Source organism: Streptomyces sp. NPDC091387 (assembly GCF_044756945.1).
Classification (GTDB): domain Bacteria; phylum Actinomycetota; class Actinomycetes; order Streptomycetales; family Streptomycetaceae; genus Streptomyces.
In genome coordinates, this window is the sequence record NZ_JBIVTZ010000018.1 from 1 (window position 1) to 57,671 (window position 57,671).

48 protein-coding genes and 1 pseudogene (2 of these 49 only partly in view) are annotated in these 57,671 nt (G+C 68.8%); 22 read left to right on the forward strand and 27 right to left on the reverse strand.

Translation table 11 applies throughout. The features are described from left to right. Positions 1-245 precede the first annotated feature (245 nt). Together ACIQM0_RS31260 and ACIQM0_RS31265 are read left to right on the forward strand one after the other, a co-directional pair. A complete protein-coding gene (locus ACIQM0_RS31260; RefSeq protein ID WP_401293100.1) occupies positions 246-446 on the forward strand; it encodes a hypothetical protein in 201 nt (66 codons plus the stop codon). A gap of 334 nt (positions 447-780) precedes the next feature. Beyond that, positions 781-1,005 carry a hypothetical protein gene (locus tag ACIQM0_RS31265; RefSeq protein ID WP_401293103.1) on the forward strand — a complete coding sequence of 75 codons (225 nt, stop codon included), beginning with the start codon at positions 781-783 and terminating at the stop codon, positions 1,003-1,005. A gap of 410 nt (positions 1,006-1,415) precedes the next feature. Here ACIQM0_RS31265 and ACIQM0_RS31270 read toward each other — a convergent pair whose 3' ends face one another. Next, positions 1,416-2,324 (reverse strand): restriction endonuclease, encoded by a 909-nt coding sequence (locus tag ACIQM0_RS31270; protein ID WP_401293364.1) that lies wholly within the window; start codon positions 2,322-2,324, stop codon positions 1,416-1,418. A gap of 170 nt (positions 2,325-2,494) precedes the next feature. Here ACIQM0_RS31270 and ACIQM0_RS31275 point away from each other — a divergent pair, with 170 nt between their 5' ends. Beyond that, entirely contained in the window at positions 2,495-3,331 is an 837-nt protein-coding gene (locus ACIQM0_RS31275; protein ID WP_401293106.1) for a hypothetical protein, read from the forward strand. Positions 3,332-3,632: 301 nt separating this feature from the next. Here ACIQM0_RS31275 and ACIQM0_RS31280 read toward each other — a convergent pair whose 3' ends face one another. After that, the gene (locus tag ACIQM0_RS31280; RefSeq protein ID WP_401293109.1) at positions 3,633-4,319 is read right to left on the reverse strand and encodes a transposase family protein; all 687 of its coding nucleotides are present in this window, start codon (positions 4,317-4,319) and stop codon (positions 3,633-3,635) included. A gap of 166 nt (positions 4,320-4,485) precedes the next feature. Here ACIQM0_RS31280 and ACIQM0_RS31285 point away from each other — a divergent pair, with 166 nt between their 5' ends. Beyond that, the gene (locus tag ACIQM0_RS31285) at positions 4,486-7,548 is read left to right on the forward strand and encodes a hypothetical protein (protein WP_401293111.1); all 3,063 of its coding nucleotides are present in this window, start codon (positions 4,486-4,488) and stop codon (positions 7,546-7,548) included. A gap of 14 nt (positions 7,549-7,562) precedes the next feature. Here ACIQM0_RS31285 and ACIQM0_RS31290 read toward each other — a convergent pair whose 3' ends face one another. From ACIQM0_RS31290 to ACIQM0_RS31330, 9 genes and pseudogenes are all read right to left on the reverse strand, one after another. Next, positions 7,563-8,312 (reverse strand): transposase family protein, encoded by a 750-nt coding sequence (locus ACIQM0_RS31290; RefSeq protein ID WP_401293114.1) that lies wholly within the window; start codon positions 8,310-8,312, stop codon positions 7,563-7,565. Positions 8,313-8,489: 177 nt separating this feature from the next. Next, positions 8,490-10,298 carry a pentapeptide repeat-containing protein gene (locus ACIQM0_RS31295; protein WP_401293367.1) on the reverse strand — a complete coding sequence of 603 codons (1,809 nt, stop codon included), beginning with the start codon at positions 10,296-10,298 and terminating at the stop codon, positions 8,490-8,492. Between the two features lie 887 nt (positions 10,299-11,185). Continuing rightward, a pseudogene (locus tag ACIQM0_RS31300) lies at positions 11,186-11,942 on the reverse strand (IS630 family transposase); the annotation flags it as partial. A gap of 431 nt (positions 11,943-12,373) precedes the next feature. Then, on the reverse strand, positions 12,374-12,622 hold the full coding sequence (locus ACIQM0_RS31305; protein ID WP_401293370.1) for a 3-hydroxyacyl-CoA dehydrogenase family protein: 249 nt from the start codon (positions 12,620-12,622) through the stop codon (positions 12,374-12,376). 33 nt (positions 12,623-12,655) lie between these two features. Further along, positions 12,656-14,095 carry an NADP-dependent phosphogluconate dehydrogenase gene (gndA, locus tag ACIQM0_RS31310; protein ID WP_401293116.1) on the reverse strand — a complete coding sequence of 480 codons (1,440 nt, stop codon included), beginning with the start codon at positions 14,093-14,095 and terminating at the stop codon, positions 12,656-12,658. Between the two features lie 471 nt (positions 14,096-14,566). After that, positions 14,567-15,925: a GH1 family beta-glucosidase gene (locus tag ACIQM0_RS31315; RefSeq protein WP_401293372.1), complete on the reverse strand. Its 1,359-nt coding sequence runs from the start codon at positions 15,923-15,925 to the stop codon at positions 14,567-14,569. 20 nt (positions 15,926-15,945) lie between these two features. Next, a complete protein-coding gene (locus ACIQM0_RS31320) occupies positions 15,946-16,854 on the reverse strand; it encodes a carbohydrate ABC transporter permease (RefSeq protein WP_401293119.1) in 909 nt (302 codons plus the stop codon). Beyond that, positions 16,847-17,857: a carbohydrate ABC transporter permease gene (locus tag ACIQM0_RS31325; RefSeq protein WP_401293122.1), complete on the reverse strand. Its 1,011-nt coding sequence runs from the start codon at positions 17,855-17,857 to the stop codon at positions 16,847-16,849. Before ACIQM0_RS31325 ends, ACIQM0_RS31320 begins: the two co-directional genes overlap by 8 nt. A gap of 9 nt (positions 17,858-17,866) precedes the next feature. Continuing rightward, positions 17,867-19,180, reverse strand: coding sequence for an ABC transporter substrate-binding protein (locus ACIQM0_RS31330; RefSeq protein WP_401293124.1), 1,314 nt, complete (start codon positions 19,178-19,180; stop codon positions 17,867-17,869). 144 nt (positions 19,181-19,324) lie between these two features. Here ACIQM0_RS31330 and ACIQM0_RS31335 point away from each other — a divergent pair, with 144 nt between their 5' ends. Further along, the gene (locus ACIQM0_RS31335; RefSeq protein ID WP_363024726.1) at positions 19,325-20,683 is read left to right on the forward strand and encodes an ROK family transcriptional regulator; all 1,359 of its coding nucleotides are present in this window, start codon (positions 19,325-19,327) and stop codon (positions 20,681-20,683) included. Positions 20,684-20,748: 65 nt separating this feature from the next. On the opposite strand, the gene ACIQM0_RS31340 is transcribed toward ACIQM0_RS31335, so the two are convergent. From ACIQM0_RS31340 to ACIQM0_RS31350, 3 genes are all read right to left on the reverse strand, one after another. Then, positions 20,749-21,312 (reverse strand): hypothetical protein, encoded by a 564-nt coding sequence (locus ACIQM0_RS31340; protein ID WP_401293127.1) that lies wholly within the window; start codon positions 21,310-21,312, stop codon positions 20,749-20,751. 120 nt (positions 21,313-21,432) lie between these two features. After that, the gene (locus ACIQM0_RS31345; protein WP_401293131.1) at positions 21,433-22,542 is read right to left on the reverse strand and encodes a LacI family DNA-binding transcriptional regulator; all 1,110 of its coding nucleotides are present in this window, start codon (positions 22,540-22,542) and stop codon (positions 21,433-21,435) included. Between the two features lie 8 nt (positions 22,543-22,550). Further along, entirely contained in the window at positions 22,551-25,070 is a 2,520-nt protein-coding gene (locus tag ACIQM0_RS31350) for a glycoside hydrolase family 3 C-terminal domain-containing protein (protein ID WP_401293133.1), read from the reverse strand. Between the two features lie 209 nt (positions 25,071-25,279). On the opposite strand from ACIQM0_RS31350, the gene ACIQM0_RS31355 reads away from it, so the two are divergent. Beyond that, positions 25,280-26,572, forward strand: a complete 1,293-nt coding sequence (locus ACIQM0_RS31355) for a transglycosylase family protein (protein WP_401293135.1) — start codon at positions 25,280-25,282, stop codon at positions 26,570-26,572. Here the strand turns inward: ACIQM0_RS31355 and ACIQM0_RS31360 are convergent. After that, positions 26,542-27,846 (reverse strand): DMT family transporter, encoded by a 1,305-nt coding sequence (locus tag ACIQM0_RS31360; protein WP_401293137.1) that lies wholly within the window; start codon positions 27,844-27,846, stop codon positions 26,542-26,544. The genes ACIQM0_RS31355 and ACIQM0_RS31360 overlap by 31 nt on opposite strands. Positions 27,847-28,069: 223 nt before the next feature. Between ACIQM0_RS31360 and ACIQM0_RS31365 the strand changes: the two genes are divergently transcribed. From ACIQM0_RS31365 to ACIQM0_RS31375, 3 genes are all read left to right on the forward strand, one after another. Further along, complete coding sequence (locus ACIQM0_RS31365; protein ID WP_401293139.1) at positions 28,070-28,771, forward strand: (2Fe-2S)-binding protein; 702 nt, start codon at positions 28,070-28,072, stop codon at positions 28,769-28,771. A gap of 208 nt (positions 28,772-28,979) precedes the next feature. After that, positions 28,980-31,661 carry a PA14 domain-containing protein gene (locus ACIQM0_RS31370; protein WP_401293142.1) on the forward strand — a complete coding sequence of 894 codons (2,682 nt, stop codon included), beginning with the start codon at positions 28,980-28,982 and terminating at the stop codon, positions 31,659-31,661. 129 nt (positions 31,662-31,790) lie between these two features. After that, complete coding sequence (locus ACIQM0_RS31375; protein WP_401293144.1) at positions 31,791-34,142, forward strand: GH92 family glycosyl hydrolase; 2,352 nt, start codon at positions 31,791-31,793, stop codon at positions 34,140-34,142. 73 nt (positions 34,143-34,215) lie between these two features. Here the strand turns inward: ACIQM0_RS31375 and ACIQM0_RS31380 are convergent, their stop codons facing one another. Both ACIQM0_RS31380 and ACIQM0_RS31385 read right to left on the reverse strand, forming a co-directional pair. Continuing rightward, a complete protein-coding gene (locus ACIQM0_RS31380) occupies positions 34,216-34,548 on the reverse strand; it encodes an STAS domain-containing protein (RefSeq protein WP_363024711.1) in 333 nt (110 codons plus the stop codon). A 336-nt stretch (positions 34,549-34,884) separates the two neighbouring features. After that, on the reverse strand, positions 34,885-35,382 hold the full coding sequence (locus ACIQM0_RS31385) for a MarR family transcriptional regulator (protein ID WP_401293146.1): 498 nt from the start codon (positions 35,380-35,382) through the stop codon (positions 34,885-34,887). 80 nt (positions 35,383-35,462) lie between these two features. On the opposite strand from ACIQM0_RS31385, the gene ACIQM0_RS31390 reads away from it, so the two are divergent. Then, on the forward strand, positions 35,463-36,638 hold the full coding sequence (locus tag ACIQM0_RS31390) for a PP2C family protein-serine/threonine phosphatase (RefSeq protein ID WP_401293148.1): 1,176 nt from the start codon (positions 35,463-35,465) through the stop codon (positions 36,636-36,638). A gap of 53 nt (positions 36,639-36,691) precedes the next feature. Here the strand turns inward: ACIQM0_RS31390 and ACIQM0_RS31395 are convergent, their stop codons facing one another. From ACIQM0_RS31395 to ACIQM0_RS31415, 5 genes are all read right to left on the reverse strand, one after another. Then, complete coding sequence (locus ACIQM0_RS31395) at positions 36,692-37,147, reverse strand: ATP-binding protein (protein WP_401293150.1); 456 nt, start codon at positions 37,145-37,147, stop codon at positions 36,692-36,694. A gap of 102 nt (positions 37,148-37,249) precedes the next feature. Next, a complete protein-coding gene (locus ACIQM0_RS31400) occupies positions 37,250-37,693 on the reverse strand; it encodes a response regulator (RefSeq protein WP_024492202.1) in 444 nt (147 codons plus the stop codon). Further along, positions 37,690-39,306, reverse strand: a complete 1,617-nt coding sequence (locus ACIQM0_RS31405) for a CHASE3 domain-containing protein (RefSeq protein WP_401293153.1) — start codon at positions 39,304-39,306, stop codon at positions 37,690-37,692. The genes ACIQM0_RS31400 and ACIQM0_RS31405 overlap by 4 nt, the downstream gene beginning before the upstream one ends. Further along, positions 39,296-40,516 (reverse strand): PP2C family protein-serine/threonine phosphatase, encoded by a 1,221-nt coding sequence (locus ACIQM0_RS31410; RefSeq protein WP_401293375.1) that lies wholly within the window; start codon positions 40,514-40,516, stop codon positions 39,296-39,298. The genes ACIQM0_RS31405 and ACIQM0_RS31410 overlap by 11 nt, the downstream gene beginning before the upstream one ends. Positions 40,517-40,715: 199 nt before the next feature. Next, complete coding sequence (locus tag ACIQM0_RS31415) at positions 40,716-41,618, reverse strand: RNA polymerase sigma factor SigF (RefSeq protein WP_401293377.1); 903 nt, start codon at positions 41,616-41,618, stop codon at positions 40,716-40,718. A 304-nt stretch (positions 41,619-41,922) separates the two neighbouring features. Here ACIQM0_RS31415 and ACIQM0_RS31420 point away from each other — a divergent pair, with 304 nt between their 5' ends. Beyond that, positions 41,923-43,422, forward strand: a complete 1,500-nt coding sequence (locus ACIQM0_RS31420) for an SDR family NAD(P)-dependent oxidoreductase (protein WP_401293155.1) — start codon at positions 41,923-41,925, stop codon at positions 43,420-43,422. 350 nt (positions 43,423-43,772) lie between these two features. Further along, positions 43,773-43,949 (forward strand): hypothetical protein, encoded by a 177-nt coding sequence (locus tag ACIQM0_RS31425; protein ID WP_363024699.1) that lies wholly within the window; start codon positions 43,773-43,775, stop codon positions 43,947-43,949. A 90-nt stretch (positions 43,950-44,039) separates the two neighbouring features. Here ACIQM0_RS31425 and ACIQM0_RS31430 read toward each other — a convergent pair whose 3' ends face one another. Continuing rightward, positions 44,040-44,414, reverse strand: coding sequence for a fluoride efflux transporter FluC (locus tag ACIQM0_RS31430; RefSeq protein ID WP_401293158.1), 375 nt, complete (start codon positions 44,412-44,414; stop codon positions 44,040-44,042). Further along, complete coding sequence (locus tag ACIQM0_RS31435; protein WP_401293160.1) at positions 44,411-44,881, reverse strand: fluoride efflux transporter FluC; 471 nt, start codon at positions 44,879-44,881, stop codon at positions 44,411-44,413. Before ACIQM0_RS31435 ends, ACIQM0_RS31430 begins: the two co-directional genes overlap by 4 nt. A gap of 200 nt (positions 44,882-45,081) precedes the next feature. Between ACIQM0_RS31435 and ACIQM0_RS31440 the strand changes: the two genes are divergently transcribed. The 10 genes from ACIQM0_RS31440 to ACIQM0_RS31485 all read left to right on the forward strand — a co-directional run bounded on the left by ACIQM0_RS31440 (position 45,082) and on the right by ACIQM0_RS31485 (position 55,697). Beyond that, complete coding sequence (locus tag ACIQM0_RS31440) at positions 45,082-46,047, forward strand: urea transporter (protein WP_401293162.1); 966 nt, start codon at positions 45,082-45,084, stop codon at positions 46,045-46,047. Between the two features lie 62 nt (positions 46,048-46,109). Then, a complete protein-coding gene (locus ACIQM0_RS31445) occupies positions 46,110-46,415 on the forward strand; it encodes an urease subunit gamma (RefSeq protein WP_401293165.1) in 306 nt (101 codons plus the stop codon). A 5-nt stretch (positions 46,416-46,420) separates the two neighbouring features. Then, positions 46,421-47,275, forward strand: a complete 855-nt coding sequence (locus ACIQM0_RS31450) for a sirohydrochlorin chelatase (protein WP_401293166.1) — start codon at positions 46,421-46,423, stop codon at positions 47,273-47,275. Continuing rightward, positions 47,272-47,724, forward strand: coding sequence for an urease subunit beta (locus ACIQM0_RS31455; RefSeq protein ID WP_401293170.1), 453 nt, complete (start codon positions 47,272-47,274; stop codon positions 47,722-47,724). The genes ACIQM0_RS31450 and ACIQM0_RS31455 overlap by 4 nt, the downstream gene beginning before the upstream one ends. After that, entirely contained in the window at positions 47,724-49,448 is a 1,725-nt protein-coding gene (ureC, locus tag ACIQM0_RS31460) for an urease subunit alpha (protein ID WP_401293172.1), read from the forward strand. Before ACIQM0_RS31455 ends, ureC begins: the two co-directional genes overlap by 1 nt. A gap of 5 nt (positions 49,449-49,453) precedes the next feature. After that, positions 49,454-50,200, forward strand: coding sequence for an urease accessory protein UreF (locus ACIQM0_RS31465; RefSeq protein WP_401293174.1), 747 nt, complete (start codon positions 49,454-49,456; stop codon positions 50,198-50,200). 31 nt (positions 50,201-50,231) lie between these two features. Continuing rightward, on the forward strand, positions 50,232-50,852 hold the full coding sequence (gene ureG, locus ACIQM0_RS31470) for an urease accessory protein UreG (RefSeq protein ID WP_385040448.1): 621 nt from the start codon (positions 50,232-50,234) through the stop codon (positions 50,850-50,852). 1 nt (position 50,853) lies between these two features. Next, on the forward strand, positions 50,854-51,813 hold the full coding sequence (locus ACIQM0_RS31475) for an urease accessory protein UreD (protein WP_401293177.1): 960 nt from the start codon (positions 50,854-50,856) through the stop codon (positions 51,811-51,813). 35 nt (positions 51,814-51,848) lie between these two features. Further along, positions 51,849-53,198 carry an ammonium transporter gene (locus tag ACIQM0_RS31480; protein ID WP_401293180.1) on the forward strand — a complete coding sequence of 450 codons (1,350 nt, stop codon included), beginning with the start codon at positions 51,849-51,851 and terminating at the stop codon, positions 53,196-53,198. 144 nt (positions 53,199-53,342) lie between these two features. Next, positions 53,343-55,697 (forward strand): alpha-L-fucosidase, encoded by a 2,355-nt coding sequence (locus tag ACIQM0_RS31485; RefSeq protein WP_401293182.1) that lies wholly within the window; start codon positions 53,343-53,345, stop codon positions 55,695-55,697. On the opposite strand, the gene ACIQM0_RS31490 is transcribed toward ACIQM0_RS31485, so the two are convergent. Next, positions 55,675-57,111, reverse strand: coding sequence for a lipase maturation factor family protein (locus tag ACIQM0_RS31490; protein ID WP_401293185.1), 1,437 nt, complete (start codon positions 57,109-57,111; stop codon positions 55,675-55,677). The two genes, ACIQM0_RS31485 and ACIQM0_RS31490, sit on opposite strands and share 23 nt — an antisense overlap. Before the next feature lie 37 nt (positions 57,112-57,148). Then, on the reverse strand, positions 57,149-57,671 hold the 3' portion of the coding sequence (locus ACIQM0_RS31495; protein ID WP_401293187.1) for a DUF1990 family protein. 2 nt of this gene lie beyond the right edge of the window; only the last 523 of its 525 coding nucleotides appear in the window; its start codon straddles the right edge of the window (only 1 of its three bases is visible, at position 57,671); its stop codon occupies positions 57,149-57,151. After that, positions 57,670-57,671, reverse strand: partial view of a YndJ family protein gene (locus tag ACIQM0_RS31500; protein WP_401293190.1) — a 2-nt sliver only. 853 nt of this gene lie beyond the right edge of the window; a 2-nt sliver of its 855-nt coding sequence is all that appears in the window; its start codon lies beyond the right edge, outside the window; the stop codon is cut by the window's right edge — 2 of its three bases fall inside, at positions 57,670-57,671. Before ACIQM0_RS31500 ends, ACIQM0_RS31495 begins: the two co-directional genes overlap by 4 nt.

Sequence of the window (57,671 nt, forward strand, 5' to 3'; positions counted from 1 at the left end):
GACTGGACCCTAGACAAGTCCCATCGTTGCAGGTCAGGAGCACTCTCCGCTTATTTGATCAAGCGTCGGACAACCCACCTCGTGAAAGCCCGAGGTTAGGGCGGGCCGTCCGTTCTGGAAGTGTGCGGGCCACGTCGGCCCGTCAAGGACGTCTGACGGCGTCGCTAGCGTGATGAGCTGCGCTCTACCTTGACCGCCCGCCCCGGCCCTGAAGCGCCAGTTCCGCCGGGCCCTCGGAAGTGACCATGAAGGTGCCCGGGCTCTATCCCGCCAACCAGCAGGGCCGGCCCGCCTGCCGGATGATCCTCTACCACCTCTCCGGCCTGCGGCTACGTGTCGTCGGCGCCACCGGCCTGCCGATCATCGTCATCAGCCACAGCGTCCAGCTCCATCGCCTCGACCTCCTTGGCCTGGAACCGACGCATCTTCGCTGGCCAGAGACCTGAACGAATTACCCGTGGCGCGCCATGGGCCCTCCGGCAAGCGCTTCGGCATAGCCCGCAACCAGCGGGCGCGCACGCCCGTGTAGGTGCGCGTCTTTCCTCAGCGCCGGTGTGCGTACGGAGAATGACTAAGTGGCCGCCGGAGGCACGTGACCTGTGGCAAGCTCATCTCCCCGGGGGAAAGAAGTGACTGATGACTCATTACCAATGCGGATCGTGCTCGTATAAGAACGACCATCTCGGCGAGGCTCAACAGCACTCGCACCAGACGGGCCACGTTTGCATCGGCAAGGACGGCGCCGAGCAAACCGGACGTAAGTTCGGAAAAGCTAGGGTCGTGGTTAGTGCTGGCGCCAGCGTTCTGGCCGCCACCACCATCGGGGTCCTCGCCTGGAAGTACAGGGGACTTCAGGAAGAGCACGAGGAGCTCCAGACGAAGCACGAGGGGCTCCTGTCCATGGCTGCCGGTCTGGTCGTGCAGTTGGCGGAGTCGACGGCGGAGAACGACTACCTGAAGTCGGCCACCGGTGCCTCGAAGACGCTCAAGAGCTACGACTGCTGAGTGAGGGCGTACTGCGGGTAGTGCCACGGGCGGACAGGTGCTTCGGCGCTCGATGCCGTTGGAAGGTAGATCGAGTGCTGGCCCAACCCGGCGCTAGATCCGTTCTCCGCAGGTCATCCATTCGGGAAGAGCAACTGATCGCAGCGGGTGAGTCACCGATCAGTGCAGCGCCTTAAGTTGCTGAACCCGTCGAAGCACAATTACCTGAGGACCGTGATCAAGCTCGGAGGCTGCGCAAAGGAGGGACCCGCGAAGTGCGGGGCTGTTGCCGGACGCCTTTGGGCTACGCAATGGGAGGCAGCGCAGACCCGAGGCTGGGGTGTCGTCTCATCGTCGATCGCTCATGTGCCGGTGTCCGTGTCCTGCTGGCAAAGCGCTGAATCGGGTTTGCAACGAAGCCAGGCCGATTCTCACGCACGTTTGTTGAGTTTCTTGGCCTCGGTAAGGACGCGACCTCGATCCATGAATCCGACGCCGCGATCTCTAAGGATCTTGTCGACGTGGTGCTGCTTGCTGCCGGCACGGAGTAGACGTGCGGCCTCAGTCACCAGGCCATCCTGTTGGGTCGTGGAGGCCGCTGTGGCGCGGTCGTGCGTGGGGCGTGGCACATGAGCCCTGCCCGCCGTGGTTGCCGGGCCGGTTTCTGGCCGGCGAACGATTGCCGCCCGGAAGGTCCGGATCGGAAGGGGGATGCGGACCCCGAACCGTGCGGCTATCAGAAACGTGCCGAGCGACCAGCAGGCCAGGAGGATGCCGATGAACTTCAGGACGTCCAGGGCGAGCGGGCCGGTGTAGGTCTTTTCATCTCCGATCGAGCCCAGCGGTGCCATGAGGAGAAAGACACCCGCGATCACACGCCAGTTCCGCTGCCAGAACGTCTGAACTTTAGCCGTTTCGGGGTTCTGAGGCGCTATGGGCACTGTGGATGCGGACGAGCGGTGGATGCGGCGTGCCGTGTCGTTGAGCGGCGTCATCGAGCCGTCCAGTTGATACCTGAAGAGCGCGATGCTCCACTCCTGGGCGTAGACCGCGGCGGTGGTCGCGTAGTCGCTGCCGGTGAAGAAGATCAGTTGTGCGGTCGATTCGTAGGGGCGCGCTCCCACGAAACGTTGCAGTTCCGGACGTCCGACCTGAGCTGCTTGGTACTTGACCTGTCCCAGTGCGCCGGTAGCGCGGACATCGATGCCGGAGTCCGGGCCTCCGGGGCGTGCGGTGGCATCGGTATAGCCCCAGTGGCGCATCCAGCGGGCTGCGTTGAGCTCGGCGTGCTGCCACGACGAAATCTGCATCGGCTGCGGCGGCACAGCCCTTGGCGGCATCTCGGCCACGATCCCCCTCATGTACTCGCTCCCGGCTCGGCAGAGGAATGCATGCCGACGCCGAGCTGCCCCACGGTACGCGGTGTCGTGGTGACCTCAGTAGCGGGAAGCGTTGCAAAGCCAGCAGTGCGACGATATACGGGGCGCCTCAGCCACCGCTACATGCCACGATGACGCGTCACATGAGGATGACGGGGGCGACGAAAGCCATGAGGTACGACCAGAGCCGGGCGGACAAGCTCGATGAGACGATGCTCGAACTGCTGCTGCCGGAAAGCGCAGTGGAGTCACTGGGGCAGTGGCTAGCCGACCCGAAGCGCGGCCAGCGGTACGCGAACGGAAGTGGCCCTCACGCCATCCCGTACGCGCCATCCACGTGGATGGCCGTAGCGCCGTGGCCCACCACGTTCGCCGACCGGGCGGCGGCCGATTCGGCTTCGGTGAGCCGAGCCGAGGTCGTGGCCGCGGTCCGGGCTGCGGAGCAGTCCGAGAGCTGGGCAGAGGCATTCGTGGCCACGCAGGTGTGGGGCTACGGTGTTACGGGCTACGGCCCGTACCGCACTCGTCAGGTGCTCGCCCAGTCTGGTGCTGAGGACGTCCTCACTGAGGCGGTGTTCTTGCTCGTTGATAAGGGCGCGGTCGCAGCCTACGAGGTGCTGAATACTCTGGATGGCCTCGGGCCGGCGTTCCTCACTAAGTTTCTCTACTTCGCGGGCCTGGCGCTGCCAGAGGTGAAGGGCCCGCGCCTGCTGATCCTCGACAGCGTGCTCGCCGGGGTCCTGCGCCGGCACGCCATGAAGGTTGGACGTGCGGTTGGCTATGAGTGGTCCGAGGCGATTACCAAGCGCATCTGGCGCGACAGTGGCTGGAGCTCCCACCGCTACGACGTCTACCTTCGGTGGATGTATGCCGCCAACGACCGACTCGTGGCCGCGTCGATCAACTGGCCCGCTGCCCCAGATGTGCTCGAGCTGGCCCTCTTTAGCGCCGCCTGGGACCCTGAATAACCGTGTTGCCTGGATGTCACCTTCGGGCGCGCCCTGGTTCACGCAGTTGTCCATTATCTGGAATCAGGATTGTCAAGGCTCGGCACCAAGACGCTGCACACGCGCAGCCTCGTCCTGGCCTGCGGGGATGCGACGAAACGTGTCGGCACTCCCGGCACCCCCTCAAGGGAGGACCATGGCGCCACACTTGTCGGACCACACGGAAGATGCCAGTGGGCAGGGGATGTGACCTGGCCACTGAAATCTTCCGTGCGGCAGCTCATGGCGGGTTCGGTTACACCAGTTGTTTCAGTGAGCGTTTTCAGCGTTGCCTCTTCAGGGTGAGGACGGCTTTGGCGATTGACGTCATTCGATTTGGGCTGCATCGCGATCTTCGGAAGATCCGCCAGGACTTGAGTCGTGCCATGCCGCGTTCGACGGGTGCGCGGGCCGTTGCCAGTGCCCGGTTGATTGTCTTCTGTGTCGGGGACAGCTGCCCTTGGGGTGGGCGTCTGCGGCCGGTGGTGAGCCAGGGGCCGGCGCCCGTGTAGGCGCGGTCGGCCAGGACGGGGACGCCTTGGCGTTCGCAGACCCGGTGGGCGCGGGCCGCGGTCAGGTCGTGACACCGAACCGGCAGGGCCGGTGAAATCCACAGGATCTGCCCGGCCGGGTCGGTCACGACCTGTACGTTCACGCCGTGGCGGCGGTGCTTGTGGGAGTAGTCGGCCCGGCCGTCGCCCACGCGGTCGCAGTCGGCGAGCGTCCCGTCGAGCAGTACGTACTCCGGATCGGCCTCGCGCAGGACCTTCAGCAGGCCCGGCGCCTGGTCGGCCAGGAGGGGGATGACCTGGGCCAGGGTGTCGCGCTTGTGCAGGTACACCAGAGCGACGAGCGCGCGTTGGTGCGGCGGGAGCTTGCAGCGGCGGTCACCCTCGCGGATGACGATGAGCATGGTGACCCACTCGACCAGCGCATGAAGCAGGTCGAGTGCGGCAGGATTGGGAACCAACGAGGCACCTGCGCTGATGAGTTGAGACGTCGAACATCTCCCTCAACAGCACGGGCGCCTCGTGCGTTGCGGCCTCGCCACCGTCACCCCAACCGGTGGCCACTCTGAAAACGCTCATTGTGCCGTAGCTGGCGCGAAGTCACAGACAGGGGGCTAGCATCAGCCCATGAGGTTGGCCAGAAGTGATGACCAGTTTACCCAGCCGTGGTCTCAAAGTGAATTGACGTCATACATACGTTTCCAGCTTTCACAGCTGCGTGCACAAAATGGCCATCACGCATTCGAGGATATTTGTCGAGATTTTGCACGGCAAAACATCCTCGCAAACATCCTTCCCGCCACAGGACCGGTAGCAGCAGGCGGAGACCAAGGGCGAGATTTCGAAACCTTCAAGACGTACCTGAAAAACACATTGGGCCCGTTCGGGTCTTTTATTGGTGTTGCCGCAGATGAAACTGTCGTTTTCGCATGTTCCCTTCAGGTCGACAACGTAAAATCCAAGGTTATGAGCGACCTCTCAACAATATGTGGCGAGGGAACTCCCGTGGATCGCGTGTTCTTCTTCACAGAGAGCGACGTAGCGACAGCGAAACGTCATGACATAATTAAAGCAGCGCGAGAAAAGTATTCGGTTGCTCTCGAAATAATCGATGGTGCCGGATTTGCCGAAAACCTGTCCCGGGACAGCAACACATGGATCGCCGTACAGCATCTTAGCGTGCCGACATCCTTTTTGCCCGAAAAAATGGATGCGCCGGATTGGTATAGAAGAGAGAAGATGCTAACGCAAGAATCGGTGGACCACCCTTCTTCATACGGCGATCTATTGACTCTGCGGAATTGCATCAGATACGCGACTCAGGAAGAAAATTTCAGATCGGACATTGAGTTTTGGGTAACGAGCATCAGTTCCTTCTTGGGAGCCGATCATCCGCTAGAGATGCAGGATATCGCTTCATATGAGATTGCTGTAGCACGGCTCCGCGGATTGGGGGATATGAGGCCGGCCGACCATTTGGCAGCGGATTTCCTGGAACGAGCGCTAACCCATACCTCACCAGCTCAGCTGGAAGACGCCACCGTACTACTTATTTACGTGCAAGGTGCGTGGTTGCATCGAACTACGACGCTCGGGAAGAAGTGGATTGTCGAGTATGGCAAGCGCATCTGTCGGCACGTCGAAAGCTTGTTGAAAGCGTGCGAGGAACCAGGGGCGATCTGTGAGCTACTGGATATCAAGGCGACGCTGCTCGGCGGATTTGATATCGAGGCCGCCCCGGATGATATTCTCTCGGATCGCAGTCTCGGTCCGGTGCCACCTATGTCAGATTCACGCCTTGCAGAATTGGTTCGCCGTGGAGACGCCGCCGTTCGCACTGACCTAAAGGCTATCGACGCTCAAGGAGCAGTTGACTGCTGGATTGATCTGCTAAACAGAATCGAGCGGGCGCCTCTATTTCCAGTAAGACAACTCACAGAAAGCGTAGCTGTACGCGCCGCATCACTTGTAAAAACTACGGGCTGGCTCGCCTTGACTCAAGGGCTTGACCAGGTTGTTGAGCAGCAGTCAGGTCGTGCAGCGCGAGCCGAGTCAGCTTGGAGAAGAGCCAAATCTCTAATCGATGCAGATCTCCCCCTCGAAGCTTTAAACGATTTGGATGTGGCCAGGAAGAACTGGCTGACTGGAGATGACTTCGATTACTCGATCGGCGTCATGTTTGCCACAGCCCAGGCCTTCCAAGACATCGGCTTGCTTTACGCCGCTAAGCACTACTTCCTGGCAGCCGGCGCCATAGCAAGTGCCCGAAACGTCATGCATAGCTCTGTTCCTGCTTCACTCCTTGCAGCCTCCTACTGTGACTTCTTGGGAGGGAACTGGCACTCGTTTGTAACCCTTGCGGGCCGAGCAGTGAACATCCACAGCGAGATTCGTGGCAGCGCCAGGGATACAGACCGATGGGGTGACTTTCGAGCTGTAGGGGAGGCAGTTGCATACGTTCAAAGCATCTCGCAAGTGATCAACTCATCATCGATCGATCGCTTCCTAGAAGCTAGCTTCGGCCAAGAATTCTTGGTACGCCCGCCTGAGAAGACGGGAACATCGGATAGCTTGGTCCGTGAGGGGGAACAATACTTCCGCGATCAACTTAACTCCGATTTAGGGCAGCAGGCATTTGCTGATTGTGGCGCAAAGCGATTTCTTACGTGGAAAATGCATGGCGTCTCATGGCGAGTGCGTTGCAAGAATAAGCGAATCGATGCAATGGCGGCGGAAAGGTTTGCCGCAGCCACCCAAGAGCTGTTTACGCTATTCTTCAATACGGACCTGGTATTGTGTCCGTCGACTGTTCTTATCGACCTTTCCACGGTGAGCTCGGTCAACGGGAAAGCGGCGCATATGGAACCGCGCAGGCTGCGGAATACCGCTGCCGGGGAAAGGCACTGGAGTGTCAAGGTGACGCGGGATGAGGGTCCGAACACTCTAGACTTCCTTGACGCCCACGTCGAGGCCGCAACAATTATCCTTTCGATCCTTGGAGAGCTCTCACTCCTGCGAGAAGAAAAACTCCGCAAAGAGATCGAAAATGCGTTGAGGCCGTCCTTGCTCGAAAGAATCATGCCTCACATTCGATTCGATCGCGCCATTTCATTTATTGAGGATGAAGCATTCAATGCTTCAAGTCGAAACGAGATCGCCCCCTGGGGGATTCCAGGCTCCAGCGAGCCGCTCTTGCACCACTCGTTGCGGGAAGTGACTTCCCCTGGTCCCGGTTACTCTCGCAAGGAATCGGAGATTCGCTGCAGAAATAGGTACGAGGCTTTCGAAAGGATGCTGCGCTACACTCTGCCCGCCTTGAATTCGACCGCCAGCTTCCAACATGCGGTCGCCTGCCTGAGGACAGACGGCTGGAAAGATTGGCACATTCTTCAAGCATTGGCGAATCAGGTGCTTAATTATCGCCGTGAATTTACACATGAATCCGCTGGTCAACTTAAACCAGAAATTGCCTTCGCGACAGAAGATGCGGATGCCGTGCCAATTCCTCCCGATGCTGTAACAGGGGAATCATTGCACACTTCACTGGCCTACTCGCTAGGAGCCACACTCAAAATTTGGGGGCTTGATCCTCACGGTGAGTTTTCTCCCGAGGAATACATGGCAGTTATGAGTAAGCGTTACGGGTACTGGTCGGATGACGTACCCCACCGAGATCCCTTTTTGATTTGAGTCAATGAGCGTTTTCAGCGTTGCCTCTCCAGAATGAGGATGGCTCTGGCGATGACGCTCATGCGGTTGGGGCTGATGCGGGATTTGCGGAAGATCTGCCAGGACTTCAGTCGTGCAATGCCTCGTGCGACGGGTGTACGGGCTGCGGACAGGGCCCGGTTCGCGGTCTGTTCGGTGGGTGTGAGCTCACCGCCTGGTGGGCGGCGCTTGGCGGTGGTGACCCAGTCGCCGGCACCGATGTAGGCCATATCCGCGAGGATCGGGACGCCCTGTCGCGCGCAGATCCGAAGGATCTGGTGGGTGCGGGCGGCTGTCAGGTCGTGGGTTCGGCCCGGCAGTGCTGGTGACAGCCAGAGGATCTCCCCGCTGGGGTCTGTGACGACCTGCACGTTCACCCCGTGCCGCCTGTGTTTCGAGGAGTAGTCGGCCCTTCCGTCGCCGACGCGGTCGCACTCTGCGAGCGTGCCGTCCAGGAGAACGAAGTCCGGATCGTGTGCGCGCAGCGTCTTCAGCAGGCCCGGTGCCTGCTCGGCGAGCAGGCCGGTGACCGCGGTGACGTAGGCATGGGCGGTGCCGACGGATATCCCGAAGGCCACGGCGATACGGGCGAGGGTGTCGTGCCGGCGCAGGTACACGAGTGCGATCAGCGCACGCCGGTGCGGCGGGAGTTTGCACCGGCGGTCACCTTCACGGGTGACGATGAGCATCGTGACCCACTCGACCAGGGCGTGAGGCAGGTCGAGTGCGGCAGGATACGGAACCAACAGAGCTCCTGTGTTGTTGAGTTGAGACGTCGAACACCTCCCTCAACGGAATGGGAGTCGTGTCCGTTGCGCACTCCGATCCCACACCGCCCCGTCACCCGATCAGTGGCCACGCTGAAAACGCTCAGTGTTCGGTGGCTGCGGCATTGCGTCGGCCCTGGCATCGGACGGATTGGGTCAGCGTTTGACACGGTTACGGACCGCCAGGACCGCCAGGCCCAGAAGGACGGGTTCGGTCACGCGGGACGTCATCTCGATGTAGGTGCCGGTGGTGGTCAGGTCCTGGCCCGAGGAGCGGAACACCACCGAGTTGAGGGTGACGTTGATGGCTTTGTCGAAGCGCTCGCCGGTGAACCTTTCCCCCGTGGGGTTCTGGGGATCACCCTTGCCGATCTCGAAGGTGACCGTGCCGCCGCCGGGCGGCACGGTGCCGATCGCTTCCTGCTTCGGGGAGTCCTTGGGGAGCCCGAAGCCCACCAGAAGCACGACAGTGACGAGCATGGCGGCAGCAAGCCAGCCCAGCGCCCGGGAAGCACGCAGGCCGTAGCCGGACAGCAGCCAGTAGCCGGACAGCAGTCCGCGTTCGGCGCGGGTGGTGTTGGTGCGGTCATGGCGGCGCATTTCCATCTCGCCGTAGTAGAAATCCGCCGCCCCCGGCTCGTTCTTGCCGTCCTCGAACGCCTTGCGCAGCGCCCGGTACACCGGCGCCAGCTGCGCCGGCCCCACGCGCACGGTGCCGGATACGGCGGCGTTCCAGCCCGGAGCTGCTGCTGGCTCGCTCACACGCCAGATACGTTCTTCGAAAAGGATGCGGCGCTGGGTGAACCGGACGGGAGGCCAGCGCCGCCACTGGGTGCGGGGGACTTCATTGAAAGAGCAGGTGCCCTCCAGCTGGATCTGGTCCAGATGCACGGTTCCGGTCAGCATGCACATCGCCAGGTCGATGTCGGAGAGCACCAGATGGGCCGCGTCCACCCCTCGCATCGAGATCATTCGCACCGTGGCGCTGGGGGCGTCGGCAAGAGCCTGTTCGGACACTGGCTGTCCGCCGGGGAGGGAGAAGGGCTCGGCATCCGCAGCGATCGTGAGTGGGTATTCGAAGACCGCCTGGGCGAAGTCCACTGTGGCGTAGCGCAGACGTATCTCGGCCGTTGACGACCAGCGGGTCCGTCGGCACTCCAGGCGGCGCGCGGCCAACGAGAGGGTCACCGGGCTGCCGAAAACCGCCCCGGACAACTTCACCCGCCCGGCACACACAAACGGCCCGAGGCTAGCCGCCCGCTCGAAAACCGCCATCTCGAACCGGGCATCGCCTTGGAAGACCGCTAGTTCGAACCGGGCATCCCTTTGGAAAGCTACTGATCCGAACCCGGTGTCACCCTGGAAATCCGTCGCTACGAACTCGGCGTTGCCCTGGAAGGTCGCTTCCTCGAACCGGGTGCCGCCCTGGAAGTTCGCTCCATCGAACCGGGCGCCGCTATGAAAGGTCGCCACGGTGAAGTTGGCGGTGCACGCGAAGATCGCCGCTTGGAACACGGCGTCGCCCTTAAAGGTCGTCGACCGAAACTCGACGTCGCTCTGAAAGGTCGCCGCCCCGAACCCGGCGTCGCCCTTAAAGATCGCCGACCGGAACGCCGCATTGCCCTGAAAGGTCACAAATTCGAACTCGGCGTTGCCCTGGAAGGTTGCCGATATGAACCGGGCGTCGCCGAGGCGGGGGAAGCCGGTGGCGGGATCGCGGAGGGCATCGAGGAGGGAGTCGAGAAGGGTTTCGGTGAAGGTGGTGCCGCTGTGGTCGATGTCGGCGCCGGGGGTCAGGCTGTACAGGTAGGCGTCGCGTTCGGCGTCGGCCAGATGGGCTAGGCACGCGGTATGGCCGGGCACGTCGGCACCGCGACAGCCGACTGGGTCCTCGGGGGTGGTGCCTTGACCGCAGGGCACCCAACTAAGCGAGGTCAAAGACGGCTCGGGGCTCAGGTGTGACATACCCGAAGGACGATCAAGCACGACCGGATGGTTGCCGATCCCACCGCACAGTCGGCGTACTGAAATGAAACGCGCGCTACTGAAATCTTCCGCACGGTCCGACAACACTGGCCGCACCAGGCGGCAGCGTTAGGCGTTACAACTGACACTATGCGCTGGTGAGGCATCCCGCCCGGCTTGATAATCGTGCCCGTCGTCTTCGTCGAGAAGCCCGTAGCGGTTCATCCAGAGCGACACCCGCAGCCTGGTCGTGCCGTGCATCCGCTCTCGACCAGGTCCTGCCGGATCGGGTGCCACCGCTCCAGCGCGGCCTTGGCCAGTGCCGAGATTTCGATCCATTCGCCCTTGCCCTGGTCGTTGCGCACCTGTGCTGCGGCCAGCGTCGGATGAGCACCGCGGTGTTCTGCTCCGCAAATGCGAGGTCCGCAGCCTGACCAGCTCTCCGCTCCGTGCGGCGGTGTCCAGTCCTAGGGCGAGCACGGATGTCAGCCGGGTCTGCGCCCAGCGATATTGGCTAGCCGAAGGTTTTGTCGAGCTGGCGGTAATGGGCCGACAAGGTTGCGGCTGCCGGTGTGGGCTGCAGCTGGAGCTGACCGCCGCCGATGTGGAGTGCGGGCGCCTGGCGCAGACGCGGTCGGCGTGACACGACCGACATCGAACGTTGCGAGGCCACTTCGGCAATAGCCCTCCGTAAAGACTGACGGGCGCTCAGCTGTATCTGACGTGTCGTCAGTCATTCAAGATCATCTTGCACGTGCGTTGCACAAGGTACTGAAAAGCAACAGTGATCAGTGAAGGGCTGTGAAGGTGAGTATTCACAGGTCAGATGGCATGTTGCGGTGTTGTGCCCCTTGGGTCCAAGGGGCACAACACCCCACCCGTCAGATGTCGCGGATCAGGTGCACCTCTAGACCGGCCGGCACTTCCTTGTCGACCTTGGCCAGGAACTTCTTGAACTCAGCTGCCCGATGACGGCGGTGCAGCGAGCCGATCACTTTGCCGGTGGCCACTTCCAGAGCCGCGAACAGGGTGGTGGTGCCGGCGCGGATGTAGTCGTGGCTACGGCGCTCGGGGGCGCCCGGCCTCATCGGTAGCACGGGCTGGGACCGGTCCAGGGCCGGGATCTACGACTTCTCGTCCACGCAGAGAACCAGCGCTCTTTCCGGCGGGTCCAGGTAGAGGCCCACGACATCGCGGACCTTGTCGATGAAGAACGGGTCCGTGGACAGCTTGAAGGTTTGCGAGTGGTGTGAGGCGAGTGCGAAGGCCCGCCAGATCCGGGAGATCGGCGACTGCCACATGCCCGTGGCGGCCGCCATCGACCGGGTCGACCAGTGGGTGGTGTTCTTCGGCCTCTCCTCGAGTGTCTTGACAATGACCCGCTCGGCATCCGCGTCACTGATCTTCCTCGGGGCACCTGGGCCTCGGTTCGTCGGACATGCCGTCCAGGCCACGTTCGATGAACCGACGCCGCCAGGTGCGGACCGTGTCCGCGGCAACATACAGCCGACGGGACACCGCCAGAATCGAGTGGCCCTCGGCGCACTCCAGCACAATCCTTGAGCGCTGGGCCAGAGCCTGGGCCGTCGAACGACGACGCACCCAGCCCTCCAGCACAGCCCTCTGGGCATCGGTCACCGACAACGGCGAATTTTCGGACCCGGACGACTCATACCCAACCAACGACGAACCTGCGACTCAGGTCACTAGCCGCTAGTGCTCTGATCAGGCAGAACGTTACTCAGCAGCACAGCCAGGCACCACGCAGCACGAAGGTTCACGGCCTCGTAATGCGTAGGTCCCGGGTCCGAGTCGCCAGGGACTTTTCAGGGACTTTCAGCTCTGTCGGAGGGACATCCGAGGGAGTTTTCGCAGTACAAGCACGGAAGGCTGCGACAGCGCTGAAAGGCCCAGGGCTTCGGGCCCGCGCATCCGCGCCGTCGCTCCGTAGCGCTCCGGCACGGCGTCGGTTCGGCAGTAGGAGGCGAGGATCTTCGGGCCGCACACGGTCCTGACCTCGGGCAACGTGCCCCGGCGGGCCCGGCGGCGTGAGCGCCGGGCCCGCGGACGGGCGGTCAGCCGTACGGGTAGAACCCCGACCCCGTCTTGCGGCCGAGCCGGCCCGCGTCGACCATCCGCTGGAGCAGCGGGGGCGCGGCGTACAGCGGCTCCTTGTACTCGGCGTACAAGAGGACATGAGTGCCGGCTGTGGATGTGGGCGTTCTTCCGCCTTGCGCCCTTGTGCGCCGCGGTGCGACGGACGGGAGCGTGGCCCCGCCCCTCTCCTCTGGTCTCTTCAGCGTCCCGATCGCCGCTGAGGCGATTCCGCTCCGGCGTCGGCATTTGCGGGTGGTCGGTCAGCTTTCGGTTTCGGTCTTGTCGCTGCCCCAGAGGGTGTGGAAGGTGCCCTCGCGGTCGGTGCGGTGGTAGGTGTGTGCGCCGAAGTAGTCGCGTTGGCCCTGGGTGAGGGCGGCGGGGAGGCGTTCGGCGCGCAGGGAGTCGTAGTAGGCGAGGGTGGCGGCGAATGCCGGGGTGGGGACGCCCTGGGTGACGGCGGTGGTGATCACGGCGCGCCAGTCGTCCTGCGCGGCGGCGATCTCCTCGGCGAAGCTCTTGTCGGCGAGGAGGCTGGGCAGCTGGGGCTGCGCCTCGTAGGCGCTGGTGATCCTGTCGAGGAATGCGGCGCGGATGATGCAGCCGCCGCGCCAGATGGCGGCGACCATGCCGAGGTTGATGTTCCAGTCGTACTGCTCGCTGCCGACGGCGATCTGGTGGAAGCCCTGGGTGTAGGCGACGATCTTCGAGGCGTACAGGGCCTGTTCGACCTGGTCGGCGAAGGCTGCCGCCTCGTCCTTGCTCAGGGTGTTTGCCGTGGGGCCGGCCAGGTGGCGGGAGGCCTCGCGGAGGCCGGCGTGGCCGGAGACGGAGCGGGCGAAGACGGCCTCGGCGATGCCGGAGACGGGAACGCCCAGGTCGAGGGCGATCTGTACGGTCCAGCGACCGGTCCCCTTCTGCTCGGCCTGGTCGAGCACCACGTCCACGAAGGGATTGCCGGTGGCGGCGTCGACCTGCAAGAGCACCTCCGCGGTGATCTCGATGAGGTAGGAGTCCAGGCGACCGGTCTTCCAGGTGCGGAAGATGTCCGCGATCTCGGCGGGGGAGTAGCCCGCCACGTCGCGCAGCAACTGGTACGCCTCGCCGATCAGCTGCATATCGGCATATTCAATCCCGTTATGTACCATTTTGACGAAGTGGCCCGCCCCGTCGGGGCCGATGTGGGTGACGCAGGGGTCGCCGTCCTTGGCCTTTGCGGAGATCTTCTCCAGCATCGGGCCCAGGGAGGCGTAGGATTCCTTGCTGCCGCCTGGCATGATGCTGGGCCCGTTGAGGGCGCCCTCCTCGCCGCCGGAGACGCCGGTGCCGACGAAGTGGATGCCCTGGTCGCGCAGATCCTTCTCGCGGCGGCGGGTGTCGGCGAAGTGGGCGTTGCCGCCGTCGATGATCATGTCGCCGGGTTCGAGGAGCGGGGCAAACTCCGCGATCACCGCGTCCGTCGGGTCGCCGGCCTTCACCATGACCACCAAGCGCCGAGGGCGCTCCAGTGCCGCGACGAAGTCCTCGGCGGACTCGGTGGCGACGAAGTCTCCCTCGTCGTCGAATTCCTCGACGAGGGCGAGTGTCTTCGCCGTGGTGCGGTTGTGGAGGGCCACGGTGTACCCGTTGCGGGCGAAGTTGCGGGCCAGGTTGCGGCCCATCACCGCGAGTCCGGTGACGCCGATCTGCGCGGTGCCGCTCATCTGGGTGCTCCTGCAATCTGTCGGGGGATGCCGGGGTGCTGAGATGCCGCGAGGTCCAGTATGGATACGGGACCGGCGGACAGCCTGTTCAGCGGCGGAGCCGGGCGCCTGCCGGTGCTCTGTCCCGCGCCTCGCTCAGCAGGCGTCCTTCCCACTCTTGGCACTCCCTGAGCGGCGGCGCAACACTGGCCATGGGTTGGAGAGCGCTCTCCCGATCGAGTTCCGTGCCCGATCCGGGCTGCTGATCCCGTAGGTCCGCCCGCACCGTCCCATCCCCGCTGTCGGTGTGGTGCGCAAGTCCGCGGGGGGCACGGAAACCCGTGACCCCCGCGGACTCGTGGTGCGCCGGGACCGATTACCGCGGGGACGGGCGCGAGGGGCGACGGCCCGCGGGAACGAGAGACCTCCGGCCGCGGCGGTCGTCCGCCGCGGCCGGAGGAACGCCGGCCCCCGAGGGGCCGGTCGGGGGATTCAGGCGGCCTTGCCCGAGCGGCCCGCCCGCGCCTCGCGGATCAGCTCGGCGTAGCGGCGGCCGCTGCTCTTGACGGTGCGGCGCTGCGTCGCGTAGTCGACGTGGACCAGGCCGAACCGCTTGTCGTAGCCGTACGCCCACTCGAAGTTGTCCAGCAGCGACCAGGCGAAGTACCCGGCGAGCGGGGCACCCTTGCGGACGGCCCGCGCACAGGCGGCGAGATGCTCCTCCAGGTACCGGGTGCGCTCCGGGTCGTGCACCGAACCGTCGGCCTGGACGACGTCCTGGTACGCCGAGCCGTTCTCGGTGACGTAGACGCGCCGCACGCCGTACTCCTCGGTCAGGCGCAGCAACAGCTGCTCCAGGCCCTCGGCGTGCACCTCCCAGTCCATGTGGGTGTGGCGGGAGCCGGGCAGGTAGACCTGCTTGGCGTGCGGGACGGGACCGGTCGCGTCGGCGGTGACGACCTGACGGAAGTAGTAGTTCACGCCCAGCCAGTCGAGCGGCGCCGCGATGAGGTCCATGTCGCCCGGCAGCACCGGGAGTTCGACCCCGTACAGGTCGACCATGTCCTGCGGGTAGCCGCGCCCGAGGATCGGGTCGAGCCACCAGCGGTTGACGTGCCCGTCGCCGCGCACCGCCGCGGCCCGGTCCGCCTCGCGGTCGGTGGCGGCCTCCACCGGGCTGAGGTTGTTGACGATGCCCACCCGGGCGTCCGAGGACGCGGCCCTGATCGCCCGCACGGCCAGGCCGTGCCCGAGGTGCAGGTGGTACGAGGCCCGGACGGCGGCGGTCAGGTCGGTGAGACCGGGCGCCATCGTGCCCTCCAGATGACCGATCCAGGCCGAGCAGAGCGGCTCGTTGAGGGTCGCCCAGTCCTTCACCCGGTCGCCGAGGCGCTCCACGACCACCGAGGTGTACGCGGCGAAGTGCTCCGCGGTCTCCCGGACCGTCCAGCCGCCGCGGTCCTGGAGCGCCTGCGGGAGGTCCCAGTGGTAGAGCGTGGCGAACGGGGTGATCCCGGCGTCGAGGAGGCCGTCGACCAGCCGGTCGTAGAAGTCGAGCCCGGCCTTGTTGACGGGGCCGTCGCCGCCCGGGACGATCCGCGGCCAGGCGAGCGAGAAGCGGTAGGCACCCGCCCCCACCTCCTTGATCAGGGCGATGTCCTCGGGGACCCGGTGGTAGTGGTCGCAGGCCACGTCGCCGGTGTCGTCGCCGGCCACCTTGCCGGGGATGTGGGAGAACGTGTCCCAGATCGACGGGGCCCGGCCGTCCTCCGCCACGGCCCCCTCGATCTGGTACGCGGCGGTGGCGACGCCCCAGGTGAAGTCGGCCGGGAGGGCGCTCAGGTCGTTCACGGGCTTCCTTTCCGAAGTGGTCATTTGACGGCTCCCGCGGTGAGGCCCGCGACGAGGTACCGCTGAAGCAGCAGGAACCCGGCGACGATGGGGATGCTGACGACGAGCGAGGCGGCCATCACCTGGTTCCAGTAGACGTCGTTCTGGGTGGCGTAGCCCTGGAGGCCGACGGCCAGGGTGCGGGTGGTGTCGTTGGTCATCACGGAGGCGAAGAGCACCTCGCCCCAGGCCGTCATGAACGCGTACACGGCGACGGCGACGATGCCCGGCACGGCGGCCGGCACGACGACCCGGAACAGGGCGCCGAGCGGCCCGCAGCCGTCCACCAGGGCGGCCTCGTCCAGATCCTGCGGGATCGAGTCGAAGTAGCCGATGAGCATCCAGATGGAGAACGGCAGCGAGAACGTCAGATACGTGAGGATCAGTCCGCCGCGCGAGCCGTACAGCGCGATGCCGGTGCTGTTCCCGATGTTGACGAAGATCAGGAACAGCGGGAGCAGGAAGAGGATGCCGGGGAACATCTGGGTGGAGAGCACCGTGACGGTGAAGACGCGCTTGCCGCGGAACTTGTAGCGGCTCACGGCATACGCGGAGAACACCGCGATGATCACCGAGAGGACCGTCGCCGACCCCGCCACGATCAGCGAGTTGGCGAAGTACCGGGCGAGCGGGACGGTCTTCCAGATGTCGAAGTACGGCTGGACGGTCAGCCCGGACGGTATCCAGTGGAACTTCCCCGACACGTCCTGGAGCGGTTTGAGCGAGCTGCTGACCATCACGTAGACGGGGAGCAGCGCGAAGGCGGCCAGGAAGGTCAGGATGACGCGGCGGGTCCAGAGGAAGGACTGCGGCGCGGCCATCGGGGACCGCCTCCGGGCCCGGGACTTCGGCGCCCCCGGCAGCGCGGCCGACTGGGCATGGCTAGGCATCGGCGCCCTTCCTTCCGCGTGAGGTGATGAGCAGGTAGACGGCCGTCACGACCAGCAGGAAGAGCAGCAGGAGTACGGACATGGCGGATCCGGTGCCGAAGTTCCAGGTGACGAACGACGACTGGTAGATGTGGATCGAGATCAGGTCCGCGCTCGAAGGCGCCGCCTTCCCGAAGAGCACGTACGGGGTGTTGAAGTCGTTGAACGTCCACAGGAACAGGACGAGCACCAGGACCTGGTTGACCGGGCGCAGCGCCGGCAGCGTGATCTTGCGGATCTGCTGCCAGACGCCGGCCCCGTCGATCGCGGAGGCCTCGTACAGCTCGCGCGGGATGTTCTGCAGCCCCGCCATCACGATGAGGAAGGCGAACGGCCAGCCCTTCCAGACCGAGACGACGATCAGCGCGTAGATGCTGTTGTCACCGATCAGCCAGAAGGACGGCTGGTCGGTCAGCCCGAGCTGGTCGTGGAGCACGTGGTTGACCAGGCCGTTGTCCCGCTGGAACATGAACGCCCAGGTGATGACGGCCGCGTAGACCGGCAGGGCGTACGGGACGAGGAAGACCGCCCGCAGGAAGCCCCGGCCGCGGAAGTTCTCCTGCAGCATGATCGCCGCCGCGACCCCGAACAGCCAGGCCAGGCCGACGGCGAAGAACGTGAAGACACAGGTGACGAAGAACGAGTGGAGCAGCGCCTCACCGATGGGGGCGTTGACGTCAACGGCGATCCGGTAGTTGTCGAAGCCGCTCCAGGGCGCTCCGCCCCAGTTGTTGATGTAGAACTGCGTGAGCTCGCGGAAGCTCATCACGATTCCGATGATCATCGGAATCACGTGGACGAGGAGTTCGAGCAGGACGGCCGGCAGGAGCAGGAGATAGGGCAGTCCGCCCTGGCGGATCCGGTCGGGGATGCGCGGCAGTCTCCCGCGCGCACCCCCGGTGCCCCGGCTCGTCACCCTGTCCGACTTTTCCGTCCGGCTGTCGGTGGTCACGGTGGCGGTCATGAGGGAGCCTTACTGCTGCATCGTCTGCTGGGCCTTTTCGAGGCGCGCCTTGACGGATTCGGTGGTCACGGTGCGTCCGGCTGCGGCATCGGCCCACAGCTCCTTGACCGCCGTACCCACGGCCGTCTCGAACTGCGACTCGTTCGGCACCTGCGGCAGCGGGGCGGCGCTGGTGGACAGGGTGTCGCGCAGGACCTTCAGGTCGGGGGCGGAGAACGCCTCGTCGGCCTGGGCGGTCTTGACCGGCGGGATCGATCCGTAGGTCTTGTTGAGCAGCTTCTGCTCGGTGTCACTGGTCATGAACTTCACGAACTTCTTGGCGCCGTCGATGTTCTTGGTGTTCTTGAACACCGCCATGTTGATGCCGGCGACCATGGAGTTGGTGCTCTTGCCGGCGCCCGGGGTGCCGGACCCGACGGGGACCGGGGCCGCTCCCCAGTCCTCGGGCTTCATCCCCTGGGAGGCGAAGGTGGAGGCCGCGGCCTGCCAGAGCACCATCGCGGTCTTGCCCTTGGCGAAGTCCGTCAGGGACTGGTTCTGCGCGTACTCCGCGTTGCCCGGAGCGATGATCTTGTCCTTGGCCATGAAGTCGATGTACTGCTTCACCGCCGCCACGGCGCCGTCGGAGGTGAAGGTCGCCTTGCCGTCGGCGTCGAAGAAGTCCGCACCGTGCTGCTGGCCCAGAACGAAGGTCTGGTGGATGTTGTTGGAGAGGTTGGAGCCCTCGGCGCCCAGTCCCCACTTGCCGTCCTTGGAGAGCTTCTTGCCGTCCGCGACCAGTTCGTCCCAGGTGGCCGGCGGCTTGCTGATGCCCGCCTCTGCGAAGCTCTTCTTGTTGTAGTACAGGGCGTACGCGAGGGAGTACAGCGGCACCGCGGAGGGGTCCTTGCCCTCCGCGCCGGCCGAGGCGACCGCCGACTCGACGAAGCGGTCCCGGCCACCGATCGCGTCGAAGTTCTCCTTGTTCCAGGGGAGCAGCGCACCCGTCGCCTGAAGCGATGCCGACCAGGTGTTGCCGATGTTCAGCACGTCCGGGCCCTGGCCGGACGTGGTGGCGGCGAGGATCCGGTTGAGCAGGTCGGCCCACGGCACGACCTCCAGCTTGACCTTGATGCCGGTCTGCTCCTCGAACTTCTTCAGCTCGGGGGTGAGGATCTTCTTGTCGGCCTCGATGCTGGGGCCCTGGTTGGACGCCCAGTAGGTGAGGGTCTTCGGTGAATCGTTGCTGCCGCCCTTGGCGGACGAACCGCCTCCGCAGCCGGTGACGCCGGCGGCGATGGAGATCGCGAGGGTGACGGCTGCTGCGGCTCTGATCGTGCGCATGCGGGATGGCCCCTTTCCGGGGAGGAAGGCCGTGTTCGGAACCGAACGGTCTTCAGGCCTTAATTTATGACGTGATTTAAGAGGTGAGGGAAGGTCGCGTCAAGTCCCGCGGTCACGGTATGTTGCGGGAAGGGAAGGAGCCACATGGCTGAGCGCAACAGACGGACCGTGCGTGACCTGCGACGGGGCAACCGGGCGAGGGTATTGCAACGGTTGTATTTCGACGGCCCGCTGAGCCGCCAGGAGCTCGGTCCCGCCACGGGGCTGAGTTCGGGTTCCATCAGCAACGTCGTCGCGGAACTCGCCGCCGAGAGCCTCCTGGAGGAGGCCGGTGTCGTCGACTCCGACGGCGGCCGTCCCCGTACGCTGCTGCGCGTCGCGCCCGGGGGCGGGCTCCTCATCGGCATCGACATCGGCGAGACCCGGATCAGGGTGGAGCTCTTCGACCTCGCCCTCACCGAACTCGCCCGCACCGAAAGGCTGCTGGCCCAGCACGGCTACGACGTCAGCCGCATCGTCGGCCATGTCCGCAGCGGGGTCGCCGATGTGCTGCGGGACGCCGGGGCCGACCCGCGGCGGCTGCTCGGCATCGGGATCGGCGTCCCGGGGATCATCGAGCGGGACGCCCCGGACGGCGCCATCGGAGACGTGGGCTCCGTCGTCCACGGCCAGACGATCGACTGGAGCGCCGTCCCGTTCGAGCGACTGCTCCGCGACGCCGTCCGGGTCCCGCCCGAGGTGCCGTTCTTCATCGACAACGGCGCCAAGACGCTCGGCCAGGCCGAGATGTGGTTCGGCGGCGGCCGCGGCGCGGGAGCCTCGGCCATCGCGCTCATCGGCTCCGGCGTCGGCGCCTGTGTGAACCACGGCGACCTGCTCGACGAGGACCGCAGCAGCATGGCCCTGGAATGGGGCCACACCACCGTCCAACTGCGCGGACGCCGCTGCCGGTGCGGCTCGATCGGCTGCCTGGAGGCGTACGCGGGCGCAGAGGCGATGCGCGAGCGATGGCACGAGGCGGGGGGCCCACTCGCCGCCGACGCCGACGACGAGACCGCTCTCGCCGCGCTGCTCGCCGCCGCCTACCCCGGTCCCGGCGGCGAGCCGGACCCGCTGGCCGTCTCACTGCTCGACGAGACGGCCGAATGCCTGGGCGCGGCCCTGGGCGACCTGATCAACCTCTTCCTGCCCGAACGCATTCTGCTCGGCGGCTGGGCGGGCCTGCTGATCGGACCGCACCTGCTGCCCGACATCCGCCGCTACGCGCAGGAGTACGCGCTCCGGCACGCCGCGGCCCGCACCACCATCGAGATGGGCCGGCTGGGCCCCGACGCGGTCACGGTCGGCGCCGCGACGCTCCCGCTGGCCGACTTCCTCGCCAGGGGCGGCAGCCGCCCGGCCCCCGAGCCCCGTCCCAGCACCCCGGCACCGGGGTTCCGGACCGCCGCGGACGCGGTACGGAAGCGGGAGCGCCCACGGACCGCCTCGGACGCGACGGGGTGAGCCCGGCCCCGGGACGGGGCGAGGCGGGCCGGTACGGGGGCGTAGGGGCGGGTGCCGCGCACATGTCACCGCGAGGACGACGACCGGCTCGCGGGGCGCCACGCGGCCGGCCAGGCCACGTCCCGGGCCACGGCTCCCGGGACGCCGAGGTCGGCCCGCGCGTGCGCGACGTAGCGGTCCCGCGCCTGACGGAACTCCAGATACGCCTCATCCCAGTCCTGTTCGGCCTCGGTGGCGATGCCGCGGGCCAGGCACTCCAGCCGCCACACGCAGTGGTCCAGCGTCTTGGAGGCGGTGTTCGCCTCGGTGTCACAGAGCAGTGCGAGCGTCTCGGACAGCGCCGACCGGTGCGACTCCAGCCGGCCGAGCTCCGCGAGTGCCTCGGAGGTGGGATCCGGGGACACCGGTCCCGGCGTGAGGCCGCGGGCGACGGCGAGCGTCCGGTAGCCGGCCGCCAGCTCCTTGACCGCGTGGGCGTACTCGGCGTAGGCCGTCAACCGGTGTTCGTCCCACCGCACGGCCTGCTGCCTGCGCCACCTCGTCCGCTCGTTCAGGCTGCTCATCACGTACGACATGAGCGCCCCGAGGGCGACACCCGCGAGGGGGAGTATCCGGTCGGTCAGACTCACAGGGAACCCCGATCAGGTAGCGCGGCGACCGCCCGATCCTTTCCGCCGCGACCGGCGCTGCGCAACCCCCCGCCGGGGCGGAAGGCGATCAGTCCCATCGGCCCGGACCTTTCCGCCGGTCTACGCCGAGTCCCGCACCACCAGCGCCGGCTCGAAGATCACGGAGGTCGCCGCACCGTCCGGCTTCGCCAGCCGTTCGATCAGCAGCCGGGCCATCTCGGCGGCCATCGCCTCGACCGGCTGGCGGATCGTGGTGAGCGGCGGACGGCAGGCGGACGCCGCGCTGCTGTCGTCGAACCCGATCACGGCGACGTCCTCCGGCACCCGTTTCCCGTGTTCCCGCAGTACGTGGCAGGCGCCCACCGCCATCAGGTCGTTGGCCGCGAACACCGCGTCCACGTCGGGGTGTTCGATCAGCAGCCGTTCCATCGCGGCCTCGCCGCTCTCCTGGGTGAACCGCCCCTCGGCGATCGGGATGTACGGATGCCCGAGCCGCGTCATCGTGTCGCGGAAACCGGCCAGCCGCTCCTGCCCGGCCGGCACGTCGAGCGGCCCGGTGATGGTCGCGATGCGGCGGCAGCCCCGCGCCAGCAGATGCTCGGCCGCCAGCCGCGCACCGTCCTGGTGGGCGAGGTCGACATAGCTGATCCGGACCGGGCGGGCGGGCCGCGCGTACAGCACCGCGGGCAGCCCCGCGTCCGTCAGCAGACCGGGCAGCGGGTCCTCCGCGTGTGTCGAGACGACCAGCGCGCCGTCGGCACTGCCCTGGCGGAGGAAGGAGACCACGTCCTCCCGGGCCCGTGACGTCTCGGCGAACATCAGCACCGGGTGCATTCCGCGCGGCCGCAGGTAGTTGACCACCCCGGTCACCACCCGGCCGAAGAACGGGTCGGCGAAGACCTGCGCGGTGAACGAGGACCCGCTGTCGGGCTCGCCGGCCTCCGCGGGCTCTGCCCCGGCCGGCCGGGTGCTCTCCGCGGGTTCGGACTCGACGCCGGCACCAGAGACCACCAGCGCGATGGCGTCGGTGCGCCGGGTCACCAGGGAGCGTGCCGCGCGGTTGGGCGCGTAGCCGGTGTGGGCCACCGCCCGGCGCACGGCCTCCTGGATCACCGGATCGACATTGCGTACTCCGTTGATCACCCGGGAGACGGTGGCGCGGGAGACCCCGGCCGCCCTCGCCACGTCCTCCAGGGTGGGTGTACCGGCCGCGCGCAGATCATCCGTCATGAGCGCATTTATAGCACCGACGGAGAGCGCTCTCCATCGCGATCCGCCGCCTCGGGAACGCCGGCGCCGGACGAGGGCGGTGCCGCGGTCGCCGTCAGCGCCGCGGTGAGCGGCAGTTCGCCCGCCGAGCGGCCGCCCAGCAGCGTGAACTCGCCGGCCTCCGTCTCCCACCCGTGCCGCTCCGCCGACCAGTGCGCCAGGGCCCGCCCGGCCACCCGCACCACCGCGACCACGCTCTCCCCGGGCCTCGCCTTGACCGCCGCGTATCCGATCAGCCGGCGCACCGGCCGCTCGACCGCCGACCCGCTCCTGGCCAGATAGACCTGGACCACCTCGCGGCCGCGCCGCTGCCCCGTGTTGCGCACCCGTACCCGTACGTCGAAGGGCTCCCCGGCCCGTACCCCCGCCGGGGCCGTCAGCTCCTCGTACTCCCAGTCCGTGTAGCCCAGCCCGTGGCCGAACCAGTAGGCGGGCGCGGACCCGGAGCGCAGCCAGGCGCGGTAGCCGATGTGCGGGCCCTCCTCGTAGTGGAGGCGCCCGTCGGGCGCGGGCGCGGTGTCCAGCACCGGTACGTCGTCCTGGGCGGCGCCCCAGGTGGTCGGCAGCCGGCCGCCCGGCTCGGCCCGGCCGAACAGCACGTCCGCCAGTCCGCCCCCGGCCTCCTGCCCCGGGAACCAGGCGAGCAGCAGTGCGGGCACCCTGGTGTGCCAGGGCAGGGCGACCGGACCGCCCGCGTTCACCACGACCACCGTGCGCGGATTGGCCCGCACCACGGCCCGGACGAGCGCGTCCTGCCCCTCCGGCAGGTCCAGGCTCTCGCGGTCGTGGCCCTCCGACTCGCTCTGCTCCGTCGTGCCCACGACCACCACCGCGACCTCCGCCGCCCGCGCGGCCGCCACTGCCTCGGCGAGTGCGGCGGCCGCGTCCCCGGCGGGCGGGGCGGCGGCGAGGATCGTCGCGACCCCGGAGCGCGGCGCGAGCGAGCGCCGCGCCACCACCTCCACCTCCTCGCCCGCGGTGAGTTCGGCCCGCGCGTAGTGCTCGGGCGGCGCGACATGGACCCGGGTCGGGTCGTCGCTGTCCAGCGGGAAGGTCCCGGCCAGCACCTCCCGGCCGCCGACGGACAGTGAGATCGCGCCCCAGCCACCCACTGCCCAGGTCCACACCCCGCCCACGGGAGGCCGGACCAGGGCCCGGATCTCCACGGACGCGGCGCCGTCGACCGCGACGGAGGGCTCGACGATCCGGCCGGACAGCCGGTGCTCGGCGTGGAGTTCGGCCCCGCTCGCGTCCAGCAGTCGTACGAGCAGGCCCGGTTCGCCTGACCGGGGGTCGCGCGACCAGTCCCGGCCGAGCGGGCGGGGCCGGGGCGACAGCGGCAGTCCCGGCCGGCAGATCACCTTCGCGCGCTCGCCCAGCGCCTCCTGGATCCCTGTCAGCGGAGTCACCACCGAGTCGGGGAAGACCTCGGCGCTGCCGCCGCCCTGAATCCGTACCGCCGTGGCGTGCGGGCCGATGACCGCGACCGAGCGCAGCCCCGCCGGATCGAGCGGGAGGAGCTGTCCGTCGTTGCGGAGCAGCACCGAACCGGCGGCGACGGCGCGGCGCAACAGCGCCCGCTGGGCGGCGGGGGTCACCGCGGGCCGCCACATGGGCCGGGGCGAGCCGAGCGCACCCACCCGCCGCGCCAGCCGCAGCAGTCGCCGTACCTTGTCGTCGACCGCCTCCGCGGACACCAGCCCCTGCTCCAGGGCGTCGAGCAGACCCGTCGCCCAGGGGCCCTCGGGGCCGGGCATCGCCAGGTCCTGCGCGGAGCGCGCGGTGTCCAGGAGGGTGCGCACGCCTCCCCAGTCCGAAACGACGGCCCCGTCGAACCCCCAGTCGCTCTTGAGCGGGCTCTCCAGCAGCGGGGAGGCGGACATGGTGGCACCGTCGACCTTGTTGTACGCGGACATCACGGCCCAGGCCCCGGCCTCGACCGCGGCCTCGAAGGGGGCGAGGTAGACCTCGTGGAGGGTCCGCTCGTCCACGCGGACGTCGACGTTCAGCCGGTCCGTCTCCGCGTCGTTGGCGACGAAGTGCTTGGCGGTGGCGGCGACCCCGCCTGACTGGATGCCCCTGATGAGTGCGGCCCCGGTCCGCCCGGTGAGCAGCGGGTCCTCGGAGAAGCACTCGAAGTGCCGCCCGCCCAGGGGTGACCGGTGCAGATTCAGGGTGGGGGCGAGGAGCACGTCCACGCCCTTGCGGCGGGCCTCGGCGGCGAGCAGCGCGCCGAGGTCCGTGAGCAGCCGCTCGTCCCAGGAGGCCGCGAGCGCGGTCGGGGAGGGGAGCACGAGCGAGGTCTCGCGCTCGTCCCAGGTCTCGCCGCGCACCCCGGCCGGTCCGTCGGACAGGGTGAGGGGGCGCAGTCCGACAGCCGGTTCGGGGTACGTGCGCCAGGTGCTCTCGCCGGTCAGCAGGCGTACCTTCTGCGCCGCGTCGAGCTTCTCCAGCAGCGGATCGATCTCTGCGTCCGTCATGACGGCCATGCCCCTTCAACCCCAGCGCCCTCCACGGCCGGAGAGCGCTCTCCCGAACGTGCCTGGCTCAGCGTCGCTGGCCGACGTCGGCCGTGTCAATGGGGAACGGCTGCAAGGGCGTTGAAGCGGGTCACCGGTCGCGCTCTTGTCATCACCCGCTGTCAGCACATAAGTTGACCGCTTGCGACGTGTCCTACTGTCAGTGGGGGAGCCAAGTCATGGCCGCGAACGGACGGCACCGCAGATACCAGCCGAGCCGCATCAACCGTGTCTCGGTGCTGGTTACGGCGGGCGGTGCTGGGTTAGCCCTGCCGCTGATCACCGCTGCGTCGGCGGGTGCCGCGTCAGTGGATGTGTGGGAGAAGGTGGCCGCGTGCGAGTCCACCGGGAACTGGCACATCAACAACGGAAACGGCTACTTCGGCGGGTTGCAGTTCACCCGGTCGACCTGGGCGGCGTACGGCGGCGCGGACTACGCGCCACGCGCCGACCTGGCCGGCAGGGACGAGCAGATAGCCATCGCGGAGAAGGTGCTGAAGGGGCAGGGGCCGGGCGCCTGGCCGGTCTGCTCCGCGCGGGCCGGACTGACGCGGGGCGGTGACTCTCCCGACGTCAGCCCGCAGAGCGAGCGGACGGTCAAGGTCGCGTCGCCGAAGCGGGCGTCCACCGGCGCCAGTACCCCGGCGCCCGCCAAGGTCCGGGCGAAGCAGACCCCGGCCCCCGCCACACCGACGACGGTGCCGGGCAAGCACGACGCTTACACCGTGGCGAGCGGCGACTCGCTGTCCGGGATAGCGGCGGACCGCGACCTCGGTGGCTGGCAGCGGCTCTACTCCGCGAACCGCAAGGTCGTCGGCGACGACCCGGACCTGATCTTCCCCGGCCAGCGGCTGAGCCTTGACCTGGCCGGGACCCCGAGGGCGAGCACGAAGGCCGCTCCGAAGGCGGAGCCGAAGCCCACGGCCCGGCAGACCGCGCCGAAGCGGACGACGCAGCCGGAGCGGACACCGCGGCAGTCGCACCCGAAGCAGGCGGCCCAGCCCAAGCAGCAGGCCAGGCCGGCGCCGAAGAAGACGCAGACCCACAAGCCCGCGCACACCGTGAAGCACGCCGGGATCACCGCCCCGATCGAAGCCCGTACCGGCACCCAGTACCGGCAGGCCGGTTCCTGGTCGAGCGGCTACCACACCGGCGTCGACTTCCCGGTTCCCACCGGCACCTCGGTCAAGGCGATGGCTTCCGGCACGGTCGTCACGGCGGGCTGGGGCGGGGCGTACGGGTACCAGATCGTCATCCGGCACAGCGACGGCAAGTACAGCCAGTACGCGCATCTCTCTGCGCTCCACGTGCGCGCGGGACAGCATGTCGGTGCGGGCCAGCGCATCGCCCGCTCCGGCGCCACCGGCAACGTGACGGGTCCGCACCTGCACTTCGAGGTCCGTACCGGCCCCGAGTACGGCTCCGACATCGACCCGCTGGCCTACCTCAGGGCGGGCGGCGTCAAGGTCTGAAGAGCCCCGTCCTGCCCGGCGTCATCGGCCTTCACGGCTGTGGCGCCGGCAGCGGCGGGCGAGGCGGTGGACCCGGCGGGCGATCCGCCGCGTCGCGCGGCGGCGGTGTGCGGCCGCGGGACCGGGCCGAACCCGACCTGCCCCAACCGGCGCTCCGGCGGCATCCGTACAGGCCGGGACAGCGGGCCGGGAAACGTTTCCGGCGCCGGCCGCACCGGCCCCGCGGGCTCGGGAAACGCCACCACGGCCGGCGCCGCCCCGGCCGGCTGCCGCACGGTGCCCGCCGGGTCCGGCGACCCGGCGGGCCCGCCGAAATCCCCTGCCCCCACGCCGGGTACGGGAGAAGCTCCGGGCACAGCCGGCGAGGCGGTGGCCTCCGGCCGCTCGTCCGCGCCCTCCGGCTCCTCGCTGCCTGCCGCCTCCTGACCCCGCCGGCGCTCCGCGCCCAACCGCTCCGTGGTGAGCAGGATCAGCCCGCCGGCCGCGACGGCCCCGCAGACGGCGGCGAGCAGCGCGCCCGTGGTGCCGTGCCGGAACGTCTCACCGAACAGCGTGATGCCGACGGCCGCCGCGACCACCGGGTTCGCCACGGTCACCGTGGCGAGCGGGGCGGTCAGACCAGCGCCCCGGTACGCGGCCTGGGACAACAGGAGGCCGGTGGCGGCGAGGGCCGCGATCACCAGCAGGGTCGGCAGCCCGGTCCCCACCGAGCCCGAGGTCCACTCCATGGCCACGGTCTTCGTGAACACCGAGGCGATACCGAACGCCACACCGGCGGCCCCCGCGAGGACCACGCTCCGCATCACCGGCCGGCGCATCGCCTTCGAGAGCAGGACGAGCGCCACCACCGCGCCGAACGTCACCGAGCCGAGCATCAGCTGCTGCGGGCCGCCCAGGGTGTGCGCGTCGGAGCTTCCGGTGAGGGCGAGCAGACCGGCCAGGCCCACGGTCGCCATGACCGCGCCGCGCCAGGCCGTGGCCCCGGCCCTGCGGCGGACGAAGAGAGCGGCCATCGGCAGGGCGAAGACGATGGTCAGGGCGCCCAGCGGCTGTACGAGGCTGAGCGGACCGTAGGCCAGCGCCACCACGTGCAGAAGCGCTCCCACGCCGTTCAGCGCCACCGCGCCCCACCAGACGCGGTCGCGCAGCGGGGCGAGCGAGCGGCCGTCGGAGGCCGTGGCGACGCGCTCCTGGACGATCGCGCCGGCCGCGTAGGCGACCGCGGAGACCAGTGACAGCAGCACGGACAGCGCGAGGGAACTCATGTACACCACGATGGCCCTTCAAAGCCGCCGCGTCGTCGTCCTTGAGACGGCGATCCGGCGTACTGCTTTGGTAGTACGGCAGTGGTTACGGTGTCCTCCTCCCGACGGTAGTCCCCCCTGCGGCCGACGTCAGAACGATCATCCCGTACGGATACGGTGAGCCGCGAGCCGTGGCACTCCTGGTGCCCGCGGCGTCACGACAGGTGGCCGGGGAGCGGAGGGCGGCAGCACGATGGACGAGCCGGAAGCGGCCTCGGTGAGCGCGTTCTTCGCGCTGGGGGAGACTCCGTCGCCGGACGGCGCGCACCGCGCGCTGGCCTGCCTGTACACGGGCGACATCGCACCGCTCACCTCCCGGATCGACACCGTCGCCGAGCGGCTCGGAACGTCCGAGCGCCGGGTCGCCGCCTCGGTCGCGCAGCTGGGGCTGGCCGCACGGCTGTGGTCCACCGCGCTGGGACCGGCGGCGCTCTCGGGCCGCTTCCCCGACCTGCGGGCGGAGAACCTGCACTGGGACCCCCGTCAGCAGGCGCCCGACGACCTGTGGACGGAGTCCGCCGAACTGCTGCCGGGCACCGCGGACCGGATCAGGGACGTCGTGCAGTACGGCCATCTCGGACCGCTCGCCGAGGCGGTCCGCCGCGACACGGCCGTCTCGTCCCGGCTCCTGTGGGGCAACGCCGGATCCGCGTTGGCCGGAGCCGTACGCCAGCTGATCGGCTGGGCGCGTACGCACGGCCGGCCGGACGTCGCCGCACGCACCCGCACCCTGGCGGCCGAACTCTTCGACCACCCCGCTCTGCGCGACACCGGCGCTCCGCACGGCCCGGGTTTCCGCCGGCGCACCTGCTGTCTCTACTACCGCGGTCCGGGCGGCGGCCTGTGCGGTGACTGCGTCTTCGACAGCGCGCCAGGAACGCCGCCGCGCACCTGAGTCCTGCTCCGGGAGTCCCGCCCGTCTCTCGTTTCACGGGGTGCTCCTCGGTGTACCGCGTGGCTGGTCGCGGGCGTGCCGAAGGGCGGCGTGGCGGGGTCGCGCCGTACCCCGTTCCACGTCCGTGTGCCGCTGGTCCGACCGGTGTTGCTCCCTCCGCACAGGGGATTGTCATGCACCTGGACAGCGCCGCGTCCGTCGTGCTGTCATGCCAACTGCCATTCCTTCCAACGTTGTACATCCTGTTGCAACGAGCCGCCACCCTTCCTCACAAGGAGGATCCGTGCGCATCAGAAAGAAGTTGGTCCTGCTCCTCGCCGCCGTCGTCGGCGCCGCGGGACTGTCCGCCGTACCCGCCGCCTCGGCGGCCGATCAGGACCCCGGGGGCCCGGCCGACGTGCACGGGCTGAAGGGGGAGTACTACACCCAGTCCGCCCCGGGCGCCTTCGACTTCGGGGAGCTCAAGGCCACCGGGTTCGACCCGGGCATCGACTTCCCGACCCTGGAGTCGCGGCTTGCCTCGGCCACCGGGCAGTCCGACGACGCCAGCATCCGGTGGACCGGCAAGATCGTGCCGCAGAAGTCCGGAGCCCACCTCTTCTCCATGATCGGGGACAACGGCTTCCGGCTCTGGATCGACGGGAAGCCGGTCATCGACCACTGGGTCGACGACTGGGAGAAGGAGCAGACCTCCCAGCCGGTCGAGCTGACCGCGGGGACCGCCTACGACTTCAAGGTCGAGTACTTCGAGCACGAGGGCGGCTCCAACCTCCACCTGAAGTGGACCGAACCGGGCGGCACCAAGGTCCCGGTGCCGCAGTCCGCCTTCCGGCTGCCCGACGACTTCGCGTACGACGGGGCCGTCGCCGCCACCGTGCTCGCCGACGGCCGCACCCTCAAGCTGGACTTCGCGCAGAAGCTCGGGAAGCTCCCGGCCGGTCTGGTGAACCACCTGGACGCGGTGATCGGCGGGGCCGAGTGGCCGCTCGGCGCGGTCAAGGCCGACCCGAAGGACCCGCGCAGCCTGACCGTCGCGCTCAAGGAACCGGTCGTCGGCAACAAGGCCGGGAACGCCACGGGCCTGGCCGACATCCGCTACGACGGCGACGGCGCACTGGCCGGTGCGGACGGCAAGCGGGTCGGTGCCTTCTGGTCCAGCGGGCCGAACCACTCCACGCACGAGCTGACCACGAAATGGGCCGACGAGGTGGGGCCGAAGAACGCCCTGCCCGAGTACCCGCGCCCCCAGCTCACCCGCGACAACTGGCAGAACCTCAACGGCTCCTGGGAGTTCGCCGCGGCGAAGGCGGGGGAGCGGCCCCCGGTCGGCAGGAAGCTCGGCGAGAAGATCCTCGTCCCGTACCCGGTCGAGTCCCAGCTCTCCGGGATCGAGCGGCACGAGGACCGCATGTGGTACCGCCGCACCTTCACCGTCCCGAAGAACTGGAAGGTCGGCTCCGGCAAGCGGCTCCAGCTCAACTTCGGTGCCGTCGACTGGCAGGCCGAGGTGTACGTCAACGGCAAGCGCGTCGTCGAACACAAGGGCGGCTACGACAAGTTCAGCGCCGATGTCACCGACGCGCTCAAGCTCGGCCGTACCCAGGAGCTGATCGTCGGCGTCTACGACCCGACCGACGCCAAGGACGGCGAGAACCCGCCGATGGGCAAGCAGCGCCTCGACCCGAGCGGCATCTGGTACACCCCGTCCTCCGGAATCTGGCAGACGGTGTGGATGGAGCCGGTCGCCGCCGACCACGCGGACTCGCTGAAGCTCACCCCGGACGTCCCGGGTGCGAGCGTCACCGTCGAGGCGCGCGGCGTGCGGGACGGGGTCCCGGTCACGGCGACCGCGTACGACGGCAAGCGCAAGGTGGGCGCGGCCACCGGCCGGACCGGATCGGCGCTGAAGGTGCCCGTCCCGCACCCGCACCTGTGGTCCGCCGACGACCCGCACCTCTACCGGCTCGAGGTCGCCGTCGGATCCGACCGGGTCGGCAGCTACTTCGGGATGCGGTCCATCGCCGTCGAGAAGGTGAACGGCACCCCGCGCACCGTCCTCAACGGCAAGCCGGTGTTCCTGATGGCCACCCTCGACCAGGGGTTCTGGCCGGACGGGCTGCACACCGCGCCCACCGACGAGGCACTCGCGTACGACCTGAAGATGCACAAGGCGATGGGCTTCAACTCGGTCCGCAAGCACATCAAGGTCGAACCCGACCGCTGGTTCTACTGGGCGGACAAGCTGGGCCTGATGGTCTGGCAGGACATGCCGGCGATGAACACGGTGAACCCGTCGGCCGCCGCACGCGCGGAGTACGAGCACGAGATGAAGGAGATGATCGACGAACACTCCAGCCATCCGTCCGTCGTCATGTGGGTCACCTTCAACGAGGGCTGGGGCCAGTACGACGAGGCCCGCATCGCCGACCAGGCCAAGTCCTGGGACCCGACGCGCCTGGTCAACAGCATGTCCGGGATCAACCTGGGCGTCGACGGCGGCACCGGGGACATCATCGACGAGCACGGCTACCCGAGCCCCGCACTCCCGAGGCCGGACGGTCAACGGGCCCTGATCAGCGGTGAGTACGGCGGACTGGGTCTCGCCGTCCCGGGCCATGCCTGGGCCGTGCAGCAGTCGTACATCGCGGTCGACCCGGCCACCTACACCGACGACTACCTCGCCAAGCTCGACGAGGTGCACGCGCTCGCCTGCAAGGGGAGCAACGGCGCGGTGTACACGCAGATCTCCGACGTCGAGGGCGAGTTGAACGGGCTGCTCACCTACGACCGCAGGGTCGTCAAACCCGATGTGAAGAGGGTCCACGACGGCCAGCAGGCGCTGATCCGCGACGCGTCGCAACCGGTCGTCGCAGGCTGCCCCGCGGCCTGACCACCGGTGCCGCTCAGGCCCGTCCCGTGCGCGGGCGGGCCGGAGCGGCACCGTCCGACCCCTTGACGCGGGTCAGCGGGGAACCAAGAATGATCGCGCTCTGACAACGTTGTCCGAAGGAGTAACCCCATGCACCGGACCCCACGGCCGCGACTGCGCGGCCCGGCGGCCGCACTCGCCGCCGCCGCGCTCCTGGGCGGTGTCCTCACCGGCGGGGCCACGGCCCAGGCCGCGCCCCGGACCGACGGCCGGCTGACCGATCTGGTCAACCCGTTCATCGGCACCCAGAACGAGGGCAACACCTACCCCGGCGCCTCCGTGCCCTTCGGCATGGTGCAGCTCTCCCCGGACACCGGTCACAACACCGGTTACGACTACGGCGAGAACCACATCCGCGGCTTCTCCGCGGTCCATCTCTCCGGCGTCGGCTGCGGTCTGGGCGGCGACCTGCCGACCCTGCCCACCACCGGCGACGTCACCGAGACCGACTACGCGAAGTACGCCGCCGAGTTCAGCCACGACGACGAGAAGGCGAGCCCCGGCTACTACAAGGTCGGGCTCAAGACCGGCATCGGCGCGGAACTGACCGCGACGCAGCGCACCGGTGTCCAGCGCTACACCTTCCCGGCCACCGACAAGGCCAACGTCCTCCTCAACGCGGGCCAGTCGCTGCACAGGACACTCTCGTCCGAGGTCGAGATCCTGGACAGCCGCACCGTGCGCACCGCGATCACCGGCAGCGGCTTCTGCCAGGACACCAAGCCGTACACGGTCTACACGGTCACCCACTTCGACCGGCCGTTCACCACCTCCGGCACCTGGAAGGGCGACACCGTCACCCAGGGCTCCCGGAAGTCCTCCGCCACCGACGCCCGCAACGGCGCCTGGCTCCGCTTCGACACCAGCAAGGACCGGACTGTCGAGGCCACCACCGCGCTGAGCTACGTCGACGCCAAGGGCGCCGCGCTCAACCTCCGCGCCGAGGGCGGCCGCAGCTTCGACCGCGTCGAGCGCGCGGCGCAGCGCACCTGGGAGGACCGCCTCGAAGGCGTGAAGGCCCAGGGCGGCAGCGACGAGCTGCGCCGCACCTTCTACTCGTCCCTCTACCGGTCCTTCCTCGCGCCCAACGTCGGCAGCGACGTCGACGGCCGCTACACCGGCTGGGACCAGAAGACCCACAGGGGCAAGGGCTTCACGTACTACCAGAACTGGTCCCTCTGGGACACCTACCGCACCCAGGCCCAGCTCCTCTCGCTGCTCGCCCCGCGGGAGTCCCGCGACATGGCGATATCCGTCCTGCGGATCGACGCCGAGAGCGGCTGGCTGCCCAAGTGGGGCTACGGCACGGTCGAGACGAACATCATGACCGGCGACCCCGTCACCCCCTTCCTGACCAACGCCTATCAGCAGGGCCTGCTGAAGGGGTACGAGGAACAGGCCTACCGCGCCCTGAAGAAGAACGCGGACGGTGTGCCGGCCGCGGACTCGGCGCCGGTCGGCCGGGAAGCCAACGTCGAGTACCTGAAGGACGGCTTCGCCCCGTACATCAAGGACCGTCAGCACGCCAAGCCCGGAGACTCGGACTACGACCACGGCGCCTCCGCGACCCTGGAGTACGCCCTCTCCGACGGAATGCTCGCCGAGATGGCCCGCGACCTCGGCCATGACGCCGACGCCGCCCGCTACGACGCCCGCGCCCAGAACTACCGGAAGATCTTCGACCCGTCGACCGGCTTCTTCCGCGCCCGCGACGCCTCCGGTGCCTTCACCGGTCCCGCCGACCCGGCCGAGAGCGAGGGCTTCCACGAGGGCACGTCCTGGCAGTACCAGTGGATGGTGCCGCAGGACATCCCCGGCATGGTCGACCTGATCGGCGGCAAGGACGCCGCCAACCAGCGGCTCGACTCCTTCTTCGCGTACGACAAGCTGCTGGACGACCCCGCGAAGACCGCCCGCGAGGTGTGGGTCAACGGCCCGTACGCGTACTACAACGCCGACAAGTACAACCCGCAGAACGAGCCCGACCTCATCGCCCCGTACACCTATCTCTCCACCGGCCAGCCGTGGAAGACGACCGATGTGGTCCACGCGGCCCTGACGCTCTTCACCAACGGCCCGACCGGCATGACGGGCAATGACGACCTGGGCACCATGTCCGCCTGGATGGTGCTCTCCTCGATCGGCGTCTTCCCGGTCCAGCCGGGCACCGACACCTGGGGCCTGTCCACCCCCGCGTTCGAGCGCGTCGACATCAAGCTCGACCGCCGGTACTACCCGCGCGGCTCGCTCACGGTGAGCGCGCCCGGGGCATCGGACACCGACCGCTACATCCAGTCGGCCCGGCTCGACGGTGCGCGGCAGTCGCGCACCTACCTCACCACGGACGACATCCGCTCGGCCCGCTCGCTCTCCTTCACAGTGGGCGACGCACCGTCGGCCTGGGGCACCGCGCCCGAGGACGCTCCGCCCGCGCTGGGCTGACCCGGCCGGTCCGCGGCAAACGCCGGGCGCCCTTCCCCCGCACCAAGGGGGAAGGGCGCCCGGCGTTCGGGGTTCAGCGGGGGAGCGGGGGGCCGATCGCCTCGGCGACGGTCGCGAAGACCGGCAGCGCGCTGTCGAGGCCCAGCAACCCGATGAGCCGCTCCATGAACGGGGACGGCTCCGCGAGCCGCAGCCGGGGGCCCAGCAGGGTCTGCCCCTGGAGCAGCACGTTGACCGTCGTCGAGTCCGCGAAACTCACGTCCGAGAGGTCGACGACGACGGGACCTTCCCCGCCCGCGGCCGCGTTCTCCAGGGCGGCCCCGAGCGGGGCGACGTTGTCGATGTCGAGATCACCGGTCACGGCGAGTACGAGCGCCCCTCGGTCCTCGCGTGGGACGATTCTCATGGCTCTGCCGGCACTGGGGGATGGGAGCACGGTCACCTCATGATGCACTGGACGGCGGGGGAGAACACCGGTTGACGCGGACGGTCCGGTGCATGTCCGTCCTGCTCGCGGCGGGTGAACGCCAACGATAGAAGTAATAGTTGCCATTTGACAACATTCTCCGTGGGGTAACAATCTGTACTTGAACGATCAATGGACGCATCCCCTCGGGGAGTGCCTCGGAAACGCGGAAGCAGGGGCTCGATGAAGCTAGTGCCGCGTCAGCCTGGGCTGGGGCGTGTCCGCGAAGTCGCGTCGTCCGCCCGAAGTGCCGGTCCGGGACTTCACGGACACGCCCTAGGCGCTGTCCGCGATGTCGTCACGGAGCCGGTCGGCGGTGAGCCGCTGCGCCGCGGCCGAACGGAAGGCGGCCAGCCCCCCGGCGAGCGCCGCCACGTCGGAGGGCTGCATCCGCTCCAGCACGGCGGAGAGCTCACGCGTGCGGATCGCCCGGTACTCCTCCAGCAGGGCGCGGCCCCGCCCGGTCAGCCGCAGCTCGACCTCACGGCGGCTCGTCTGGCTCGGCTCCCGCTGGACGAGGCCCATGGCCTCCATCCGGTCGCAGAGCCGGCTCACCGACGGAGCCCGCGAGCCGAGCGCCTCACCGAGCGAGCGGAGGTTGCTGCCCTCCTGCTTCTCGATGACGAGGAGAGCCCGCAGCTGAGAGGTCGACACCGTGCCCGGAGGTGCGGCTTCCTGGCCGCGGCCCCACAGCACCTCCAGCAGTTCGGATGCGGCACACACGTCCTCGGACACCCGCTCGAGGCGGTGAGGAGGGTCGGAACGGTGGCGCATCCATCCACTCTTTCATCCAGCACACCTTCCTGTCAGCCCGGCCCGGCCCCAGCGACCCGAAGAGGAATGAGCGCAAGACCGTGAACGTCCGTACCGAAATCGAGAGAGCCGTACGCGCGGCCGCACCGCACGCCCTGGTCGAGACGGTGCGCAGCGCACTCGCCGCGGCGTACGACGCCCGGTCGGTGGAACTGCTGCTGGCGGACTACGGAATGACGGTGCTCAAGCCGGTCGGCTCCACGCCGGGGCGTGAACGCACTCTGTCGATGCACAACAGCCCACAGGGCCGGGCGTTCGGCAGCCAGCTCCCGCACGAGGAGCCGGCGGGCCGCGGCGGCGCCGTCGACCACCACTTCCCCGTCACCGTACGGGGCGAGCGCCTCGGCATCCTCACCGTCCGCCTCCCGGCAGGAGGCTCCACTCCGCGGACCATGGACGAGCTGGCCCAGGTGGCCGATCTGCTGGGCCACGAGATCATCGTCGCCGAACGGGACACCGACCTGTACCAGGGTGCCCGCCGCATCGCCCGGCTCACCCTGGCCGCAGAGATGCAGTGGCAGCTGCTCCCCGCCCGCGCGTTCACCGCGGCCGAGTACGCCATCGGTGCCCAGCTGGAGCCGGCCTACGCCATCCACGGCGACAACTTCGACTGGGCCGCGGACGGCGACCAGCTGACTCTCTCCGTGACCAACGGCATGGGCGAGGGCATCCAGGCCTCCCTGCTCACCAACCTCGCCGTGAACGCCCTGCGCAACGCCAGAAGGGCCGGCATCGGCATCGCGGACCAGGCCGCACTCGCCGACCAGGCGCTCTACGACCAGCACCGCGGCGGCGCCCATGTGTCGACCCTGCTGCTCCGCTTCGACCTCGCCACCGGAACGGTCGGCGCGGTGGACGCCGGCTCCCCGCAGCTGTGGCGGTTGCGGGGCAGGAAGGTCGCCCGCATCGAACTGGACGCGCAGCTGCCGCTCGGCATGTTCGAGGAGTCGCGGTACGACGTCCAGCACCTCCAGCTGGCCCCCGGCGACCGGCTGCTGCTCGTCAGCGACGGGGTGTACGACACCGTCTCGCCGCTCGGTGAGGTGTACGTGGAGCGGGGCCTGGCCAGGGCGGTCCTCGCGACGCGGCTGCTGCCCGCCGCCTCGGTGCCGGGCGCCGTGCTGCGTGAACTCGCGGACTACCGCCAGTCGGAGCCGCTCGACGACGCGCTGGTCGTCTGCATCGACTGGTTCGGCAGGCACGACGGCGACGGCTGACCGCCGCGGGCCGGTGGGCCGCCGGAACCGGGGACCGGCCGGAGCGGCCCGGATCAGCTGCTGAGGGTGAACTCGGCGCGGATGCGCTTGCCCACGGGTACCCGCTCGGCCGTCAGCCGGTCGCACAGGGCCACCACGATCTCCATGCCGTGACCGCCCAGCCGGCTCGGGTCGGGGGAGTAGAAGACCGGGAGCGCGCTGCTGCTGTCGTACACGGTGACGCTGATCCGCTCGGCCGTGCCCTCCAGCTCCAGCAGATAGGGGCCGTGGCTGTAGCGGTCGGCGTTGGTGACCAGTTCGCTCACGGCCAGCATCAGATCGTTGCGCGTGTGGGGGCCGAGCACGGCCATCCACTCGGAGACGAGCCGCGCGAGAAAACGGTCGGCCAGACTCCGTGCCAGAGAGATGCACCCGGGCTCGCCGTCGAACACCTCGGCGGTGTGCAGTGTCTCCGTGGGCGGACGGCTCATCGGGGAGTCGTCCGGCCGTGAGATGGCCTGTTCGTTCATGTGCTCCAGCCAGGGGGCTGCGGGGAGGCCGTGGGGGCCTCTCTTCTCGCTGCTCGTGTACCCGCGCCGGGAGATCCCACTCCCGGCCGGTGTCAGCAGATTTTACGCACGTCCGGGAAGCCGGACCACGGTCACGAAGAACTCGTCGATCTGGCGGACGGCCGCGATGAACTGATCGAGGTCGACCGGCTTCGTGACGTAGGCGTTGGCGTGCAGTTTGTAGCTGCGCAGGATGTCCTCCTCCGCGGAGGACGTCGTCAGCACGACCACGGGAATGAGGGAGAGTTCCGGGTCCTGCTTGATCTGCTCCAGCACCTGGCGCCCGTCGTACTTGGGCAGGTTCAGGTCGAGCAGGATCAGGTCGGGGCGCGGCGCCTCGCCGTGCTCGCCGCGGCGGTAGAGGAAGTCGAGCGCCTCCTGTCCGTCACGGACCACGTGGAGGGTGTTGCGGATCTTGTTGTCCTCGAACGCCTCACGTGTCATCAGCTCGTCACCGGGGTCGTCCTCGACGAGCAGGACCTCGATGGGCTGTGCGGGATGGGTCACTCGGCATCTCCGGGGATCTCGGCGGGTGGGGCTGCGGCCTCGGCCGGGGAACCGTCGTCCCCGACCGGCAGGCTGAAGTGGATGCGGGTGCCCCGGCGGGGTTCGGGATCAATCCAGATCCGGCCGCCGTGGAACTCGATGATCTTGCGGCAGAGGGCCAGTCCGATCCCCGTGCCGTCGTACTCGTCACGGGCGTGCAGCCGTTGGAAGATCACGAAGACCTTCTCGGTGAACTCGGGTGCGATCCCGATCCCGTTGTCCGTCACGGTGAAGTGCCAGACGTCGTCCTCCCGGACACAGCCGACCGTGATCACACACGGTTCGTCCGGACGGCGGAACTTCACGGCGTTCCCGATCAGGTTCTGCCAGATCATGGCGAGGGTCGTGCCGTCGCCGTTCACCTCGGGCAGCGGGTCCTCGCGGACGACCGTGGTCCCCGACTCCTCGACGACCAGCGTCAGATTGGCGAGCGCCCGGTCCAGGGAGCGGTCGAGGTCGACGGTGTTCCAGCTGTCGTGGACCCGGCCCACCCGGGAGAAGGTCAGCAGGTCGTTGATGAGCACCTGCATGCGCTTGGCGCCGTCGACCGCGAAGTCGATGTACTGCTTGCCGCGCGCGTCCAGTTCCGTCCCGTAACGTTTCTCCAGGAGCTGGCAGAAGGACGCCACCTTCCGCAGCGGCTCCTGGAGGTCGTGCGAGGCGACGTACGCGAACTGCTCCAGTTCCGAGTTGGAACGGCGGAGCTCCTCCGTCTGCTGGGCCAGCAGCTGCTCCCGCTCCGTGGCGGCGTCGAGCTCCTCGACCAGCCGGCACCGCATGTCCTCGACGGCAGCCGCCACCGCCCTCACGTCGGACGGGCCGCGCACCTCGATCCGGCGGCGGAAGGAGCCGGACCGTACGTGCCGGGAGGCGTCGGCCAGCGCGTGGAGCGGCCGGCCCACCACCCGGTGCAGCAGCAGGCTGAGGGCGATCACACACATCACGAAGCAGGCCACGAGCGCGATCAGGGTCCGGTCGCGGGTGACGCGTGCGTCGTTGAGCTGGGCGCGGGCGTGGTCGCGGGCCGTGTCGAGATGCGACTGCTGCGCGGAGTAGAGCCGCCGCAGCGTGTCGAAGGCGGTCTTGCTCTCGGAGGCCCTGGCGGAAGCGCGGTTCTGCCGGCCGTCGCGGCGGACGGCGGCGATCAGCGGTTCGGCATGCTCCTTGCGCCATTGCGCGGAAGCTGCCGCGATCCGGTCCAGATCGCTGACGTACGGCTCGGCGCCGCCCATCGCGGAACGGACCCGGGCCAACCGCAGCTCTTCGTCGCGCTTGCCCGTCGCATAGGGCTGGAGGAAGGCGGGGTCGCCGCTGAGGGCGTAGCCCCGTACCCCGGTCTCCTGGTCGAGCAGCGCGTTCTGCAGCTGGAAGGAGGCGGAGCGGGCGGGCTGTATACGGTCCACCAGTTCGGTGGTCCGGTCGGATATCCGGGCCAGCACGAGTCCGCCGACGACCAGGCAGCCGCACACGACCATGACGAAGCACGCCAGGATCAGATGGACCCAGTTCTGGACCGACAGCCGTGCCAGCCGTCCCGGGCGCAGCGGGGCGTCCGCCGGTGAGTCAGTGGTCATGAGGTGTCCTGTTCCAGGCGAGATGCAGCACGGCCACGTCGTCGGCGAGGCCGCCATGGGGAGCCGCCGCGTCGGCGGCTCCGTCGACCAGCGCGTCGATGAACGGGCGGGCCGGCAGTGTGGCCCGGCTCCGGGCCATCGCGAGCAGTCCGTCCTCGCCCAGCCGGGTGTCGGGGCCGGTGCGCCCCTCGAACAGGCCGTCACTGAAGAGTACGAGACGGGCGCCGGGCCCCAGCATCAGGTCGGTGGTGATCCACTGACCGTGACCGGGCAGCAGTCCGAGTGCGATGCCGCCCTCGGGCTCCACCCACTCGATGTCCGTGCCCTGGCGCAGCAGCAGCCCCGGGTGCCCCGCCCGCACGATCCGGACGTGGTCACCGCCGGGCGGGAAGACGAGCGAGGTGACGGTCGCGAAGACATGCGGGTCGGACCGCTCGGCGACCAGGATCTCCTCGAGCAGGGCGATCTGTTCCAGCTGGTCGGTGCGGCACAGCACAGCCGTGCGCCACGCCACCCGCAGGCACACCCCGAGCGCGGCCTCCGCCGCACCGTGCCCCGACACATCACCGATCACGGCGTGCACCGTGCCGTCGGACGTCTGGACCACGTCGTAGAAGTCACCGCTGAGCAGACCGTGGGCCCGGCCGGGCTCGTAGCGGGCGACCGCCTCGAAACCGTCGTCGTTCAGCAGCGGTACCGGCAGCAGCCCGCGTTCGAGGCGGGCGTTCTCCTGGGCCATCTGCTGGTTGGCGCGCAGGGCCGCCGCCGCCCGTTCGACCTGCTTGCGCTGGAGGGCGTAGCGGACGGCGCGGGACAGGGCCTGTGGGTCGAGCCGTCCCTTGACCAGGTAGTCCTGCGCGCCGGTGGCCACCGCGTCGAGACCGGCCTCGGCCTCGGCCAGCCCGGTCAGCACCACGATCGCGGCGTCCGGGGTGGTCTCCACGATCTGGGTGACGGCGCTCAGCCCGTGCACATCGGGAAGGTGCAGGTCCAGCAGGACACAGACGGGTGTTTGGTGCGCGCGCAGATAGGCCAGGGCCTCGGTCAGCGTCTTGCACCAGGTGAGTGCGGAGTCCAGCTCGCCGTCGGCGAGCATCTCCTCGACGAGCAGGGCGTCGCCCGCGTCGTCCTCGACCAGCAGGATGGCGGCGTTGACGTCCCACACGGAGGCCCGGCCGCCAGGCTGGGCCCCGGTCTGGGCCGGGAGAATCGCGCTGACCGGATGCCGCGCGTGGGAGCCAGTACGCGTCTCAGCCACGCCTCACCCTCTCGTTGTGATCGAGCGGGCCGCCCGCTGTCGCCTGGAAGCATATGTGAATGACGCCCGCCCAGGGCGGGCGGGCGTCATTCAGCTGCTGTGCGATGCACTACTCGCGTTGCCGTTACCGGACGCGCTCGGACGTCGGGCGTCAGGCCTCGACGGACATCCCGGCACGCAACTGCTTGACGATGCGGGCCAGCAGCCGTGACACATGCATCTGCGAGACGCCGAGCTCGGCACCGATCTGGGACTGCGTCATCTCCTGGCCGAAGCGCATCCGCACGATGCTGCGCTCGCGCTCGTCGAGCTGTTCCAGCAGCGGCGCCAGCGTGTGGAGGTTCTCGACGGTCTCCATCCCCGGGTCGGCCTCGCCGATCATTTCGGCGAACGACCGCTGGTCGCTCCCGGAATCGGTCTCGGCCGAGGGGGAGTCCAGGGACCCCGCCGAATAGCCGTTGGCCGCGACGAGCCCCTCGATGATCTCTTCCTCGGGCAGGTCCATGAGGGCGGCCAGTTCCTTGACGGTCGGGTCGCGGTCGAGCTGCGCCGAGAGCTGTTCCTTCGCCTTCGCCAGGTCGACACGGAGTTCCTGGAGCCGCCTCGGCACGTGCACGGCCCAGGTCGTGTCCCGGAAGAAGCGCTTGATCTCCCCGACGATGTAGGGGACCGCGAAGGTGGCGAATTCGACTTCACGGGAGAGGTCGAACCGGTCGATCGCCTTGATCAGCCCGATGGTGCCCACCTGGATGATGTCCTCGGTGTCATCGCCACCGCGGTTGCGGAACCGTGAGGCGGCGTACCGCACCAGTGAGAGGTTCATCTCGATGAGGGTGTTGCGCGCGTACTGGTACTCGTGAGTGCCTTCCTCGAGGACCTGAAGCCGGTCGAGGAACAGCTTCGAAAGGGCGCGGGCGTCCTTCGGAGCCACCTTCCCGGTGTCCTCGATCCACGGCAGCTCCGAAGTGCCGGTCTCCGAACGGATGCCGGTCTGCTCGGAAAACGTGCGTGTGGCACCAAGGACTGTGCCGGTCTGCTCCGTCGTGGCCGCCATGTTCTTGCCCCTCCTGCTAGCCATGTGCTTCAGACCTCGTGTGCCCCGCATCGGCGAGGTCATGCCGAATCGATGCGATTCTTTTTTGCGCCCTCGGGCGAACGGCCGAGGCGCTCGAACGGAGCAGCCGCCGGAGCATGGCAAACTTGGCTGGGGCGTTCGGCCCGCAGTGCGGCGGCTTCGCGCGGAAGCCCGCGGCCGGACCTTCAGTCAGTCCCGTGGATGCGAGTCCTCGTGAGTCCGGCTCGGCGGCGCGCCACGGTCGCCGGGAGAATCCGGCGGCACAAGCAACAGAGGAACGGCAATGACGGTGACAGAGGACGGCTCCGGGCTCGGTACAGAGGAGCTCGTGCCCGGTATCGAGGAGTTCGGTCCCGGTATCGACCCGCAGCGGCTGGCCGTCTGTCTGAGCGTGCTCGACGAACTCGACGCCATCGAGGTCGACCACCCGGACGCCATCGCGGTGCGCCGCGCCACCGCCGGTGTCTACCGGACCGTGAAGCAGCGCCGCCGCCAGGAGCGCCGGGCCGCCAAGACCGCGCACGACAAGGCCGTCACCGAGGCCACCGCGACCGGTTCCGCCGAGCGCATCGACGACGAGACGCAGGGCGTCCTGCCGTCCTCGTCCGCCGCCGCGGAGATCGCGGGCATTCTCCAGCGCCCCCGGTCCTGCTACATCTGCAAGACGCGGTACGTCGAGGTGGACGCGTTCTACCACCAGCTCTGCCAGTCGTGCGCCCGGGAGAACCGCTCCCGCCGTGACGCGCGCACCGATCTGACCGGGCGCCGGGCGCTGCTCACCGGCGGCCGCGCCAAGATCGGTATGTACATCGCGCTGCGGCTGCTGCGTGACGGCGCGCACACCACGATCACCACCCGCTTCCCCAACGACGCGATCCGCCGCTTCAAGGCGATGCCGGACAGCGACGAGTGGATCCACCGGCTGAAGATCGTCGGCATCGATCTGCGCGACCCCGCCCAGGTCGTCGCGCTCGCCGAATCGGTCGCCGCCGAGGGCCCGCTGGACATCCTGATCAACAACGCCGCACAGACGGTGCGCCGCTCGCCGCAGGCGTACAGCGAGCTGCTCGGTGCCGAGTCTGCCCCGCTGCCCGCGGGCGAACTTCCCGCAGCCGAGGTGATCGGCACGTTCGGCAGCGGCACCGTCGACCGCGTCGCCGCGCTGCCCGCCGCCCGCAAGGAGGGGCTGAGCGCGCAGGACGTCACCGGTCTCGCGCTGGTCACCGGATCCGCGTCGCTCGAGCGCATCGCCGCCGGCACCGCCATCGACGCGGGCGGGCTCGTCCCGGACCTGCACCACACCAACAGCTGGATCCAGACAGTCGACGAGGTCGAGCCGATCGAGCTGCTGGAAGTCCAGCTCTGCAACTCGACCGCGCCGTTCATCCTGATCAGCCGGCTCCGTCCGGCGATGGCCGCGACCGCCGCCAAGCACTCCTACGTGGTCAACGTCTCCGCGATGGAAGGGGTGTTCGGCCGCGGTTACAAGGGAGCGGGCCACCCGCACACCAACATGGCCAAGGCCGCGCTGAACATGCTGACCCGCACCAGCGCCCAGGAGATGTTCGAGAAGGACGGCATCCTGATGACCGCCGTCGACACCGGCTGGATCACCGACGAGCGGCCGCACCCCGACAAGATCCGGCTGGCCGAGGAGGGCTTCCACGCCCCGCTCGACCTGGTCGACGGCGCCGCCCGCGTCTACGACCCGATCGTCCGCGGTGAGGCGGGCGAGCCGCTGCACGGCTGCTTCCTCAAGGACTACGCCCCCGCGAACTGGTAGCGGTCCGGAACAGGCCCCTCCCCACGCAGTCGCGGACCCGGCCCGGGAACCCTCCTGGGCCGGGTTTTTCCGTGTGCGGTGGCTGAAAGTGACCCAGGGCACACGTTCCATCGAGCGTGGATGCGCTCATTTGGTTACTCTGAGGGGAACGGACGCCACCGAGGGATCCACGAAGGTTCCTCGGCCGTCCTGGGACAGGCCTGTCAACCAGGCCGCCGTCCCGCCCCGTACCCCGGCGCCACCGCGACCGAAGCTGATCCTTCCCCTGCCCCTCATGGGCGGTCGATGTGCCGGTATGGAAGCCGGAGCGTCGGCGACGCCCGGGGTTACGCGACACAAAGGAGTGCGCGGTGACGACACCGGAACTGACGAAGCACGAGAAGCGACCGGCCGAACGGCAAGGAGACCGGGCCCGCAGGCCCGAGAAGCTCCGGAACATCGAGGTCTGGGCCAGGTCCGCACCGATCCGGCTGGCCGGCTACGAGGACGACCTCGCCGAGCCGCACATCCTGCCCGGCATCGACTGAGTGCTTCACCACCGAGCTCCGGTCCCCACCTCCCGAAACGGGGCGGGGGCCGGAGCTCGGCCGTGCGGCGGGTGACTCCGGTGACCCCGCTCAGAAGACCGCGCGGGCCACGGCGGCCCCGGCGAACGAGAGACCGACCCCCGCGCCCACGGTGAGCGTCAGATAGCCCGCCGCCAGGCCCAGCCGGCGGGCGGAGCTCAGGGTCAGCAGTTCGTAGGAGAACGTCGACCAGGTCGACAGAGCTCCGCAGAACCCGGTGGCGAGCAGCAGATTGAGCCGGGCGCCCAGGTCCCCGTCGGCCACCGCCTCGGCGACGAAGCCGAGGAACAGGGCCGCACCGGCGTTGGCGGCGAAGGTGCCCCACGGGAAGACGCTGTGCAGACGGAACTTCGCGTCCACCCCGAGGTAGTAGCGCAGCGGCGCGCCCACGAGCCCGCCGGCGATGACGAGCAGCCAGTCGGTCATGACGCGTCGCTCTCCGTGGCGTAGGAACGCCCGAAGGCGAAGTGGGTGGCGAACGCGCCCGCCGTCACGGCGGCCAGTGCGGCCACCACGGTGAGCAGCAGGCAGCCGACCGCGTACCCGGGCTGGTGGTTCTCGAACAGCTCCCGGACGTTGTCCGTGTAGTGCGAGAACGAGGTGAATCCACCGAGCACGCCGGTGCCGAGCAGCGGACTGATCAGCCGGGGTGCACCGGGGAAGCGCAGCTTCAGGGTGACCATCAGGACGCCCATCAGGAAACAGCCCACCGTGTTGACCAGCAGAATCGTCCAGGGGAAAGCCGAGGCGCCGGTCGGCCAGAGCCGTTCGGCGCCGTACCGGGCGACGGCTCCGGCGGCGCCGCCGACCGCGACGGCGCCCACGACCGACAACTGCACCCCCGGGTGGTGATCGGGGTGGCTGTGGTGGTGCAGCAGCATTTTTCGCGACATGTCCGTGAATCTACGGAGAGAGCCGCGACGGCCGGGGTCGAGCGCGCTGACCGGACGAAGCCCCACCCGACCGGGCTAGCGGAAACGCTACCTAACGCGACATAGGCCCCACTTTGTGTATTTATGGCATGTGTAAGTACATGTCCTCCCGTCTTTCGGGCCGGGGCGGCATTTTCGCTGCCGAGTCGCTGGAGCCAGCCTTGCCCCTCGCCGAGCCGGAAATCATCCGGCGACTGGAGAAGCGTCAGCCGTTCGCATACGTTCTTGCCTCGCTTCGCGGCGTCGGGCAGGTCGACCTCCAACCTGCGCTGTTGACCGGCCTGGTGATCCTCGCCGCCCTCTGGGCGTCGAGCTGGGAGAACGGCCTCTTCGCGACGCTTGGCACACTGATCGCCACCGCCACCGCCTACGCCCTCGGTGTCGACCGGCGGAGTATCGCGCTCGGTCTCCAGGGATATGCGGGCTGCCTGACGGGCATCGCCCTCTATTCCTCGCTGGGCAACCACCTGTCCACCTATCTGCTGACTGTCGTCGGCGCCATCATCTGCACCCTTTTGATGGCCACCTTGGGCACCTTCCTCACCCCTTACGGGCTCACCCCTCTGACCGCGCCCTTCTGCCTGGTCTCCGGAGTGATGGTGATCGGCGCCTCGTCCTTCGCCCGGGTCTGGCACGGGGCCCCGGCCTCGTCCGTGTCCAGCACCACCAGCGGTGACACGACGATGACCTGGAGCGCCGTGTGGCACGCGTTCTTCACCAACGTGTCGCAGGTGTTCCTGATCGACAGCTGGTACGTCGGACTGATCATGCTTGTCGGCCTCGCTCTGGCCGGCCTGCGTGTCGTGCTCTACGCGGCGGCAGGCAGCGTGGTCGGCATCCTCGCCGCGTGGGCGCTGGGCGCACCGACGGCACTGATCTCCAACGGGATCTACGGATACAACGCGGTGCTCGTGGCCATCGCCATCGGCGCGGTCTTCATGGCCAACACGGTCTGGAACGGCGTGTACGCGTTGTTCGGCGCCGCGGCCAGCACCGGGCTCACGGCGTCGCTGACATCGTTCTTCAAGCCCTTCGGCGGCCACACCTTCACCTGGCCGTTCATTCTCACCACCTGGGCGCTGATGGCCGCCGTGCCGCTGCTGCCCCGCCTGCGCCGGAGCGACTGAGCGCCCCGGCCCCTCCCGGGCCTCCTGCCCTCTGCCCGTACAACCCGAGGAAGGTACTGACGATGAACCTCGCCCCTCGCGAGATCGACAAGCTGCTGGTGTACGTGGTGGCCGACCTGGCCCGCAAGCGCCAGGAACGCGGCCTCAAGCTCAACTACAGCGAGTCGGTCTCGCTGATCACCGAGGCGATCCTGGAAGCCGCGCGCGACGGCAAAAGCGTCGCGGACTGCATGGAACTGGGCCGCCATGTCGTGGGTGAGCCGGACACCATGCCCGGCGTACGGGAAATGCTCGGCCTGCTGCAGGTCGAGGCGTCCTTCGTGGACGGCACCAAGCTGGTGTCCTGCCACGACCCCATCGGGGGCTGACTCCGGTGGCCGAGGCCTGCGGCATCATCGCCGTGTGCGGCCACGAAGCCGCGTACGGGCGGGCGCTGGACGGACTCGTGGACCCCGGAGTGAGCGTCGTGCCGAGCGGGCGCGAGCTGTTCCGGAGGATCTCCGCGCAGTTGCGCAGGGGCGAGGAGAGCGTCGTCGTGCCGATGACGTTCGGCCGCGACCCCGAACTCGTCGCGGACACCGCCCGGACCCTGCGTTCCGTTCCCGGCGGCGACCGTGCCACGACGGTGCTCGCCGAGCCGTTCGGCACCGCCCAGCACCTCGTCGGCTGGCTGCGCGCCGCGGCGGGACGGGTGCCCGAGGACTCGGCCCTGTTGGTCACGGCTCCGTCCGGTGACCCGTTCGAGGACGCGGAGCTGTACCGGATCGCCGCACTCGTGCGCCGCTACGGCCGGCACTCCCTGGTCGAGGTGGCGTTCACCGGCGGGGACCCGGACCCGGCCGAGGGCGTCCGGCGCTGCCGACTGCTCGGCGCGGAGCGCGTGACGCTGCTTCCGGCCGGGTTCGCGCCGCCGGAGGCGCCCGAACTCTCCGCCGACGCCCGGCCGCTGGTGGACCTGGCCGGTCCGCTCGTCCCCGCGTCCGCGCTGCGACGCGTAGTGGCCGAGCGGGTGGCCGACGCACGGCGGCGATGGCGCGAGCACGGCGACGACGGCATCGCGGCCGGGCTGACCGCGGCAGACAACCACGGCCACTCCCACACCCACCCACCGGGCGAGGGACACGATCACGGCCCTGGTCACCACCACGATCACGGCCCCGGACACACGCACACGCATCAGCACCCGCCCGCCCATGGAGCGGGCCAAGTCATCAGGAGCATTGCATGACGTTCCGTCAGAAGTACCTTTACGGCAAGGACCCCATCGAGCTCAACGCGGGCCGCCGCACATTGAAGCTCACCGTGAGCAACACCGGCGACCGTGCGGTGCAGGTCGGTTCCCACTACCACTTCTTCGAGGTCAACTCGGCGCTGTCGTTCGACCGCCAGGAGACGCTCGGTATGCACCTCAACATCGCCGCCGGCACGTCCGTGCGGATCGAGCCCGGCGGCTCGCGCGAGGTGGAGCTGTGCGCGTACGGCGGCACCGGACGTCTCGTCGGCTTCAGCGGACTCCTCAACGGCAGCCTCTCCTCCCACCCGGCTCGCGTCGAGGCCGTCCGCAGGGCCATCGAACAGGGATTCGAGGGCGCCCAGGGTACCCCCGGCTCCACGAGCGCCACCAAGGACTCCAAGGGCTCCAAGGCCACCAACGAAAAGAAGAAGGGTTCGCACTGATGCCCATCCTGCCCCGCAAGCAGTACACCGACATGTTCGGTCCGACGGTAGGCGACCGCTTCCACCTCGCCGACACCAACCTCATCGTCGAGGTCGAGAAGGACTTCAGCGAGGGCCAGTACGGCGACGAGGTCCTCTACGGCGGCGGCAAGACCATGCGCGACGGCATGGCCTCCGACCCACAGGCCACCTCGGCCCAGGGCGCACTCGACACCGTCATCACCAACGTGGTCGTCATCGACCCGATCGTGGGCGTCGTCAAGTGCGACATCGGCATCAAGGACGGCTTCATCGTCGGCATCGGCAAGTCAGGCAACCCGCAGACGCAGAACAACGTCGATCCGGACCTGGTCATCGGGCCGGGCACGGAGGCCATCGCGGGGGAGCACCTCATCGCCACCGCGGGCGCCATCGACACCCACGTCCACCTGATCGCCCCGCAACAGGCCGAGCAGGCGCTGACCAACGGCATTACCAGCCTCATCGGCGGTGGCACCGGGCCTTCGGACGGTTCCAACGGCACCACCTGCACCCCCGGCCCGTACAACATCGGCAAGATCCTCCAGGCTGCCGAGACCATGCCGGTCAACCTCGGCATCATGGGCAAGGGCAACGGCAGCCTGCCGGAGGCCCTCAACGAGCAGGTCGTCGCCGGTGCCTGCGGGCTCAAGGTCCATGAGGACTGGGGCTCGACGCCGGCCGTCATCGACAACGCTCTGAATGTCGCCGACCAGCACGACGTCCAGGTCTCCATCCACACCGACAGCCTGAACGAGGGTGGCTTCTTCGAGGACACCCGCTCCGCGATCGACGGCCGGGCCATCCACACCTTCCACAGCGAGGGCGCGGGCGGCGGTCACGCCCCCGACATCCTGCGTATCGCCGGTGAGCCGAACGTCCTGCCGTCCTCCACCAACCCGACGCTGCCGTACACCGTGAACTCGGTGGACGAGCTCCTCGACATGGTCATGGTCTGTCACCACCTCAGCCATGACATCCCCGAGGACGTGTCCTTCGCGGACAGCCGGGTCCGGGCCGAGACGATCGCCGCCGAGTCGGTACTGCACGACCTCGGCGTGATCAGCATCTTCTCCTCCGACTCCCAGGCCATGGGCCGCATCGGGGAGTCCGTCACGCGTGCCTTCCAGACCGCGCACCACTGCAAGGACAAGCTCGGCACGCTGGAGGGCGACTCGGAGCGCAACGACAACCAGCGGGTGCTGCGCTACCTCGCGAAGGTCACCATCAACCCGGCGATCGCCGCCGGCATCTCCGACCACGTGGGATCGATCGAGAAGGGCAAGCTGGCCGACATCGTGCTGTGGCCCATCCACTCCTTCGGTGCCAAGCCGAAGATGGTGATCAAGGGCGGCATCATCTCCTGGGCGCAGATGGGCGACCCCAACGCCTCGCTGCCGACCCCGCAGCCCGTCATCTACCGGCCGATGTTCGGCCAGTACGGCAAGGCGCTGCAGGCGACGCACGTCACCTTCATGTCCCAGGCGGGCATCGCCGCCGGGGTCCCGGCCGCACTGGGCCTGGAACGCAAGGTCCTGCCGGTGCGCCGTACTCGCACCATCGGCAAGCACAACATGGTCCGCAACGACGCCCTGCCGGACATCCAGGTCGACCCGGAGACGTTCAAGGTCACGCTCAACGGAAAGGTCGCCACCATCGACCCGGCCGAGAAGCTGCCCCTCAACCACCTCTACTTCCTGGTCTAGAGCTGATGTATCGCGATGAGGGTGACACCGCCTCAGACACCGTGACCGCAGTGACCGGGACAGGCACGGGCCTCGGTTCGCTGCTGGTCAGCCTCCAGCTGACCGACTCCGCGTTCCCCAGCGGCTTCTACACGCTGTCGCACAGCCTGGAGGGCTTCGCGCAGTCCGGGGCCGTAGACCCCGACAGCCTTCCGCTGCTGCTCGAGGACCTGCTCCTGCACGGCGTCGGCCCTGCCGACGCCACGGCGCTCGCCCTCGCCCACCGCGCGACGGCCGCCGGCGACCCGGCGGCCGTCGTCCGGATCGACGAGTACCTCCTGGCCACCAAACTGGGACGGGAGATGCGTCAGGCGTCCACCCGGACCGGACGCCAGCTCCTGGACCTCGGACAGGAGGTCTTCGGACGCCCCGAGATCGGCGACTACTTCGACCGCGTCGTACGCCGCGAGGCCCCCGGCACCCAGGCGGTCGCCGCAGGAGTCATCTACGCGGCGACCGGCGTTCCGGTCCGGCAGGCGGTCGCCGCGGACCTGTTCGCGTTCTGTGTCAGCTTCGCGGGCGCCGCCCTGCGGCTGCGGCTGACCGACCACCGTACGACGCAGACGCTGATCCGGGGCGCCACGCCCGTCATCGAGGAGGCCGTCGAGGCCGCACTGCGGCGCGAACTCGACGACGTCGGCGCCACGGTCTTCGCCTCGGACATCATGTCGGGCCGTCACGAACGGGCCGAGGCCCGGCTCTTCGCCAGCTGATATCCACCACTCGTATCACCCAGGGAGCACCATGGACGACAACGTACTGCGGGTCGGCGTCGGCGGACCGGTCGGATCCGGCAAGACCGCGCTCATCGAGGCGCTGGTGCCGATGCTGATCGAGCGCGGCCACCGCCCCGCGGTCATCACCAACGACATCTACACCCAGGAGGACGCCCAGCACGTCCGCCGCACGCTGGCCGGAGTCCTGGAACCCGAGCGGGTCGTCGGTGTCGAGACGGGCGCCTGTCCGCACACCGCCGTGCGCGACGACCCCACGATGAACCTGGCGGCCGGCGCGGAGATGCTGGAGCGCTTCCCGGACACCGACACGCTGATCTACGAGTCCGGCGGCGACAACCTCACGCTGACCTTCAGCCCGGCCCTCGTGGACCTCTTCCTCTTCGTGCTGGACACCGCGGAGGGCGAGAAGATGCCCCGTAAGCGAGGCCCCGGCATCACCGAGTCCGATCTGCTCGTCATCAACAAGATCGATATCGCGAAGTACGTCCGCACGGACATCAACGTCATGGAGTCGGACGCCCACCGGGTCCGGGGCAACCGGCCCGTCGTCCTCACCGACTGTCTGACCGGCGTCGGCATCGACGACATCGCGGTCTACCTCGAATCGCGCCGCAAGGTGCTGATCTGACATGCAGCTCGCCCCGTACCGGCCCCGCGCCGACCGACTCGCCGAGGTGTACTACGCCGCGGTCCGCGTCCCCCCGGACGTGGTGGCCCTGGCCTCCGTGCCCGACACGCTCGCTCCCGGGTCCCCGGCCAAGGTCGGCATCCTCGACCTGGCCTTCGCCGTGCGGGGCGGGCGTACCGAACTCGTCGAGCGCTACCAGAAGACACCGCTGCAGATCATTCGGCCGCTGTGGATCGACCCCGCGCTGCCCGGCATGAGCTACGTCTATCTGATGGCGACCGGCGGCGGCGTGGCCCAGGCCGACCGCTACCGCATGGACTTCCGCTGCGGCCCGGACACCCAGGTCCATCTGACCACCCAGGCCGCCACCAAGATCTTCCGGATGGAGCACGACTACGCGACCCAGCAGGTGCACCTGACGGCGGAGGCCGGGAGCTACGTCGAGTACCTGCCGGACCCGCTGATCCCGTTCAAGGACGCGCGCTTCTACCAGCGCACCGAGGTCACGGTCGCCGAGGGCGCGACCGTCGTCGTCGGTGACACCCTCACCGCCGGACGGCTCGCCCGCGGTGAACGCCACGCCTACCGGGTGCTCGCCACCGACCTCCGTATCAGCCGGCCCGACGGCACGCTGCTCGCCCTCGACACCCTGCGCCTCGCCCCGGGACCGGACGGCGAAGGAGTCCTGGGACCCGGTGTGTTCGCCGGGCACGACCATGTCGCCTCGCTCTTCGTCGTGACCGACCGCGCCCCGGTCGCCGAACTCGCCGACACCCTGCACGAGGCGCTGGCCCCCCTCGGCGTCCTGTACGGCGTGAGCGTCCTGCCCCGGGACTGCGGAGCCTGGGTGCGGATGCTGGACGACAGCCCGATCCGGGTCGCCGCGGCCCATCAGGCCGCCTGGCAGTCCGTGCGCCGGCTGCTCACCGGCCATCCGGCCCCCGACCTGCGCAAGCCCTGACCTCCGTCCCCACGACACCCACGAGGTACCCGCCGATGAACACCGCTCCCGCGCCGATGCCGCCCGCGTACGACTCCGGTGACACCGCCTGGCTGCTCGCCGCCACCGCGATGGTGCTGTTGATGACGCCCGGTCTCGCGTTCTTCTACGGCGGCATGGTGCGCACCAAGCACGTGCTGATGATGATCAAGATGAGCTTCGCCGCGCTCGCGTTCGGCACCCTCGTCTGGTGGGTCATCGGATACACGCTGGCGTTCGGCCCCGATGTCGGAGGCGCCGGAGTCATCGGCAACCTCGACCACGTGTTCATGCGCGGCATCGACCTGACCACGCTGACCGGATCGATTCCCACCTACGTCTACAGCACCTTCCAGATGGGCTTCGCCATCATCACGGTGGCGCTGGTCAGCGGTTCGATCGCCGACCGCGCGACGATGAGGGGCTGGCTCGTCTTCGTCGTGCTGTGGCTGCTCATCGTCTACATCCCCATCGCGCACTGGGTGTTCGACACGGACGGCTGGATCGTCAAGCACCTCGGCGCCCTCGACTTCGCCGGCGGTCTCCCGGTGGAGCTCAACTCCGGTGTGGCGGGCCTCGCCGTGGCAGTCGTACTGCGGGCGCCACGCGACTTCGCCCGTCGCGAGGAGCGCCCCAACAACATTCCGCTTGTGGTCATCGGAGTCGGGCTGCTCTGGTTCGGCTGGTTCGGCTTCAACTCCGGCTCCGCACTGAGCGACCAGGGCACCGCCGCCGCGGCCTTCATCAACACCCAGCTCGGGGCCGCGGGCGCGATGATCACCTGGCCGCTGGTGGAGAAGTGGCGCACCGGCAAGGTCACCACGATGGGCGTCGTCTCGTCCGCCGTCGCCGGCATGGTCGCCATCACGCCGGCCTGCGGTGAGATCAACACCCTCGGCGCGGTCATCACCGGCCTGGTCGTCGGCGCTGTCTGCGCCTTCGCGATCACACTCAAGTTCCGTTTCGGCGTGGACGACACGCTCGACGTGGTGGGTGTGCACGGTGTCGGCGGTCTGATCGGCCTGATCATGGTCGGCCTGTTCGCCACCGCGCGCATCAGCGGCAAGAAGGGTCTCTTCTACGGAGGCGGCTGGGGGCTGCTGGGCAAGCAGCTCGTCGCGATCGTCGCCGTGATCGCCTTCTCCTTCATCCTCACCTGGATCATCGCCAAGGCCGTGGACCTGACCGTCGGCTTCCGCGCCAAGGAGGAGTACGACAACGTTCCCGGCGAGCAGGAGGAGCGGGCGTACGACTTCCAGACCGCCGAGCGCCTCGGCGCACTGGTCTCCGGCAAGCGCGTGAGCAGCGACGACGAACTCGTCAAGCAGATCAGCAACCTGCTGCGGGCCCGCGAGCACGAGAAGTAGCCGAAGGGGGGGCGGGCCGGGCGTCAAATGCCCGGCCTGCTCCGCTTTCTGCGCCGAGTCATCCGATGGATGTGGGAGAGAAGTTTCGTTCTGTCTGGAAGATTGCATTGACAGGTTCACGTCCTGCTCCAATCATCGGACGTCATGACCGAACTTCCCAGGCGCCATGTACTCGGAATGACGGCAGGGGCGGCAGTCGGCGCCGCCCTGCTCACCCCCGCCACCGCCGAAGCGGCCCCGCGAACCGGGACCGCGCCCGAGACCCCGCACGGCGGTGACTGGGGAACCGTGCCCCCGGCCGTCCCCGTCCCCCTCGACGACTGGTTCGACAACGACGGCATCGACACCGCCGAAGCCCGCGGCGGCAGCTTCGACGGCTCCGGCTACACCTTCCCCGGCGAGGAACTCCCGGCAGGAGAGCGGGAGATAGCCGGCACCACCTTCCGCTTCCCGGCCGCCGGCGCGGGGGCGAAGAACAACATCGTCGCTCTCGGCCAGCGCATCGGCCTCCCACCGGGCCGCTACCTGTCCGGCCTCCTCCTCACCGCGTGCAGCTACGGAGCCGCGTCCGGCAGGGCCACGGTGCACTACGCCGACGGCACCACGTCGGCCCCGGCTCTCGCCGGACCCGACTGGTACTCCGGCAGCGGCGACCTGACCTCCGCCTACCGCTACGCCCCCGACGGGACGAAGGACCCGCACCCGGTCTCCATCGCCGTGTCCGAGATCCCGCTCGACCCGACGAGGGAGGCCGTCGCGCTGACGCTTCCCACCACCCAGCCCGCCGAGGCCGACAAGTCGGCCCTGCACATCTTCGCGCTCTCCCTGCAACCGGCGGCCGAGGGGCGGGCCCTGGCCGTACGCGACGCCCGCTCCACCACCTCGCTGCTGGACCACGGGGCCCAGAGCGTCGAGGCCACCGTCGTCAACGCGGGCACGGTGGGCATCCTCGCCGCCGACGGCCTCACCCTCTCGGTGGACGTGCCCGGGGCGCGTACCGTCGCACCCGCCCGTGTCACCCGCCTCGCCCCCGGCGACCAGGCCCGCGTCCGCATCGGCATCCGCAACAGACCGGGCACCTCGCCCGGCACCGCGCGCGACGGCAGCGTGGTCGCACGCGGCCGGGGGCAGCAGGCGGCGACGGTCCGGCGCTCGCTCACCCTCGGGGTCCCCGACTACACCCCCACGGACGCGTCCCTCTCCACCCATCAGGCGCCGTACTGGTTCCAGGACGCGAAGTTCGGGATCTTCATCCACTGGGGCATCTACTCGGTCCCGGCCTGGGCACCGGTCGGCACGCAGTACGCCGAGTGGTACTGGAACCAGATGCAGGACCCGGCCAACCCCACCTACGCCCATCACCGCGACACCTACGGGGAGTCCTTCGCCTACGACGACTTCATCCCGCAGTTCCGCGCGGAGCGCTTCGACCCCCGCGCCTGGGTGGAGCTGTTCCGGGACGCCGGCGCGCAATACCACGTCCTCACCTCGAAACACCACGAGGGCTTCGCGCTCTGGGACACCAAACTCTCCGACCGCAACTCGGTGAAGATGGGTCCCAAGCGCGATGTGATCAGGGAACTCTTCGACGCCTCACGGCGCTACGCCCCCGAACTCCACCGCGGGCTGTACTTCTCCATGCCCGAGTGGTTCAACCCGGACCACCCGTGGATGGGCCACGCCCCGCGCAACCCGTACACCCTGGAGCCCGTCCCGTACACCGGCCACACGGCGGGCAAGGACTACATCACCGAGTTCCAGGGCCCGCAGATGCTGGAGCTGATCGAGGGGTACGATCCGGAGATCGTCTGGTGCGACATCGGCGGCGACAACGACAGCCACCGGGTCCTCGCCGAGTACTTCAACCACGCCAAGAACCGGGCCCGCCCGGTCGACGTCACCGTCAACGACCGCTCGGGGATCGGGTCGCACGACTTCACGACGCCCGAGTACACGACGTACGACCAGGTCGTCACCGCGAAGTGGGAGTCCAGCCGGGGCCTCGACCCCTACAGCTACGGCTACAACGCGCAGACCCCGGACGAGAAGTACATGACGGCCGAGGAGATCGTGCACTCGCTCGTCGACATCGTCTCCAAGAACGGCAACTTCCTGCTCGACATCGGACCGAAGGCCGACGGCACGATCCCCGGCATCATGCAGCGCAGGCTGCGCGAGACGGGGCAGTGGCTGAAGACCAACGGAGAGGCGATCTACGACACCACGTACTGGTCGCGGATGCCGCAGCTGGGCGAGGACCTGCGGTTCACCGTCCGGCCGGACAAGGCGTTCTACATCCACTCGCTGGCCCGGCCCGGCGCGACCCTCACGGTCGAGGCACCCGTGCCGGTCCGCGGCGGCGACCGGATCACGCTGCTCGGGTACGACCGGCCGCTGCGCTGGCGCACCACGGGCGACTCGCTGGTGATCGACGTACCGGCGGCGGCCCGCAGGACCGGCGAGCACGCCTGGGTGTTCAAGATCGCCTGGTCGGGCTGACCGGGGAGGGCCCCGGCGGCACCGGGCGCATGAAGTCCCGTACGTAGGCGCGGTGCCACCAGCACCCGGTGGCCCGCAGTTCGCGCCAGGTCGTGTACCGGTAGCGGTACACCCTGGCGCGGACGTGCGCCGGCGGAACATCAGGGAACGGGTTGTGCCGCAGCAGCCGCAGGGTGTCCCGGTCGTTCTCGAGCAGCCGCTCCACGAACGGGCCGAACCAGGGGCGGGCATAGGCGGGCGAGAGCGCGGCGAACCACATCATCCAGTCGAGCCGCAGGTGGTACGGGGCGAACTGGCGCGGCAGCCGCCGCGGATCGCCCGGCTTCCCGCGGAAGCCGTACTCCCGCCAGACCGTGCCCGGGTGCACGACCCGTTCGTCCGTGCCCTCGACCACCACCTCCAGCCGGACCCGGCTGATGCTGCCGAAGGCGCCGTACGTGTTGACCAGGTGCAGTGGGTCGAAGGAGCGGTTCATCACCTGGCGGCGCGAGACCAGATTGCGGGCGGGGCGGTAGCTGAGTGCCAGGACCAGCGCGGCGACGGCGATGACCACCACCTCGTACCAGAGGGGCGCGGCGGACTGCGCGGGCGGCTCGACGACGGGGGACCAGTCGACGGCCGACAGGGCGAGCGCGATCGTCAGCCAGTTGAGCCACGCGAAGTTCCCCGACAGCACCAGCCACAACTGGGTGAGGACCATCAGCCCCGCGGCCGCGCTCGCCACGGGCTGCGGGGTGAAGAGCAGCACCGGGACCAGGAGTTGGGTCACGTGGTTGGCCGCCACCTCGGCCCGGTGCAGGGGCCGGGGCAGCTGGTGGAAGAACCAGCTCAGCGGGCCGGGCATGGGCTGGGTCTCGTGGTGGAAGTACAGACACGTCAGCCTGCGCCAGCACGCGTCACCGCGGATCTTGATCATCCCGGCCCCGAACTCCACCCGGAACAGCACCCAGCGCAGCAGCCACAGCACCAGTACCGGCGGGGCGGTGCCCGCGTTGCCGAGGAAGACGGCGAGGAAGCCGGTCTCCAGCAGCAGCGACTCCCAGCCGAAGCCGTACCAGGTGTCGCCGACCTGGACGATCGACAGGTACAGCGCCCAGGGCAGCGCCCACAGCAGCATCGCCGCCCACAGCGGCAGGTAGCTGTCCGCACCGGCGATCAGCGCGACGGAGAGCGCACAGCCGGTCCAGGCGACCACGGCGAAGAAGCGGTCGGAGTAGTGGAGGCGGAAGAGCCCGGGGGCGCTGCGCCAGTCCGTGCGCCGCAGGAGTTCCGGAACGGGCAGCATGCCGCGTTCACCGATCAGCGCCCGGAACTGGAGCGCGGCGGTGAGGAAGGCGGTCAGATAGATGACGGCCAGCACCCGCTGAAAGATCAGCCGGCTGAGCCAGTACCCGTCTGCGGTGAACCACTCCATCGCCCCCAGTATCGGCCCCGCGGCGCCGCCCGGCGCTTCAGTTCCGCTTCCGGCGCGCCTCCGTGACGATCCGGCGCAGGCTCCTGCCGAGCCTGCGGGCGTACCAGAGCTGGGCCACCGGTACGAGCGGACCGGCGAGCCTGGCGTACCAGCGGGCGGGCCGGCTGAACGCCATGACGGTGAACGACACCGTTCCGTCGTCCGCCAGGTCGACCACGAAGGACTCCTCGCCGCACTCGGGATGCCGGGTCAGTGTTCCGTAGGCGAATCCGATGCGCTGCGGCCCGTACTCGGTCCAGATGACCCGGCAGGGCGCGGTGAACCGGAACGGACCGACCCCCAGCTTCACCTGAACGGCCGTGCCGGGCTCGGCGCGTGGCGCCGACGCAGTGACGCGGGCCCCGGCGACACGGTGCATGCGGAATGCGGTGACCGCGGCGCCGGCGGCCTCGAAGTCCGCGCGGCCGTGGCCGATCCGGTCGCGGTGGTGCAGGTGGTGGTAGCCGTCGGGGAGCGGGCCGAGACGGGTGGCGCCCACGTCCGGATAGGTCAGGGTGCTC

Coding starts and splice junctions, on each gene's coding strand:
- ACIQM0_RS31260 (WP_401293100.1), top strand. CDS start 246: ATGAAGGTGCCCGGGCTCTATCCCGCCAACCAGCAGGGCCGGCCCGCC.
- ACIQM0_RS31270 (WP_401293364.1), bottom strand. CDS start 2,324: ATGCCGCCAAGGGCTGTGCCGCCGCAGCCGATGCAGATTTCGTCGTGG.
- ACIQM0_RS31275 (WP_401293106.1), top strand. CDS start 2,495: ATGACGCGTCACATGAGGATGACGGGGGCGACGAAAGCCATGAGGTAC.
- ACIQM0_RS31285 (WP_401293111.1), top strand. CDS start 4,486: ATGAGGTTGGCCAGAAGTGATGACCAGTTTACCCAGCCGTGGTCTCAA.
- ACIQM0_RS31295 (WP_401293367.1), bottom strand. CDS start 10,298: ATGTCACACCTGAGCCCCGAGCCGTCTTTGACCTCGCTTAGTTGGGTG.
- gndA (WP_401293116.1), bottom strand. CDS start 14,095: ATGAGCGGCACCGCGCAGATCGGCGTCACCGGACTCGCGGTGATGGGC.
- ACIQM0_RS31320 (WP_401293119.1), bottom strand. CDS start 16,854: ATGCCTAGCCATGCCCAGTCGGCCGCGCTGCCGGGGGCGCCGAAGTCC.
- ACIQM0_RS31325 (WP_401293122.1), bottom strand. CDS start 17,857: ATGACCGCCACCGTGACCACCGACAGCCGGACGGAAAAGTCGGACAGG.
- ACIQM0_RS31330 (WP_401293124.1), bottom strand. CDS start 19,180: ATGCGCACGATCAGAGCCGCAGCAGCCGTCACCCTCGCGATCTCCATC.
- ACIQM0_RS31335 (WP_363024726.1), top strand. CDS start 19,325: ATGGCTGAGCGCAACAGACGGACCGTGCGTGACCTGCGACGGGGCAAC.
- ACIQM0_RS31345 (WP_401293131.1), bottom strand. CDS start 22,542: ATGACGGATGATCTGCGCGCGGCCGGTACACCCACCCTGGAGGACGTG.
- ACIQM0_RS31350 (WP_401293133.1), bottom strand. CDS start 25,070: ATGGCCGTCATGACGGACGCAGAGATCGATCCGCTGCTGGAGAAGCTC.
- ACIQM0_RS31355 (WP_401293135.1), top strand. CDS start 25,280: ATGGCCGCGAACGGACGGCACCGCAGATACCAGCCGAGCCGCATCAAC.
- ACIQM0_RS31365 (WP_401293139.1), top strand. CDS start 28,070: ATGGACGAGCCGGAAGCGGCCTCGGTGAGCGCGTTCTTCGCGCTGGGG.
- ACIQM0_RS31370 (WP_401293142.1), top strand. CDS start 28,980: ATGCCAACTGCCATTCCTTCCAACGTTGTACATCCTGTTGCAACGAGC.
- ACIQM0_RS31375 (WP_401293144.1), top strand. CDS start 31,791: ATGCACCGGACCCCACGGCCGCGACTGCGCGGCCCGGCGGCCGCACTC.
- ACIQM0_RS31380 (WP_363024711.1), bottom strand. CDS start 34,548: ATGAGAATCGTCCCACGCGAGGACCGAGGGGCGCTCGTACTCGCCGTG.
- ACIQM0_RS31385 (WP_401293146.1), bottom strand. CDS start 35,382: ATGCGCCACCGTTCCGACCCTCCTCACCGCCTCGAGCGGGTGTCCGAG.
- ACIQM0_RS31395 (WP_401293150.1), bottom strand. CDS start 37,147: ATGAACGAACAGGCCATCTCACGGCCGGACGACTCCCCGATGAGCCGT.
- ACIQM0_RS31405 (WP_401293153.1), bottom strand. CDS start 39,306: ATGACCACTGACTCACCGGCGGACGCCCCGCTGCGCCCGGGACGGCTG.
- ACIQM0_RS31415 (WP_401293377.1), bottom strand. CDS start 41,618: ATGGCGGCCACGACGGAGCAGACCGGCACAGTCCTTGGTGCCACACGC.
- ACIQM0_RS31420 (WP_401293155.1), top strand. CDS start 41,923: ATGACGGTGACAGAGGACGGCTCCGGGCTCGGTACAGAGGAGCTCGTG.
- ACIQM0_RS31430 (WP_401293158.1), bottom strand. CDS start 44,414: ATGACCGACTGGCTGCTCGTCATCGCCGGCGGGCTCGTGGGCGCGCCG.
- ACIQM0_RS31435 (WP_401293160.1), bottom strand. CDS start 44,881: ATGTCGCGAAAAATGCTGCTGCACCACCACAGCCACCCCGATCACCAC.
- ACIQM0_RS31445 (WP_401293165.1), top strand. CDS start 46,110: ATGAACCTCGCCCCTCGCGAGATCGACAAGCTGCTGGTGTACGTGGTG.
- ACIQM0_RS31455 (WP_401293170.1), top strand. CDS start 47,272: ATGACGTTCCGTCAGAAGTACCTTTACGGCAAGGACCCCATCGAGCTC.
- ureC (WP_401293172.1), top strand. CDS start 47,724: ATGCCCATCCTGCCCCGCAAGCAGTACACCGACATGTTCGGTCCGACG.
- ACIQM0_RS31465 (WP_401293174.1), top strand. CDS start 49,454: ATGTATCGCGATGAGGGTGACACCGCCTCAGACACCGTGACCGCAGTG.
- ureG (WP_385040448.1), top strand. CDS start 50,232: ATGGACGACAACGTACTGCGGGTCGGCGTCGGCGGACCGGTCGGATCC.
- ACIQM0_RS31475 (WP_401293177.1), top strand. CDS start 50,854: ATGCAGCTCGCCCCGTACCGGCCCCGCGCCGACCGACTCGCCGAGGTG.
- ACIQM0_RS31480 (WP_401293180.1), top strand. CDS start 51,849: ATGAACACCGCTCCCGCGCCGATGCCGCCCGCGTACGACTCCGGTGAC.
- ACIQM0_RS31485 (WP_401293182.1), top strand. CDS start 53,343: ATGACCGAACTTCCCAGGCGCCATGTACTCGGAATGACGGCAGGGGCG.
- ACIQM0_RS31490 (WP_401293185.1), bottom strand. CDS start 57,111: ATGGAGTGGTTCACCGCAGACGGGTACTGGCTCAGCCGGCTGATCTTT.